The 42,759-nt window shown below is 37.3% G+C and carries 35 protein-coding genes, 5 tRNA genes, 2 rRNA genes and 1 pseudogene (2 of these 43 only partly in view); 18 read left to right on the top strand and 25 right to left on the bottom strand.

Features of this window, described 5'->3' with window-relative positions:
• The 20 genes and pseudogenes from DB729_RS03615 to htrA all read right to left on the bottom strand — a co-directional run.
• Nucleotides 1-1,602, bottom strand: a 23S ribosomal RNA gene (locus DB729_RS03615) (it extends 1,300 nt beyond the left edge of the window).
• A 122-nt stretch (nucleotides 1,603-1,724) separates the two neighbouring features.
• Nucleotides 1,725-1,797, bottom strand: a tRNA-Ala gene (locus DB729_RS03610).
• A gap of 51 nt (nucleotides 1,798-1,848) precedes the next feature.
• Nucleotides 1,849-3,397 (bottom strand): 16S ribosomal RNA (locus DB729_RS03605).
• The 16S and 23S rRNA genes sit together here with 2 tRNA genes alongside, the layout of an rRNA operon.
• A gap of 230 nt (nucleotides 3,398-3,627) precedes the next feature.
• Nucleotides 3,628-3,699 (bottom strand) — tRNA-Glu (locus DB729_RS03600).
• A 58-nt stretch (nucleotides 3,700-3,757) separates the two neighbouring features.
• Nucleotides 3,758-4,018 (bottom strand): annotated as a pseudogene (locus tag DB729_RS03595) (23S rRNA (uracil(1939)-C(5))-methyltransferase RlmD); the annotation flags it as partial.
• A 39-nt stretch (nucleotides 4,019-4,057) separates the two neighbouring features.
• Nucleotides 4,058-6,016: an ATP-dependent zinc metalloprotease FtsH gene (gene ftsH / locus DB729_RS03590; protein ID WP_033583696.1), complete on the bottom strand. Its 1,959-nt coding sequence runs from the start codon at nucleotides 6,014-6,016 to the stop codon at nucleotides 4,058-4,060.
• 15 nt (nucleotides 6,017-6,031) lie between these two features.
• Nucleotides 6,032-6,574 (bottom strand): hypoxanthine phosphoribosyltransferase, encoded by a 543-nt coding sequence (gene hpt, locus DB729_RS03585; protein ID WP_000889395.1) that lies wholly within the window; start codon nucleotides 6,572-6,574, stop codon nucleotides 6,032-6,034.
• Between the two features lie 4 nt (nucleotides 6,575-6,578).
• Nucleotides 6,579-7,856: a tRNA lysidine(34) synthetase TilS gene (tilS, locus tag DB729_RS03580; RefSeq protein ID WP_033583699.1), complete on the bottom strand. Its 1,278-nt coding sequence runs from the start codon at nucleotides 7,854-7,856 to the stop codon at nucleotides 6,579-6,581.
• Entirely contained in the window at nucleotides 7,853-9,121 is a 1,269-nt protein-coding gene (locus DB729_RS03575; protein ID WP_033583701.1) for a serine hydrolase, read from the bottom strand. The genes tilS and DB729_RS03575 overlap by 4 nt, the downstream gene beginning before the upstream one ends.
• On the bottom strand, nucleotides 9,114-9,236 hold the full coding sequence (locus tag DB729_RS09525) for an SP_0009 family protein (protein WP_000429343.1): 123 nt from the start codon (nucleotides 9,234-9,236) through the stop codon (nucleotides 9,114-9,116). Before DB729_RS09525 ends, DB729_RS03575 begins: the two co-directional genes overlap by 8 nt.
• A gap of 4 nt (nucleotides 9,237-9,240) precedes the next feature.
• Nucleotides 9,241-9,609 (bottom strand): septum formation initiator family protein, encoded by a 369-nt coding sequence (locus DB729_RS03570; protein ID WP_000041924.1) that lies wholly within the window; start codon nucleotides 9,607-9,609, stop codon nucleotides 9,241-9,243.
• Entirely contained in the window at nucleotides 9,602-9,868 is a 267-nt protein-coding gene (locus DB729_RS03565; RefSeq protein WP_001234975.1) for an RNA-binding S4 domain-containing protein, read from the bottom strand. Before DB729_RS03565 ends, DB729_RS03570 begins: the two co-directional genes overlap by 8 nt.
• 57 nt (nucleotides 9,869-9,925) lie before the next feature.
• On the bottom strand, nucleotides 9,926-13,429 hold the full coding sequence (gene mfd, locus DB729_RS03560) for a transcription-repair coupling factor (protein ID WP_109289532.1): 3,504 nt from the start codon (nucleotides 13,427-13,429) through the stop codon (nucleotides 9,926-9,928).
• Entirely contained in the window at nucleotides 13,430-13,999 is a 570-nt protein-coding gene (gene pth / locus DB729_RS03555) for an aminoacyl-tRNA hydrolase (RefSeq protein ID WP_000163921.1), read from the bottom strand.
• Between the two features lie 72 nt (nucleotides 14,000-14,071).
• Nucleotides 14,072-15,187 carry a redox-regulated ATPase YchF gene (ychF, locus tag DB729_RS03550; RefSeq protein ID WP_033583708.1) on the bottom strand — a complete coding sequence of 372 codons (1,116 nt, stop codon included), beginning with the start codon at nucleotides 15,185-15,187 and terminating at the stop codon, nucleotides 14,072-14,074.
• 84 nt (nucleotides 15,188-15,271) lie between these two features.
• Entirely contained in the window at nucleotides 15,272-15,466 is a 195-nt protein-coding gene (locus DB729_RS03545; RefSeq protein WP_033583710.1) for a DUF951 domain-containing protein, read from the bottom strand.
• A gap of 64 nt (nucleotides 15,467-15,530) precedes the next feature.
• A complete protein-coding gene (gene dnaN / locus DB729_RS03540) occupies nucleotides 15,531-16,667 on the bottom strand; it encodes a DNA polymerase III subunit beta (protein WP_033583712.1) in 1,137 nt (378 codons plus the stop codon).
• A 159-nt stretch (nucleotides 16,668-16,826) separates the two neighbouring features.
• The gene (gene dnaA / locus DB729_RS03535) at nucleotides 16,827-18,125 is read right to left on the bottom strand and encodes a chromosomal replication initiator protein DnaA (RefSeq protein ID WP_386704942.1); all 1,299 of its coding nucleotides are present in this window, start codon (nucleotides 18,123-18,125) and stop codon (nucleotides 16,827-16,829) included.
• Nucleotides 18,126-18,404: 279 nt separating this feature from the next.
• Entirely contained in the window at nucleotides 18,405-19,163 is a 759-nt protein-coding gene (locus DB729_RS03530) for a ParB/RepB/Spo0J family partition protein (RefSeq protein WP_109289533.1), read from the bottom strand.
• Between the two features lie 57 nt (nucleotides 19,164-19,220).
• The gene (htrA, locus tag DB729_RS03525; protein WP_084851116.1) at nucleotides 19,221-20,411 is read right to left on the bottom strand and encodes a serine protease HtrA; all 1,191 of its coding nucleotides are present in this window, start codon (nucleotides 20,409-20,411) and stop codon (nucleotides 19,221-19,223) included.
• A gap of 177 nt (nucleotides 20,412-20,588) precedes the next feature.
• Here htrA and rlmH point away from each other — a divergent pair, with 177 nt between their 5' ends.
• The 7 genes from rlmH to DB729_RS03490 all read left to right on the top strand — a co-directional run bounded on the left by rlmH (nucleotide 20,589) and on the right by DB729_RS03490 (nucleotide 23,768).
• Entirely contained in the window at nucleotides 20,589-21,068 is a 480-nt protein-coding gene (gene rlmH / locus DB729_RS03520) for a 23S rRNA (pseudouridine(1915)-N(3))-methyltransferase RlmH (protein ID WP_033583717.1), read from the top strand.
• Nucleotides 21,069-21,111: 43 nt separating this feature from the next.
• Nucleotides 21,112-21,185: transfer RNA gene (locus DB729_RS03515), tRNA-Arg, on the top strand.
• A gap of 166 nt (nucleotides 21,186-21,351) precedes the next feature.
• A complete protein-coding gene (gene comC / locus DB729_RS03510) occupies nucleotides 21,352-21,477 on the top strand; it encodes a competence-stimulating peptide ComC (protein ID WP_033583718.1) in 126 nt (41 codons plus the stop codon).
• Between the two features lie 20 nt (nucleotides 21,478-21,497).
• A complete protein-coding gene (comD, locus tag DB729_RS03505) occupies nucleotides 21,498-22,817 on the top strand; it encodes a competence system sensor histidine kinase ComD (RefSeq protein WP_109289534.1) in 1,320 nt (439 codons plus the stop codon).
• Nucleotides 22,814-23,566 carry a competence system response regulator transcription factor ComE gene (gene comE, locus DB729_RS03500; protein WP_000866079.1) on the top strand — a complete coding sequence of 251 codons (753 nt, stop codon included), beginning with the start codon at nucleotides 22,814-22,816 and terminating at the stop codon, nucleotides 23,564-23,566. The genes comD and comE overlap by 4 nt, the downstream gene beginning before the upstream one ends.
• A gap of 51 nt (nucleotides 23,567-23,617) precedes the next feature.
• A tRNA-Glu gene (locus DB729_RS03495) sits at nucleotides 23,618-23,689 on the top strand.
• A 5-nt stretch (nucleotides 23,690-23,694) separates the two neighbouring features.
• Nucleotides 23,695-23,768: transfer RNA gene (locus DB729_RS03490), tRNA-Asn, on the top strand.
• A 39-nt stretch (nucleotides 23,769-23,807) separates the two neighbouring features.
• Here the strand turns inward: DB729_RS03490 and DB729_RS03485 are convergent.
• Complete coding sequence (locus tag DB729_RS03485; protein ID WP_000665084.1) at nucleotides 23,808-24,350, bottom strand: TetR/AcrR family transcriptional regulator; 543 nt, start codon at nucleotides 24,348-24,350, stop codon at nucleotides 23,808-23,810.
• A gap of 128 nt (nucleotides 24,351-24,478) precedes the next feature.
• Between DB729_RS03485 and DB729_RS03480 the strand changes: the two genes are divergently transcribed.
• Nucleotides 24,479-27,133: a YhgE/Pip domain-containing protein gene (locus DB729_RS03480; protein ID WP_109289535.1), complete on the top strand. Its 2,655-nt coding sequence runs from the start codon at nucleotides 24,479-24,481 to the stop codon at nucleotides 27,131-27,133.
• Between the two features lie 21 nt (nucleotides 27,134-27,154).
• On the opposite strand, the gene DB729_RS03475 is transcribed toward DB729_RS03480, so the two are convergent.
• Together DB729_RS03475 and DB729_RS03470 are read right to left on the bottom strand one after the other, a co-directional pair.
• Nucleotides 27,155-29,707: a YfhO family protein gene (locus DB729_RS03475; protein WP_033584611.1), complete on the bottom strand. Its 2,553-nt coding sequence runs from the start codon at nucleotides 29,705-29,707 to the stop codon at nucleotides 27,155-27,157.
• Nucleotides 29,708-29,768: 61 nt separating this feature from the next.
• The gene (locus tag DB729_RS03470) at nucleotides 29,769-31,391 is read right to left on the bottom strand and encodes an ATP-binding cassette domain-containing protein (protein ID WP_000958793.1); all 1,623 of its coding nucleotides are present in this window, start codon (nucleotides 31,389-31,391) and stop codon (nucleotides 29,769-29,771) included.
• 195 nt (nucleotides 31,392-31,586) lie between these two features.
• Between DB729_RS03470 and trpS the strand changes: the two genes are divergently transcribed.
• Together trpS and guaB are read left to right on the top strand one after the other, a co-directional pair.
• Entirely contained in the window at nucleotides 31,587-32,615 is a 1,029-nt protein-coding gene (gene trpS, locus DB729_RS03465; RefSeq protein WP_033584613.1) for a tryptophan--tRNA ligase, read from the top strand.
• Between the two features lie 159 nt (nucleotides 32,616-32,774).
• On the top strand, nucleotides 32,775-34,253 hold the full coding sequence (guaB, locus tag DB729_RS03460; protein ID WP_033584615.1) for an IMP dehydrogenase: 1,479 nt from the start codon (nucleotides 32,775-32,777) through the stop codon (nucleotides 34,251-34,253).
• A 55-nt stretch (nucleotides 34,254-34,308) separates the two neighbouring features.
• On the opposite strand, the gene recF is transcribed toward guaB, so the two are convergent.
• Complete coding sequence (gene recF / locus DB729_RS03455) at nucleotides 34,309-35,400, bottom strand: DNA replication/repair protein RecF (RefSeq protein ID WP_033584616.1); 1,092 nt, start codon at nucleotides 35,398-35,400, stop codon at nucleotides 34,309-34,311.
• A 2-nt stretch (nucleotides 35,401-35,402) separates the two neighbouring features.
• Entirely contained in the window at nucleotides 35,403-35,771 is a 369-nt protein-coding gene (gene yaaA, locus DB729_RS03450) for a S4 domain-containing protein YaaA (RefSeq protein ID WP_033584618.1), read from the bottom strand.
• Nucleotides 35,772-35,931: 160 nt separating this feature from the next.
• Here yaaA and yfmF point away from each other — a divergent pair, with 160 nt between their 5' ends.
• The 8 genes in view from yfmF to mreC are tightly spaced (at most 60 nt apart) and all read left to right on the top strand, a layout consistent with a single transcriptional unit that may run on beyond the window.
• Nucleotides 35,932-37,182 (top strand): EF-P 5-aminopentanol modification-associated protein YfmF, encoded by a 1,251-nt coding sequence (yfmF, locus tag DB729_RS03445; RefSeq protein ID WP_109289536.1) that lies wholly within the window; start codon nucleotides 35,932-35,934, stop codon nucleotides 37,180-37,182.
• Complete coding sequence (yfmH, locus tag DB729_RS03440; protein ID WP_000170122.1) at nucleotides 37,179-38,462, top strand: EF-P 5-aminopentanol modification-associated protein YfmH; 1,284 nt, start codon at nucleotides 37,179-37,181, stop codon at nucleotides 38,460-38,462. Before yfmF ends, yfmH begins: the two co-directional genes overlap by 4 nt.
• 35 nt (nucleotides 38,463-38,497) lie before the next feature.
• Complete coding sequence (rodZ, locus tag DB729_RS03435; RefSeq protein ID WP_165442219.1) at nucleotides 38,498-39,319, top strand: cytoskeleton protein RodZ; 822 nt, start codon at nucleotides 38,498-38,500, stop codon at nucleotides 39,317-39,319.
• Between the two features lie 10 nt (nucleotides 39,320-39,329).
• A complete protein-coding gene (pgsA, locus tag DB729_RS03430; RefSeq protein ID WP_000712151.1) occupies nucleotides 39,330-39,875 on the top strand; it encodes a CDP-diacylglycerol--glycerol-3-phosphate 3-phosphatidyltransferase in 546 nt (181 codons plus the stop codon).
• On the top strand, nucleotides 39,872-40,699 hold the full coding sequence (locus DB729_RS03425) for an energy-coupling factor ABC transporter ATP-binding protein (protein ID WP_033584626.1): 828 nt from the start codon (nucleotides 39,872-39,874) through the stop codon (nucleotides 40,697-40,699). Before pgsA ends, DB729_RS03425 begins: the two co-directional genes overlap by 4 nt.
• Entirely contained in the window at nucleotides 40,684-41,523 is an 840-nt protein-coding gene (locus DB729_RS03420; protein WP_033584628.1) for an energy-coupling factor transporter ATPase, read from the top strand. The genes DB729_RS03425 and DB729_RS03420 overlap by 16 nt, the downstream gene beginning before the upstream one ends.
• The gene (locus DB729_RS03415; RefSeq protein ID WP_033584631.1) at nucleotides 41,516-42,310 is read left to right on the top strand and encodes an energy-coupling factor transporter transmembrane component T family protein; all 795 of its coding nucleotides are present in this window, start codon (nucleotides 41,516-41,518) and stop codon (nucleotides 42,308-42,310) included. The genes DB729_RS03420 and DB729_RS03415 overlap by 8 nt, the downstream gene beginning before the upstream one ends.
• 60 nt (nucleotides 42,311-42,370) lie before the next feature.
• Nucleotides 42,371-42,759, top strand: the start of a protein-coding gene (gene mreC, locus DB729_RS03410; protein WP_001078968.1) for a rod shape-determining protein MreC. The gene runs 427 nt beyond the window's last position; only the first 389 of its 816 coding nucleotides appear in the window; its start codon is at nucleotides 42,371-42,373; the stop codon falls past the right edge of the window.

Raw genomic sequence — 42,759 nt, 5'->3', positions numbered from 1 at the left:
CTTTTCTTGGCAGTGTGACGTCACTAACTTCGCTACTAAACTTCGCTCCCCATCACAGCTCAATGTTATAGAATTAAGCATTTGACTCAATTCACACCTCACTGCTTAGACAGACACTTCCATTCGTCTGCTTTAGTTAGCCTACTGCGTCCCTCCATCACTACATACTCTAGTACAGGAATATCAACCTGTTGTCCATCGGATACACCTTTCGGTCTCTCCTTAGGTCCCGACTAACCCAGGGCGGACGAGCCTTCCCCTGGAAACCTTAGTCTTACGGTGGACAGGATTCTCACCTGTCTTTCGCTACTCATACCGGCATTCTCACTTCTATGCGTTCCAGCGCTCCTCACGGTACACCTTCTCCACACATAGAACGCTCTCCTACCATACCTATAAAGGTATCCACAGCTTCGGTAAATTGTTTTAGCCCCGGTACATTTTCGGCGCAGGGTCACTCGACTAGTGAGCTATTACGCACTCTTTGAATGAATAGCTGCTTCTAAGCTAACATCCTAGTTGTCTGTGCAACCCCACATCCTTTTCCACTTAACAATTATTTTGGGACCTTAGCTGGTGGTCTGGGCTGTTTCCCTTTCGACTACGGATCTTAGCACTCGCAGTCTGACTGCCGACCATAATTCTTTGGCATTCGGAGTTTATCTGAGATTGGTAATCCGGGATGGACCCCTCACCCAAACAGTGCTCTACCTCCAAGAATCTTTATGTCGACGCTAGCCCTAAAGCTATTTCGGAGAGAACCAGCTATCTCCAAGTTCGTTTGGAATTTCTCCGCTACCCACAAGTCATCCAAGCACTTTTCAACGTGCCCTGGTTCGGTCCTCCAGTGCGTCTTACCGCACCTTCAACCTGCTCATGGGTAGGTCACATGGTTTCGGGTCTACGACATGATACTAATGCGCCCTATTCAGACTCGGTTTCCCTACGGCTCCGTCTCTTCAACTTAACCTCGCATCATATCGTAACTCGCCGGTTCATTCTACAAAAGGCACGCTCTCACCCATTAACGGGCTCGAACTTGTTGTAGGCACACGGTTTCAGGTTCTATTTCACTCCCCTCCCGGGGTGCTTTTCACCTTTCCCTCACGGTACTGGTTCACTATCGGTCACTAGGGAGTATTTAGGGTTGGGAGATGGTCCTCCCAGATTCCGACGGGATTTCTCGTGTCCCGCCGTACTCAGGATACTGTTAGGTACAAAGACTATTTTAAATACGAGGCTCTTACTCTCTTTGGCTGATCTTCCCAAATCATTCTTCTATAATCTTTGAGTCCACATTGCAGTCCTACAACCCCGAAGAGTAAACTCTTCGGTTTGCCCTTCTGCCGTTTCGCTCGCCGCTACTAAGGCAATCGCTTTTGCTTTCTCTTCCTGCAGCTACTTAGATGTTTCAGTTCACTGCGTCTTCCTCCTCATATCCTTAACAGATATGGGTAACAGGTAGCACCTGTTGGGTTCCCCCATTCGGAAATCCCTGGATCATCGCTTACTTACAGCTACCCAAGGCATATCGTCGTTTGTCACGTCCTTCTTCGGCTCCTAGTGCCAAGGCATCCACCGTGCGCCCTTATTAACTTAACCTTATTTTCTGACCTTTCAGTCATAAACTCTTTTAATACTACAGCGTTTCGGTTTATTTTCTTGTTACTATTTGATATAGATATTCAATTTTCAATGTGCATTACTTGGTGATCTCTCACCAATGGAGCCTAGCGGGATCGAACCGCTGACCTCCTGCGTGCAAAGCAGGCGCTCTCCCAGCTGAGCTAAGGCCCCACAAGACCTCTCAAGACTAAACAAGACCAATGCGCAGTTCCTTATCCTTAGAAAGGAGGTGATCCAGCCGCACCTTCCGATACGGCTACCTTGTTACGACTTCACCCCAATCATCTATCCCACCTTAGGCGGCTGGCTCCTAAAAGGTTACCTCACCGACTTCGGGTGTTACAAACTCTCGTGGTGTGACGGGCGGTGTGTACAAGGCCCGGGAACGTATTCACCGCGGCGTGCTGATCCGCGATTACTAGCGATTCCGACTTCATGTAGGCGAGTTGCAGCCTACAATCCGAACTGAGACTGGCTTTAAGAGATTAGCTTGCCGTCACCGGCTTGCGACTCGTTGTACCAGCCATTGTAGCACGTGTGTAGCCCAGGTCATAAGGGGCATGATGATTTGACGTCATCCCCACCTTCCTCCGGTTTATTACCGGCAGTCTCGCTAGAGTGCCCAACTGAATGATGGCAACTAACAATAGGGGTTGCGCTCGTTGCGGGACTTAACCCAACATCTCACGACACGAGCTGACGACAACCATGCACCACCTGTCACCTCTGTCCCGAAGGAAAACTCTATCTCTAGAGCGATCAGAGGGATGTCAAGACCTGGTAAGGTTCTTCGCGTTGCTTCGAATTAAACCACATGCTCCACCGCTTGTGCGGGCCCCCGTCAATTCCTTTGAGTTTCAACCTTGCGGTCGTACTCCCCAGGCGGAGTGCTTAATGCGTTAGCTGCGGCACTAAACCCCGGAAAGGGTCTAACACCTAGCACTCATCGTTTACGGCGTGGACTACCAGGGTATCTAATCCTGTTTGCTCCCCACGCTTTCGAGCCTCAGCGTCAGTTACAAGCCAGAGAGCCGCTTTCGCCACCGGTGTTCCTCCATATATCTACGCATTTCACCGCTACACATGGAATTCCACTCTCCCCTCTTGCACTCAAGTTAAACAGTTTCCAAAGCGTACTATGGTTAAGCCACAGCCTTTAACTTCAGACTTATCTAACCGCCTGCGCTCGCTTTACGCCCAATAAATCCGGACAACGCTCGGGACCTACGTATTACCGCGGCTGCTGGCACGTAGTTAGCCGTCCCTTTCTGGTAAGATACCGTCACAGTGTGAACTTTCCACTCTCACACTCGTTCTTCTCTTACAACAGAGCTTTACGATCCGAAAACCTTCTTCACTCACGCGGCGTTGCTCGGTCAGACTTCCGTCCATTGCCGAAGATTCCCTACTGCTGCCTCCCGTAGGAGTCTGGGCCGTGTCTCAGTCCCAGTGTGGCCGATCACCCTCTCAGGTCGGCTATGTATCGTCGCCTTGGTGAGCCGTTACCCCACCAACTAGCTAATACAACGCAGGTCCATCTGGTAGTGATGCATTTGCACCTTTCAATGCATTATCATGCGATAATCCATTTTATGCGGTATTAGCTATCGTTTCCAATAGTTATCCCCCGCTACCAGGCAGGTTACCTACGCGTTACTCACCCGTTCGCAACTCATCCAAGAAGAGCAAGCTCCTCTCTTCAGCGTTCTACTTGCATGTATTAGGCACGCCGCCAGCGTTCGTCCTGAGCCAGGATCAAACTCTCATTAAAAGTTTGAGTTCTCACTCATTTCTGTCACTGACAGATTTATTGTTTTTTCATTGTTCAGTACTATAACCTTAGTTATAGTGCCCTGCACATTGGTTCGTCTTGTTCAGTTTTCAAAGGTCTTTGTCACTCAATCTCTCTCAAGCGACAACTATATTAGTATATCACAGCTGCTAACCTATGTCAACACTTTTTTAAAACTTTTTTCAAGTTTTTTTACCGCGATACACACATAGTCCGTACGGGATTCGAACCCGTGTTACCGCCGTGAAAAGGCGGTGTCTTAACCCCTTGACCAACGGACCTTGAGCTTTTCAACTCTTTCTATTATACCTACTTTTCCTACTTTGTCAAGATCTTTTTTCAGTGAAGTTGATTTTTTCTTTTCTTCACTAACTTAACAACTGCTTCTGTTCGTGCAGTGTGGGGAAACATATCAACTGACTGGATATACTGGAGATCATAGACTTTTACCAGTTTAACTAAATCTCGTGCCAAGGTCGAAACATTGCAGGATACATAGACCATTTTTTCTGGAACATAGGTCAGAATGGCATCCAACAGCTTATCATCTAAGCCTGTACGAGGAGGGTCGACTATCAGGGCATCCGCTCGGTAGCCATCACATTAGAACATAAAAAGAGAGGTCGAACCTCTCTAAATTTATTTTTCTTCACTCATTTTTGATTTTACTTCATCATAAGATAGTGCATGGGATTCCTCTTCTACTGTCTCAGGCATTTTTCCTGTTTCGTAAAGAGATTTAATCTGTGTACTATCTAATGTTTCGTATTTCAACAATGCTTCTGCAATCAACTTATGAGTTTCACGATTTGATTGGATAATTTCAGCAGCTTTGTTTCGTGCCTCATTTAATAATGAACGAACTTCCTCATCAATCTCATAGGCTGTTTGCTCTGAAATTGATTTTTGAGGACTTTGTGCACCAAACATAGCATGATTACCTTCGTATTGAACTGGGCCAAGTTTTTCACTCATACCGTATTCAGTGACCATTGCACGAGCCATCTGTGTAGCTTGTTCAAAGTCATTTGAAGCTCCTGTCGTTTGGACATTAAAGATAATCTCTTCAGCTACACGACCACCCATCAAACCTGCCAATTGCTCTTTCATGTCTTCTTTAGATAGAAGCATTTGATCCTCTTTCGGAAGCGCAATCATGTAACCACCTGCACGTCCACGTGGTACAATTGTAACTTTATGAACAACACGGGCATTTGACAAGACTAAACCAACAATGGTATGTCCAGCCTCATGATAAGCAACCAATTCACGTTCTCTTTGTGATACTGTTTTATCTTTCTTAGATGGTCCAGCAATCACTCTGTCCTCTGCCTCATCAATATCTGAAGCATCAATGATTGATTTGTTGCGACGAGCAGCAACTAATGCCGCTTCATTTAGAACATTTTCTAAGTCAGCTCCCACAAAGCCTGGGGTTTGTTGGGCAACCAGTTTCAAATCAACATCGTCTGCCAGAGGTTTATTTTTAGCGTGAACTTTCAAGATTGCTTCACGACCTTTAACATCAGGACGGCCAACTAAGACTTTTCTATCGAAACGTCCTGGGCGGAGAAGAGCTGGATCAAGAACATCTGAACGGTTAGTTGCAGCGATAACGATGATTCCTTCATTTCCCTCAAAACCATCCATCTCAATCAAGAGTTGGTTCAAGGTTTGTTCACGTTCATCATTTCCTCCACCAAGACCAACACCACGTTGGCGACCAACAGCATCAATTTCATCGATAAAGATGATGGCTGGCGCTGCTTTTTTTGCATCCTCAAAAAGAGAACGAACGCGGCTTGCACCAACTCCGACAAACATTTCTACAAAGTCAGATCCTGAGATACTAAAGAACGGAACCCCTGCTTCTCCGGCAACTGCCTTAGCTAGTAAGGTCTTACCTGTTCCCGGAGGTCCCTCCAAAAGAACACCCGCGGGAATGCGCGCACCAAGTTTTGTAAATCGTTTTGGATCTTTTAGGAATTCAACAACTTCTACTAATTCTTGTTTTTCTTCCTCAGCACCTGCAACATCTGAGAATCGTACCTTGATATCTTCTTTGTTAGCAGCTTTAGCCTTGCTACGTCCAAAACTCATTGGATTTCTACTATTATTTCCTCCCATATTTCCCATCATAGAGAATAGGAAGAAGAAGAGAATAGCAAATGGCACAACAGACACAAGGATATTGATCCACATACCACTTGAACTCTCATGTTTGACTGTAACCTCAGCCTGATGTTCAGAAGCAAGTTTTTGCAATTCTGAAACTGTTGAATCAGACGGAAGAATAGTACTTGAGAATCTTTCTACTGTTGTAGCTGTAGGAGTAAAAAATTGAATTCCTGTTTCCTCTTTACTAGTCTTAGGATTTTTATAAACACCAGACACTTCAATGATGCTACCATTTGGCTGATAGGTTAATTCTTTTACATTGTCTGCTGTAATTTCTTTTACCAATTCTGTATAGTTAATTTTTTCGCTTCGTCCAGCAGTATTTCCAGAGTAAAAATACTGGAATCCTGTCACTAGGAAGAAGATAATTAACAAGTAGAGAAATGGATTTCTAACTAAACCATTATTTTGTTTTTTCATTAAAGATAGATCTTTCTAATTTGAATAAACTTCTTCTTTCAATACTCCGACATAAGGAAGGTTACGATAATTTTCCTTATAATCCAGACCATAACCTACTACAAACTCATTTGGAATAGTAAAGCAGGTATAATCCGCTTCAATTTCAACAACACGTCCCTCTGGTTTGTCCAACAAAGTCGCGATTTTAACAGAAGCTGCTTCTCTTGCAATAAACATATCTCGCAAATTTTTCAAAGTTTGACCTGTATCGATGATATCCTCTACAAATAAAACATGTCTTCCTTTGATATCTTGAGTCACATCTTGCTTGATATTGATGACACCACTACTTGCTGTTCCACCATGGTAACTAGATACCATCATGAAGTCCATCTCAATATGCGTATCAATATGTTTAACCAATTCAGCCATAAAAGGAATCGATCCTTTTAGAATTCCAATAAGAATTGGATTTTTCCCCTCATATTCTTTTGTTAGTTGTGCACCTAGCTTTTTAGCTGCTTCTGTAATTTCATCATGTGAAACGAGGATTTTTTCAATATCGTGTTCTAACATCTTTTTACCTATCTATTTTTTCTATATAAATTACAGTGTTCATTATATCATTTTTCGTGTTTTTACTCAAATCACTGGTCGCAATTCCTAAAATTGAGACAATTTCTCCAAATTGCTCAATAATAGGGGTTGTTTTTCGTTTTTCAATAGGGAGTTTCAAATCTATAAATAAACGTCTCAGTTTCTTTCGATGACCATTTAGGATAATAACATCGCCAGGTTTTCGACATCTAATATGTACAGATGTTTCCCGTGAAACCGTTACTTTTTGAACAAAATCCCCTTCAATAGGGATACCAAAGGAAAATAAATAACCCATATATTGAACTTGATTTTGATAGTGTAACACAAGTTCATCTTCCTTTTCATCGGCCTGAGGACTGATTTTACAAACTCGAAAATTCTGATACTCTTTTATCAGTTCGTAACCATTTTTAAGAGAGTGACGATACTGGCTTTTCGTTGCTAAAATCTGTCGAACTTCGGCAAACTGAGCCTTTGTCAGATTTAAGTCTGGAAATTGATTAAGATAATTCTGGAGCAAGATTCCTTGAGTTTGTTGAGAGTATGAAAATAGCTCATTCAAATCTTCCACATCAATTTGTTTAGAAAGCTCCGTTATTGTTGCTTGGTAATCTGAAATCTCCCTTCCTAAATCTAAAAGGGCGGATTTAAGACGAGGATTTTCTTTTTCAAGTTCTGGTAAATACCTATTTCGAATCCGATTTCGAAAATAGCTGTTCTCACGATTTGTTTGATCTTCGAAATGAAAAATTGGTGGAAAATCCTTTTTATGAAAATGCAATAAGGGGCGGATGATTTCAATGCCATCAACTACTTGACTTTCTTTTATTCCTGTTAAATGACGTAGCCGACTTCCTCGAATCAAGCGCATCAAAATCGTTTCAACTTGATCATCTGCATGGTGGGCAGTAACCAAGGCAGTCGCTCCAACCTCTTTCATGATTTTCCTAAAAAAATCATAACGAAACTCTCGAGCACGCGCTTCTGAAAAGTCTCCTGAAAAACTTGTGATATAAATAGGAAGTTCAGCTGCATCAGCTAACTTCCTTAGTTCATTTTCCTCCCAGTCAGACTCACTTCTCTGCTTATGATTTACATGTGCTAAAATCAACTCAATTTCCAACTCTTTTTGGTAAGTAGACAATAGCTGGAATAAAAACATTGAATCCAGTCCGCCAGACAGAGCCAATAAGACTTTAGAATGTTTTTTGAAATACTCTTTTTGGAGAAAATGATTTAAAAAATCCTGATCCCTCATTTTAGAACCTCATAGACATCCTTGGCTATCTTAGCAATGGTGTCATAATCAGAATTTTTAGTGAAAATGGAAAGAACGAAAGGAGAATCCGTATAGACAATGGCAGTGTCGTGTTTAAACTCGTCGGCATCTCCAATTTTATGAGCTACCTTAACCGAAACACCTTTTGCGATTCGTTGGTTGTCAAAATCGGTCTTACCTAGAGACTCTAGGACAAAACCATTCTGATTATAAATAGCTTCCATAAGTTTTCCAGCCATTTTTGAAGAAGTCAATTTGTCATTCACATCCCAATCTTCACCCATAATGGTGGACATTTTTTCTTTGAAAGCCCCGTCAGATTGATTGGTCACATAATAACCTAAAATATTATGAGCAACATTGTCAGACTCTTTTGTTACCTTGGTAATCAACTGTTGAAGACTGTATTCTTTGTTATCTTCTTTTTTAGGTAAGCTACCACTACCTTCTGGTTTATAGGACCCAGGGAAACTATTTACTTCTGGGATATACTTGAAGCTACTGTCTAGCGTATATTCCCCTTGATTTATCTTATCTTGAGCATAATAAAGGTAGGCTAGTTTCAAGATGCTAGCTGCATAGAGTTTACTGTCTTCATTCACCCCAGCCTCTTTACCCGTAGTCAGTTGTTTAACATAAATAGAATAATTTTCGTTCTGATAGTTACTTGATAAAACTTCTTGAACCTTCTGGATGCGATTGTCTTCTTCTGAGGTGAACTCTTTTGATACCCACCCAACTTGATCAATATGAAGAAATTCTTGTCCCTCAGCAAAAAGGGTTCTATCCACTGTTACGCGTTGATAGGGAGAGAAAGAGGAAGAAATTTCTTTCGTATCATAGGGGCTGTTGTAGATAACAAACCCTGGCTCCAACCATACTTGCCTATTTTGAGTTTGAACTTGACTTTGATCATAGACCAAGCGCTTATCTGCAAGGATAAACTGGTGATTATCTAATTTAAAAACAGGAACACCTTGTCTATTCAAACGCCATTCTACTATTTTAAAGGTGGTTTCAGGAGTCAATTTACCAGACTCCTTGACAAGATCCTCATTAGCATAGACAGCTGTTTCTCCATATACCATTGGGGATTCCAGAGTTTCTTTATAGTAGAATCCATAATCAGACTCGGTTAGATAATAAATTTCTTGCGAAGAGTAAGGAAGCTGTTTTTCTGTGCTAACTACTCTTGAGGTTATGATAAAAGCAGGTAGCAATAAAACTACTAAGAACTTACGCATTCTTCTCTTCCCTTTCTTCTTGTAATCGTAATAAATGGTTTTTAGCTGCCAATTCCTCTAATTTTTCATCTGATAAACTTAAAAATTGTTCAACAACTTCCAATAAATTTTCCATGACATTACCTCGGAAGCAAATCAGGAATTGTGTAAATTGCTTCTCGTTTCTTTGAGTAATAGTACTTGGCGCGTGCATATTTTGCTACATAGTCTTCATCTTTCAACTTTGCAGCAAAAGCAGATTCCTTGTCCTTTTCATCACTGAGAGTTTGATACTGCTCTTTCAACTCTGTCAATTGCTGACGACGTTGCAGTAACTGATTATAGCTTTGGGCCAGATTATAGGTCGGTAAAATAAACAATAAAATCATCAAAATCAGAACCCAACCCATAAAGCGATTCCTCTTTTGTCTCTCCTTCATCAAGTAACGACGACGTTGGTGTTCATTTTGAATAAAAGAATTATTCATCTGTACAATATTTTTAGACATTTTCTTCTACCCGTGTTTCACTGAGAATTTCATACATGCCTGCTGCATCTTCTTTTTTTGTACTATCTTTCATCTCTAGTACTTTAACAAGCAACAACTTATTTCCAAAGCGAATTTCAACTTGGTCATCAACTTTCAAATCCGTTGAACTTTTGGCCAAGATTCCATTCACCTTGATTCTACCTTTATCTGCTACTTCTTTTGCGACTGTGCGACGCTTAATAATTCGTGATACTTTTAAATACTTGTCTAATCTCATTTTTATTACCTCAAATTATTATTATACCATTTTTATCTTTTTTATAGAAGAAAAATGTCAAATGAGATTTGTTTCCTTTGATTCTTTTATCTCTAATAAACTTTCTCCAAAAATCAGCAAACCTTCTAAAATTTCATAATCCTTCTTGTTTCGGACATCAAATACAACTTCCATTAATCCCTTATTCTCAGCTATGGTTGCTTTTAAGTTCGTTCCAGATAAGGCTTTAAAATAATCTTGAGCCAAGAATAGTCGTTGAGTGACTTTTTCAAATTGAACTGTAATCTTATTTTCTTTTCTTTCCACACGTTCTACAAATACCTTGTCAAAATATGACTTAACCAAACCAATCTCTAAAAGATATGCTACTACATCTGGGTATTCTCCAAAACGATCCATCAATTCTTCTTGTAGTTCTTCATAGTTGACACGGTTGTCAATTTGACGAATTTTCTTGTAAATTTCAATCTTATGTCGTTGATCAGAAATATAAGTGTCAGGAAGATAGGCGTCGATTTGTAAAATCAACTCAGCATTTCCTTTGGTTCTTGTGTTCCCATTGCCGTTACGTTTCGCAATAGCTTCCTCTAGTAACTGTGAATACAATTCAAAACCAACAGAATCAATGAAACCAGACTGCGATTTTCCTAGGAGATTTCCTGCTCCACGAATCGAAAGATCTCGCATCGCAATCTTAAATCCAGAGCCTAATTCCGTAAATCCCTTAATCGCTTCTAATCTCTTTTCAGAGACTTCACTGATTGATTTTTCTGGACGATACATAAGATAGGCATAGGCAATGCGATTGCTACGACCGACTCTTCCTCTTAATTGATACAAGGTTGACAAGCCCATATGGTCTGCATTTTCAATAAATAAGGTATTGGCGTTTGGAATATCCACTCCTGTTTCAATAATAGTAGTTGTCACCAAAATATCATATTGTCCTTCAATAAAGTCCAATAAAGTATTTTCCAACTGAATTTCACTCATTTGTCCATGAACATACCCAATCGAAGTCTCTGGAATCAACTCCTGTAATTCTGAAACCTTCTGGTCAATCGTGTCAACTTTATTGTAAAGATAGTAAACTTGGCCTCCACGCTCCATTTCACGCAAGACAGCATCACGAATCACACTATCATTCTTTTCTAAAACATAAGTTTGCACTGGATAGCGATTGGTTGGAGGAGTTTCAATAACAGACAAATCTCGGATTCCCAACATAGACATGTGGAGAGTACGAGGGATTGGTGTTGCTGTTAAGGTTAGGACATCTACTTGTTTTTTTAGTTCTTTCAAAGTTTCCTTATGCTTAACACCGAATCGTTGTTCCTCATCAATAATCATCAAGCCTAGATCTGAAAACACAACATCTTTTGACAAAACACGATGCGTTCCAATCAAAATATCGACTTGACCATTCTTTAGTTTTTCAAGTGTTTCTGCCTGCTCTTTTTTACTTCTAAAGCGACTCAACACATCAATATTAACAGCAAAATTTTGGAATCGTTCCTTAAAATTCGTATAGTGCTGTTGCGCTAAAACCGTCGTTGGAACTAGAACGACCACCTGTTTGTGATCATTGACTGCCTTAAAAGCAGCACGCATTGCTACTTCAGTCTTCCCAAAACCAACATCTCCAACCAAAAGTCGATCCATGGGGTGAGAATCCTGCATATCTCTCTTGATTTCCTCAATACTGCGAAGTTGATCATCCGTTTCAACATAAGGGAAAGCATCATCAAAAGCATGTTGCTCATCATCATCAGCTGAGAAAGCAAACCCCTTCAACTGACTACGCTCAGAATAAAGCTTGATTAAATCGTCAGCTATATCCTCTACTTGGTTCTTAACTTTTTGCTTGGCCTTTTTGAAATGACCATCATTTAATTTATTAAGTTTTGGCGCTTTCCCATCACTTGAAACATATTTAGACAGTAACTGAATCTGCTCTACTGGGATGGAGATTTGGTCACCATTTTGATACTGTACACTGACATAATCACGGTGAATACCTTGGATTTCAATTGTTTCGATTCCTAAATATTGACCAATTCCATGGATATGGTGAACAACGTAGTCCCCTTTTTCAAGTTCATTATAATCTTTTAATCGCTCTGCATTTGAAGCATGTTGTCTTCTAAACCGACGTTTTAATTTCTTTTGAAAAATCTCATGTTCAGTAATCAAGAGAATTTTTTCATCTACAAAATGAAAACCATGTCTTAGATTACCCTCAATCAAGTTTACAGATTCTTTACAGATACTTGACTTATCTCTGGAATCCAATTTGATCTGATATTCCTCTAAAACATCCTCCAACGTCTTACTTCCCATTGAATTGCTAGACTGCAAAACAATGGTGTAATCCATTTTTTTGTATCGCTCAATTTCTTCTTTAAGAAAAGAAAACTGATTGAAAAACTCCTGCATAGAGTATTGATTAAATTGATAAATGTGATCAAACTTGAGATTTCCTAATCCCTTTTGCAGATTAGAGAAAAAGGTAACTGGACTTTGTTTTTTATAGGTTTGCTCTGTATCTGCAAAATACTGCATCTCAGAAAATGATTTACCATTCTGTAAATCTTCTGTAAAGTATTGCGCTAATTCTCTTTCAAAGGCTTCATACTGATTCATCAATTTTTGATAGTCATCAAAGAATACTGGTGTATCTTTTTCAATATAATCAAATATAGTCCATGTTTTATCGTAACATAAAGATAAAAACTTTCGACTATCTGAATGTACTTGTTTTTGATGAAAACTTGACAAAATTTCTTCTAGATAGGATTTCAAAATTGGTGATAGAGTCTTCGAAATTTGCTTTTCTAAAGCTGACTGACCTCGTTGATAATCCTTTTCTCTCAAAAGTATATCACTAGCTGGAAAGATAGTGAGTTCTGTCTGATTTTCTTTTGATAATTGTGTTTCGACTTCAAAAGTACGAATACCATCTACTTCATCACCAAAAAACTCAATTCGGAAAGGTTCTAACTGAGACATCTCAAAAATATCTAAAATATCTCCTCGAATACTAAACTCACCTTGGGTCTGTACTTGAGTAACTTTTCGATATCCAATTTCCTTTAACTGGTGAAGTAGCTCGTGTTGGTCATATTCTTCGCCAACTGCAATTTTTATAGTACTTTCTTTAAATCTAGTCGGAGAGGGTAAAATTAACCGACTCGCTGCGATATTACAAACTAAAATCCCTTTCTTAGACGGATCACTCAAAAAACGCAAGGCCTCAACCCGCGAAATGATTTTTTCTTGTGAAGACATCAAAAACTCTACCATAGGAGAGTCATCAACCAAAAATGGATAGACAAGTTCCTCTCCTAAGAGAGAAAGAAGATCACTGATAATTCGTTCTGCTTCACCATAAGTCGAGGTCAGTAACACAACCTTATTTTCTTTTTCTAGACTGCTTGCAATTGCAATAGCCTTGGTAGACGTTGATAAACCAAGTATTAGTTGTCTTTTCTTATCTATCAGATTTTGATGCCATTTTTTTATCTGGTCATTTTCTGAGAATAAATCTAATAAAGTTACCATTTAACCATTATACCTCTGCATTGTTTTCTCAAAGTTTTTCTCTTGTAAATAGTAGTTTACAGCATCGTCAACCTTGTCAATAGACTGTAAAATACCCACATAGTCATCCTGATCAAACTTACTTAAAACATGATGAACAACGGACATGCCTTTTTTAGGTCTTCCAATACCTATTTTAACACGGTTAAAGACCTGAGTCCCTATATGTTGAATAATAGACTTGATACCATTATGACCACCTGCTGAACCCTTTGCTCTTAAACGAATTTTCCCAACTTCCATGTCAAGATCATCGTAAATGACGAGTAAATCTTCAATATCCAAACCATAGTAAGTCAATAAAGCATGAACCGCTTTTCCACTTTCATTCATAAATGTTGTTGGTTTGACGAGATAAATTTTTTCTCCATTGAAGAAAAAAGAAGCTAGGTCAGCTTGAAATATCTTGTCATGTGTAAAGGTGACATTTTGTTTTTTGGCCAATTGGTCAATCAACATAAATCCAACGTTGTGCTTGGTTTCAAAATATTTATCCCCTGGATTTCCTAATCCAACAAGTAATTTAGTCATTTATTTTCCTTTCAAAAGCCAAAAGGGTTGGAATTTTTTTCCAACCTAATTGACACTATTTATTAAATGTTATTAAACGTTAAAGCGGAATTCCATGATATCGCCATCTTGAACGATATATTCTTTTCCTTCTTCACGCAAGCGCCCAGCTTCTTTTACAGCCTTTTCAGATCCGTATTTCACTAGATCCTCATATGACATGGTTACTGCACGAATAAAGCCTTTTTCAAAGTCTGAGTGGATAATACCAGCTGCTTGAGGAGCTTTCATCCCTCGCTTAAAGGTCCAAGCACGGACTTCTTTTTCACCAACTGTGAAGTAAGTTCCAAGCCCAAGCAAGTGATAAGCTGCACGAGTCAACTTATCAACGCCTGATTCTGTCAAGCCAAGTGCTTCAAGAAACTCTTGTTTATCTTCATCATCTAACTCAGAAATTTCTTCTTCAGCACGTGCGGAAATAACTACCACCTCAGCATTTTCTGTCGCTGCGAATTCACGAATTTGCTTCACATATTCGATAGAATCTGGATCTGAAACTACATCCTCATCCACATTAGCAACATAAAGAACAGGTTTAGTGGTCAAAAGGAAGAGACCTTTAACAACCTTTTGTTCCTCATCTGTGAATTCAATGGTACGAGCTGATTTTCCATCTTCAAGGACTGGTTTGATTTTTTGAAGAACGTTAAACTCTGCTACTGATTCTTTATCTTTTTGCGTACGTGCCATCTTTTCTACACGCGCATAGCGCTTATTGACTGATTCTAAGTCAGCAAGAATCAACTCTAGGTTAATGGTATCAATATCTGCAAGTGGATCCACAAAGGCGTCTTCACGTCCTTGCTCGCGCATAACATTTTCATCATCAAAAGCACGAACTACATGAACAATCGCATCTACTTCACGAATATTGGCCAAGAATTTATTTCCTAGACCTTCTCCTTTTGATGCTCCTTTTACAATCCCTGCAATATCTGTAAATTCAAAGGTTGTTGGAACTGTCTTTTTAGGTGTAATCATTTCCGTTAGTTTTTGTAGGCGTTCATCTGGAACTTCCACCATCCCAACATTTGGATCGATAGTCGCAAATGGGTAGTTTGCCGCCTCTGCTCCTGCTTTTGTAATTGCATTAAAAAGGGTTGATTTACCAACGTTTGGCAAACCAACGATACCTGCTGTTAAAGCCATAGTTTCTCATTCTCCGTTCTCATTTCAATCCCTAACATTATAACACAAAAAGGGAAAACTTGCTAACCCTCTAACTAAGGGTTCTTAGTCAACAATCTTATTCATTTTTCGTTCAAAATCATAGCGACTCATCATAACAACATGATCACAATTGCTACATTTGATTTTGATATCTGCCCCTATGCGTGTAATTTCCCAACGATTGGCCTTTTTTCCTGTTGACTTAATTATACAAGCATGAGGTTTTTTCATCTCAACAAAATTTCCAACTTGATACATACTACTCTCCTTTTCTTTTTTGATTATATCATAAAAGAGGCGAGCCAGGCTCAACCTCTTTCACTTAATTTGTACGAACTGGTGTAATAAGCTGCATGAAGTCTTCGTCAGTATCTGCTGGCACAAGAGTAAATGGACGAACTGCTGAGATAAAGCTAATAGTAACCTTTTCACTATTTAAAGCCTTGAGGGAATCAATCAAGTAAGTTGGGTTGAAACTAATAGTCAAATCATCCCCGGTCACCTGCTCCGTATCGATTTCTTCGTTTACTTTACCAACTTCTGGAGAGTGAACATGGGCGCTAACAACTCCACCTTTAATTTCAAGCTTCACAGTACCATTTTGAGTCGCACTTGATAAGAGACGTGCACGCTCCATAGATTGACGCAAATTAACCACATCAAAAGTAATTGTAGTGTTAAAGTCTGTTGGAATCAAGCGATCTGTATCAGGATAATTACCTTCTAGGAGACGAGTGTAGAAGCTAATATTTTCGCTTCTAAAGAGGATTTGATTATTTGCAAAGAAAATCTCTACAGTTTCAATATCATCTGTAAATACCGCTGAAAATTCGCGGAGAGAGCGGCTAGGAATCACCACATCGAAATCATCTCCATTTTTTTCAAGAGTCAATTTTTTCTGGCTAAGGCGATGAGAGTCTGTTGCAACTGTTTTTAGTTCCTTGTGTTGGCTCAATACAAAATGAACACCTGTTAAGATGGGACGACTTTCTTGCGTACTTGCAGCAAAAGCTGTTTCATTGATAATTTTCTTGAGCAGTTTTGTTTCAAGAACTAAAGGTGTGCTTGCTGAAATTTCTTGGATTCGTGGGTACTGTTCGCTATCTTTTCCTTTTAGGGTAATTTCTGATTTGCCGCTGGTTAAAACAATTTGATTTTGTTCAATTTCTTTAAAATCAAGAGTCACATCAGGTAGACTAGATACAACATTGATAAAGAAAGAAGCTTCAAGAAGAATCGAACCCAAAGAAGTAACCAAGAGACCAGCATCTTCATTCTTTTGAGAAATGAAATTCTCAATAGAAATTTGACCGTTTGATCCAATTAAAGTAATTCCTTCATTGGTAACGTCAATTTTTATTGTTGATAAAATTGGAATAGCATTTTTTGAGCTGATTGCTCGTTTTGTGGTATTTAAGGCTTGTAGAAATAAATTTTTATTAATTGAAAAATGAATCATGGATTCTCCTTTATTTATTTTTAGTATTAGAAAGTTAATAGTAATAATAGAGTGTGTGAATTCTGTGGAAAACTGGGTGCTATTTAGTGAACTTAAGCTTCTAAGCTTGTTAAAAAAAATGTGGATAAAAAAGATAAGAAAGGAAAAGTTATCCACAAGCTACTTGATTTTCTTTTTGATTGTTTCTACTTCTAAACGTAAATTATCATCTTCGTCAATCAGTGATTTAATTTTAGCATGGGCATGAATAACGGTGGTGTGATCCTTTCCGCCAAATTCTTTTCCGATTTTTGGAAGACTGTTATCTGTCAGTTCTCTAGCTAGGTACATGGCAACTTGACGCGCTAAAACGATGTTTTGAACTCGTCTCGTCCCCTTCATTTCTTTAACACTCACTCCATAAAAATTACCAACTTCAGTTTGGATTTTCTCAATTGGAATAACAAGTATCTGGCGGGCGTCTTGTTTACGTGCTCTAATAGCTTCCGCAGCAATATCAATAGTGATATCCTTAATTTTCTTTACTCTGGCAATTAAAGTGATATCGTTGATTGCTCCTTCTAATTCTCGAACATTTGAATCAAATTGGCCAGCCAAGTATTCCAGAGTATCACTTTGGAAATGGTAATCCAAGTGCTCTGTTTTACTTTGAAGAATGGCGATACGTGTCTCAAAGTCAGGGGGAGTGATATTTTGCGTCAATCCCCAGCTAAAGCGCGTGACAAGTCTTTCCTCAAGGCCTTCTAGGTGTTTAGGACTTCGATCACTGGTTAGGACAATCTGTTTCTGCTTATCATGAAGAGCATTGAAGGTATTGAAAAATTCTTCCTGGGTTGCGACTTTTTTACCGCTGAGAGATTGGATATCATCAATCAACAAGAGATCAAGACTACGGTAAGTTTTTTTGAACTTTTCCATTTCCCCAAGTCTTAAGTGCTCAAGAAAGTCATTGATAAAGCTTTCGGCAGGAATGTACTTGACACGCGCATCAGGAATATTTTTCAAAATCTCATTTCCAATCGCATTGAGCAAGTGAGTCTTTCCAAGACCAGGTCCTCCATAGATAAAAAGAGGATTGTAGGTTAGAGCTAAATCTTCTGATACAGCTAACGCAGCAGACACCGCCCAAACATTCCCATCACCTTGAATAAAGTTATCAAAGGTATATTTTTCTTTTAATCCTGTTTCAGAATAAGGAATCGTTGGTAGTGCAGGTGTGTAATTGTAAGTAGAGACACTATTCGTATCATTTACTTGAGGAGATTCTGTACTCTGAGGTTTAGTGAAAATATAGTGAGGTTTGATTTCAGAATCATAAATTTCAAAACCAGCAGCAACAATAATATCTTTTAATTGCTTTTCCCACACCATTTCCATCTCTGATCTCGGTAGAAATATAGTAGCTGTATTTTCTTCTACTTTGATGAGTTCAGCAGGTGTAGCATAGAAATCATACATAGATCGAGTCAATCTTTCTTGAGCAAATTCTAAAATACGATTCCAAAATTGCTTTTCTTTCAACTATTTTTCCTCCTTTACTATGATTTTAGTAGTTTAGTGCTAGACTTATTTTACCATAGATAGTAGGATTTTTCCACAGATTGTGGAAAAGAATCCACAATGTTAGTAGTATTTATCCACAGGTTGGGGATAAATAGCTTTTTCCTTGATTTAGTAGGGTTTTTGATAAAAAAATTAGTGGATAAATTTGTGGGTTAAGAAAATAAAAGAACAGCCTTATTTCAGGCTGTTAATAATTCTATCGTATTCTTCTTGACTTGAAAAAGAGATGACAATCTTTCCAGTATCTTTTTTAGAAAGTTTAATTTCTACACTTAAACCTAGTAGTTTTTTTAATTTATCTTCTTCATCTTTGATGAAAGAATCACTTTTTTTTTGCTTTTTTTGTTTTTTTTCTGTCAGTAGTGCTTCCAACTTTCTCACAGAGATGTCTTCATTTTTAATTAGTTGAAAGAAATGGTCTTGCTGCTCTTTGTCCAAACCAACTAGGGAACGTGCATGCGCTTGAGAAATTTTTCCATTTTCTACTTCAGTTAAGATATATTCTGGTAGGGAAAGTAAACGAATAAAATTAGTGATATAAGGACGAGATTTCCCCATTTTATCCGCTATTTCAGTGTGAGTAAATCCTTTCTCTACTAAAGATTCATAGGCGCGTGCTTCTTCAACAGGATTTAAATTTTCTCTCTGCAAATTCTCAATGATTGATTGAACCATCATTTCCTGATCTGAGAGGTGCTTTACAACGGCTGGGATAGAGGTCAGACCAGCCAAGAGAGAAGCTCGATATCGTCTCTCTCCTGCAAGGATTTCATAACCAATTACAGGAGATTGACGAACGATGATTGGTTGGATGAGCCCATTTTCTTTGATTGACTGAGCCAATTCCTTTAATTTTTCTACATCAAATTCTTTCCGAGGTTGGTAAGGATTTTTTTGTATTTCAGAGATAGAAATCATTTCAAATTTTTCCATGATTCTACACTAACATATCTTTTACTTTCTGTAAAGTTTTCTTTACACTGATGTCAATTAACGTTCCAAATCACCAGAATTCTTATCTAGTTTTATAGAGGTTGTTTCCTCCTTACCATTACGGTAGTAGGTTATTTTTATAGTGTCTCCAATAGAATGGTTGTAAAGAGCATGTTGTAAGTCTGTTGATGAAGTAATCTCTTTGTCATCAACTTTAGTAATGACATCGTATTTTTGAAGATGTCCATTTGCAGGCATGTTACTTTGAACAGATCGAACAACTACACCTGAGGTGAGGCCACTTGGAATGTTTAGTTTTCTAAGATCATTAGCTCCAACGTTGGACAGATTGACCATTTGGATTCCAAGAGCAGGACGAGTCACTTTACCATCACTTTCAAGCTGTTTAATGATATTTTGTACATCGTTTGAAGGAATTGCAAAACCAAGACCTTCTACAGATGTTCCACCATTACTTGCAATCTTACTTGATGTAATACCAATTACTTGTCCTTGAATATTTACAAGAGGACCACCAGAGTTACCAGGGTTAATGGCCGTATCTGTTTGAATGGCTTTTGTTGAAATAGCTTGACCATCTTCAGATTTTAGAGAAACATTTCGATTAAGACTTGAGATGATTCCCTGTGTAACTGTATTAGCATATTCTGAACCTAAAGGACTACCGATAGCAATCGCTGTTTCTCCAACGTTAAGTTGGCTTGAATCACCAAATTCTGCCACTGTTGTAACTTTTTCTGAAGAAATTTTTACGACAGCAATATCAGAGAAGGTATCCGATCCAATAATTTCACCAGGGACTTTTGTACCATCAGCTAAACGGATATCGACTTTTGAAGCTCCGTTAATAACGTGAGTATTTGTTACAATATAAGCATCATTTTCGTTCTTTTTATAGATGACACCTGATCCTTCACTTGCAATCTGTTGATTATCCGTATCAGAATTTGATTCTTCGGTTCCAAATACACTACTTTGTTTATTAGCAGAGTAAGTAATGACTGATACAACAGCATCCTTAATTTTATTCACTGCTTGAGTAGTTGAGTTTTCATTCTTGTATGATGTTTGAGTTACAGTGCCAGAATTATTATTTGTAGCTTGATTTCCTTGTTTTTGATAAAGTTGCAATGTTACAAAACTTCCTAGTGCCCCACTCAAAAATCCTATTAGAATAATTACAAGAAAAGTAACTCCTTTTTTGTAAAATTTTTGTAAGTGTTTCATAAACGCCTCCGTTTGCTATTGTTTGTCAAGATTATAAACCTATTAACTTAATCTAAGCTTAAAAGTTTTACACAAGTTGTGGATAACTCACATTATTCTGTGAATTTAATAGTATTTTTGGATGATTTTCATGTGTATAAGATGTGAAATAAAGTGTGGATATGATAGAATAGAAGAATGAAAATAAAAGTTGTAACAGTAGGAAAACTGAAAGAGAAATACTTAAAAGATGGCATTGCTGAATATACCAAACGAATTTCACGTTTCGCTAAATTAGAAATGATTGAGCTCGCTGATGAGAAGACACCTGACAAAGCCAGTGAATTAGAAAATCAAAAAATTTTGGAAACAGAAGGCGCAAGAATTCTTTCTAAAGTTGGAGAAAGAGACTTTGTCGTTGTACTAGCCATTGAAGGAAAAACACTCTCCTCAGAGGAATTTAGTAAGCAACTAGAGCAGGCTTCTATCAAAGGCTATTCAACTCTTACTTTTATCATTGGAGGAAGTTTAGGTCTAGCTCCTGTTGTAAAAAATAGGGCCAATCTTTCTGTCAGTTTTGGACGTCTGACATTACCACATCAGTTAATGAGATTGGTTTTAGTTGAACAAATTTACCGTGCTTTTACGATTCAGCAGGGTTCTCCTTACCACAAATAGAAGATTGACTTACCTCTTGTTTTTTGATAGAATGGTCATGTTAGGTCTCATAGCTCAGCTGGATAGAGCATTCGCCTTCTAAGCGAACGGTCGCAGGTTCGAATCCTGCTGGGATCAATGTTAGATGCGAAGCTGGGATTCATCCCAGCTTTTTTCTTAAAAAAGTGCGTTTCAGGTGCAAAAATGTACAGTTGGGAAAAATTTTTTCTTATATGGTCTTCATTTTGTATAATAGGTTTGTAAGTTAACTTACAAGAAAAAAAATAATACAGGAGATTTCATTATGAAAAATACAGTAAAATTGGAACAATTTAAAGAGGTAACAGAGGCAGAATTGCAAGAAATTCGAGGAGGAGACTGGAGAATTTCAGAATCGATTCGTAATCTTATTTTTCCAAGAAAAAAGTAATGAAATAAAGGTAGTGAGTAATGGATTTATTTGGATTAGGGATAGCTATTTTTTATTTTCTCATCATTAGCAAAAGTTATGAGTGGATTTGTAAAGTAAATAGAAAAGAACAAATTATTTTTTTGTGTTACACATGCATATCAGTTTTGATACTCGAAGAAATTATTACTCTAGTATATTCTAATAGTTTTGCTTTGTCTAAATTTTTATTTCCTTTGGTTGTGTACCTTTATTTAAGAAAGTTAAAGAAGTATGAAAAATATAAAGGAATTTTTATTAGTTTACTACTATCCTTATTATATCATAGTACCCATACTTTTATATCCGTAACATTATCTTCTATAATGGGTGATGTTCTTGTATTACAATATAAAAGTATATTCTTTTTAGTAGTATTATTGTTGACTTATTTTATTATTATAAAAATAAGTCGTTATTTCCACTTGGAAATAACATATTTTGACAAAGATTACCTCTACCCTTTTTTAAAAAAAGTGATAGTTGCTTTTTTTGGATTGCATATCTTATTGTTTGTTTCAGATATAGTAAGTACGATTCATCACTTAAATAGTTTTGGAAGTATTTTATCAACCATTGTTTTTATCTGTCTGCTATTAGTTTTCTTTGCAATGAATTCTTATAAGGTTCAAATTGAAAAAGAGATTGCCCTAAAGCAGAAGAAATTTGAACAAAAGTATTTGCAAACTTATACAGATGAGATTGTAGGTTTGTATAATGAGATTCGAGGTTTTCGTCATGACTATGCAGGTATGCTTGTCAGCATGCAAATAGCGATTGACAGCGGAGATTTACACGAAATTGACAGGATTTACAACGAGGTCTTAGTAAAAGCAAATCAGAAATTGAGGTCAGACAAATATACTTACTTTGATTTAAACAACATAGAAGATTCGGCTTTACGAAGTTTAATTGCTCAATCGATTGTATATGCACGAAATAATGATGTAGAGTTTACATTGGAAGTAAAAGATGTCATTACTAGATTGTCAATGGATTTACTTGATCTTGTTCGCATCATGAGCATTCTATTAAATAATGCTGTTGAAGGTGCCGCAGATAGTTACTTGAAACAAATGGAAGTTGCAGTCATTAAAATGGATTTTGAAACAGTTATAGTTATCCAGAATTCATGTAAAATCACTATGACGCCTTCAGAAGACTTATTTACCCTAGGTTTCTCTACCAAGGGAAGAAATAGAGGTCTAGGACTAAATAATGTCAAAGAGATCTTAGATAAGTATGACAACATTATTTTAGAAACAGAAATGGAAGACAACACATTTAGACAAATTATTAGATTTAAGAGAGAATTTGAATGAAAGTATTAATTTTAGAAGATGTTATTGAGCATCAAGTGAGACTAGAGAGAATATTGAATGAAATCTCTGAGGAATCGAATATTCCTATCTCATATAAGACAACAGGAAAAGTTCGTGAGTTTAAGGAATATATCGAAAATGATGAAGTAAACCAGCTTTATTTCCTAGATATCGATATTCATGGAATCGAGAAAAAAGGCTTTGAAGTGGCTCAATTTATCCGTCATCACAATCCTTATGCTATTATTGTCTTTATTACTAGTCGATCTGAATTTGCTACTTTAACTTATAAGTATCAGGTATCAGCTTTAGATTTTGTAGATAAGGACATCAATGATGAATTGTTCAAAAAACGTATCGAGCAGAGTATCTTCTATACCAAAAGCATGCTGCTTGAAAACGAAGATGTTGTAGACTATTTTGATTACAACTATAAGGGAAATGATTTGAAAATTCCTTACCATGATATTCTGTATATCGAAACAACAGGTGTTTCTCATAAATTGCGTATTATTGGTAAGAATTTTGCTAAAGAGTTTTATGGAACTATGACAGATATTCAGGAAAAGGACAAACATACTCAACGATTTTATTGCTCCCATAAATCTTTCCTTGTCAATGTGGGAAATGTGAGAGAAATTGATCGAAAGAATTTAGAAGTTGTTTTTTATGAAGATCATCGTTGTCCCATTACCCGTTTGAAAGTTCGTAAACTAAAAGATATTCTAGAGAAAAAATCTAAAAAGTGATTGACAATCAGTAAGAAATTGATATAATGGTTATATCTGCTACAGATAGATGGTCCGTTGGTCAAGGGGTTAAGACACCGCCTTTTCACGGCGGTAACACGGGTTCGAATCCCGTACGGACTATTTTATCCGCCATAGCTCAGTTGGTAGTAGCGCATGACTGTTAATCATGATGTCGTAGGTTCGAGTCCTACTGGCGGAGTTAGATAAAAAGAACACCAGATGGTGTTCTTTTTTGTTCTTAGTTGGCATCACCTAGCATTTTCATAAGGAAGTCTGTCATTTCTTGCGGACTTTCTTTTTTTCCACGAGCAATCCAAGTTTGACAAACTCCAAATAGGGCATTTGTCAGATAAATGCTGCTATATTCTAATTCAATTGAATTTAGTTGTAGTTGCATAAAGCGCTTCTGAAGATCTGTGCTCAGCATGATATGAAGCTTATTTCTTAAGAAATTTTGGATTTCTTTGGTACCATTTTCAGATAAAAGAGCAGCTAATAATGGTTCAGATTCTAAATAGTCAAATACTTCTAAAATGGCATCTTTTTTATGATGAGCATGTTTTTGGAAGATATACTCAAATGTATGAAATAACTTACTTTGATAGTGTTCAATCATATCATACTTATCCTTGTAATGGGTATAGAAGCTAGAACGACTAATTCCAGCTTTTTCTGCTAATTTAATTGTAGTAATTTGATCGAAGGGGTGATCCATCAATAATTGAACCATGGCATTTTCAATATTTCTCTTTGTTTTTAATCGTTTGTTACTTTCTTTCATAGTTTCTCCTTTTGAACAATTTAGACTATATGTCTAAAAAAATATTTTTTATCTTGTAATTTAGATTTTTTAATGTATAATCTATTATATCAAAAATTTAGACAATATGTTTAAAAAAAGGAGGAAATATGTTTAAAGAATGGAAAGCAATTTTTAAAAAACCGACATTCATTATTGTAATGATAGGGATTTCTCTTATTCCAGCTTTATACAATATCATATTTTTATCGTCAATGTGGGATCCATATGGTCAAGTATCGGAGTTACCTGTAGCAGTTGTTAATAATGATAAGGAAGCTTCTTATAATGGAAATACAATGGCTATAGGAAAAGACATGGTGTCTAATTTAAAAGAAAATAAGACTTTGGATTTTCATTTTGTCAATGAAGAAGAGGGGAAAAAGGGGTTAGATGATGGCGAATACTATATGGTAGTGACTTTACCAAGTGATTTATCTGAAAAAGCTACTTCGATCCTAACAAATCACCCTGAACAGATGCAAATTGATTATCAAACTTCAAGCGGTCGTAGCTTTATTGCAAGTAAGATGAGTGATTCTGCAATGACACAATTAAAACAAACCGTCTCTACGAATGTAACTGAAACATATACCAAGGCACTATTTCAAAAAATGAGTGACTTGAAGTCTGGGATAAATAAAGCAGCTGATGGAAGTGAACAACTGGCTGATGGGACTAATCAGTTAGCAAAAGGAAGTCAAACATTGACGACAAATCTCAATACTCTAGCTAACTCAAGTGTAACTTTTTCAAATGGTGCTAATCAATTTACAAAAGGATTGTCTGCCTATGTATCTGCCATAGAGCAATTACATCTTGGTTTAGGAACTTTTAATAGTGGTTTACAAAGTTATACAAATGCAGTTTCACAGGTTGACACTGGACTTGGTCAATTGGCCTCAAGAACTCCTGAGTTGGTGACAGGTGTAAATCAGCTGAATACAGGTATAAAGACCTATACAGGTGGAGTTTCACAACTCAATTCAGGTCTCAGTAAATTTTCGGTTGGTGCCAATGCCTATACAAGCGGAGTTGACAAATTATCTGTTGGTACAAACCAACTATCAAGTCAATCAGATACATTGAGAGACGGTATTACTCAATTAAATAAAGGAATCAAAAAAATATCCACACAATTAAATACTTCATCTCAACAGAAAGAGGATATAACACAGTTAGCAAGCAGTTTAGATGAGTTGAATAAGGCTCTCCAATCAGTTACAGTTTCAGATAATACTGATCTTAAAAATACAATATCTAATGACTTAACAAATATAACGACTCTTGCTCAAACTATTGTGACTAATAGTCAAGCAGAGCAAGAGAAAGCTCTTACAAATCTTCAAGCAACAGCAACTTATCAATCTCTCACTGAAACTCAGAAAAAAGAATTGACTGAAGCTGTTTCAAATAATTCTAATTCTACGATAGAGTCAGCAAAAGCAATTTTAACGACGGCAGGAGATTTAAAAGAAAATTTAGGAAGTATAAACCAACCAGTCTCTAATCTTTCTACTTTACAGACTAAAGCAAATCAACTTTTACCTATAGCGTCTAGTTCCTTGACATCTATGTCAAGTGGATTTACACAGTTGCAAAATGCTGTAGATAATCAGTTAGTTCCCGGAAGTCAATCAATTGAAAATGGAGTTAATGCGTATACTAAAGGATTGGATACTATTTCTTTAGGTGTAAATCAACTAAGTGAAAAGAATACAAGTTTAACAACAAGTTTGGATCAATTGGTTTCTGGCTCAACCAAGTTGACAGAAAACTCTTCAAAATTGACAACTGGTTTGGATACTCTAGCTGGGAAAACTCCAGAATTAGTAACAGGTATAGAAAGCTTGTCAACTGGTTCTGCCCAATTGAACAATAAGAGTCCAGAGCTGATAGCAGGTCTTACTACATTACAATTTGGCTCTGGTCAATTAACAGATAAATCAACACAGTTACTTTCTGCAGCATCTCAACTAGGAAGTGGCGCTATGAAGATTGCAGATGGTGCTGGAAAACTAGCAGATGGTGGAACAACCTTAACCTCTAGTCTTGAAAATTTACAGACAGGAGTTGATTCATTAGGACAAGGATTAGGTAATGCAAATACTCAACTTAAATCAGCTTCGACAGAATCTAAAAATGCAGAAACATTATCTGATCCTCTAGTTCTCTCAAAAACAGACAATGACCAAGTTCCTGTAAATGGGATTGCCATGGCTCCTTATATGATATCAGTTGCTCTTTTTGTTGCTGCTATATCTACCAATATGATTTTTGCTAAGTTGCCTTCTGGACGTCATCCAGAGAGTCGTTGGGCTTGGTTGAAGTCTCGCTCTGAAATAAATGGGATTATAGCTGTCTTAGCAGGTGTTTTAGTTTATGGAGGTGTCCATCTTATTGGATTGACTTCGAACCATGAGATGAGGACCTTGATTCTAATTATAATCACAAGTTTAGCTTTCATGTCTATGGTGACAGCTTTAACAACTTGGAATAGCCGTATAGGAGCTTTCTTCTCTCTTATTTTACTTTTATTACAGTTAGCATCAAGTGCAGGAACTTATCCCCTTGCTTTGACAAATGATTTCTTTAAAGGTGTCAATCCATGGTTACCAATGAGTTACTCAGTATCAGGCTTACGACAAACAATCTCTATGACAGGAAATATTCATCATCAAGTGATTTTCCTTATTATAACTCTAGCTTTATTTACTGCTTTAGGTATGCTAGCTTATCAACCTAAGAAAATGGAAGAAGATTAAAAAGATTGGCCAAGGAATTGGTCAATCTTTTTCTGTCTTAGATAAATTTCGTCTGTGATTATAGATTCCAAAAAGAAGAAGGGCAGTTACTGAGCAGACTGCTCCAATAACAAAACCATTGGGGATAAAGGAAAGTGTAATAGTGCCTTTTCCCTCTGGAACATCAACTTTCATAAAACCAGTCTGAGCCTGCTTGATTTCAAGTTTTTTCCCATCTTGGTATGCAGACCAACCTTTGTCATAAGGAATAGTGAAGAAAATAGAGGTATCTTGTTTTACTTCATATGTAGCAAAGACTTTATTTTTAGAGGTGGATACTTCTACAGGTTGTTCTTTAATCTTTTGAATTGCCTCAGTAAGAGCCTGAGTATCTAAACGATAGAAGGTTGGAGATTCAAAGGACACCTGAGAATTTCCAGGGAAACTAACACTGATATTGAAAGTTTTTTGTTCTTCAGTATAACCCAAATTAAAGAAATTAAATGCATTGTCAGTTGTAAAAGTCTTTTTTTCTCCATTGACAATGATGTCAACTTTCTTTTGCTTATCGTTTGTAAAATGAAGATTTGAAAAAGAGAGATAGACTTGGCTATTTTGAGGAACCTCAATTTGATAATCAATCTTTGCATCTTCATTCGCAGAACCTGTGATACTTGTTAAACCTTCAGAATTATCTGTTTTATCATATGCTATTTGGGAGAAGTAATCTAAGTTGAGATTAGCAAGCTGGTTTATAAATAAAGCCTGATTATCCAGAGTGTGATTATTAAAGTTTACATCTGTGTAAATAGATTGAGTGGCAAAGGCAATGGGTAAAGAGAGTTGATTTTTATATAAGGTTAAATGATCCTTTTGATAAATCTCTTGAAAGCCATACTTATCAAGTGAAGTTTCAGAAATATTGTACTGGATTCCAAATAAACTATCTGCTAAAAGACTGTTATTAGCATAACGGAGATTGAGGTTAGTTCCAGAGGATTTGAATCCAAGTTTATCCAAACTAGTGCTAGCTGAACGATTTCGTACAGACGAAAATTGAGAGATTCCATTGTAGTTAAATTTCATACTGTCATTTCCAGTCTGAATTTGCAGTTTTTCAGTACGTGTAAATGGATTGTCAATTTGATTTAGAATGGATTCCATAGCGGTGATATCTCTATTATAGGCGCTACGAGAAGCAAAGGCCCATTCTTTAGCTATTCCTTCCATTTGAGATGATGCATTTAAGCTTATCTCAGCTGTTATAAATAAAGACAAAAGAATTGCAAATAGATTTACAGAGATAAATTTTCTAATGACTGCAAGAAGTAAAAGAGCATAAACTAGAAGAAATTCAAGAGTGAGTAGGATATTCAAATCAGTTAAAAAAGAATAGTGTGATTTAAAATAGACAGTAGCCAAAAATCCTGTTAGTACAAGAAAAAGTGAGACAAATAGATTCCAGAGCTTCAGTTCTTTCAGACGGTTTAAGACTTCTGCTGCAGTATAAATTAACAGAGTAGAAAAAATCCAAGCATAGCGATGCAAAAACATATTCGGGGTATGCATCCCTTGCCAAAATAAATCAAGTGCTTCTATATAAAAACTTATTATTAAAAAAGTAAAGAAAATTGCATAGGTAAGTTTCACGTGAAACCTTATGGATTTTATTGTGAAAAATAGAATAGTCAAAATAAAAGGAAGCAATCCAACAAAAATCATTGGTATAGATCCATATTTAGTTGTATCAAAAGATCCAATGAATTGTTTTGCAAAAATATCCAAATACCAGCTACTATCTGTCTTTAATTTTGTGATGGCAGTCAACTTCTCTCCATGAGTTTGTAAATCAAACAGTGTAGGAAGAGTCATAATCAAACTAGCCATTCCAGCTAAAAAGGAGGTAACAACAAAATCAAGAAAAGATGATTTTCGAGTTTTAAAGTCCCAAGAAATTTGGCAGAGATACCAGAAAATAAGAAACAATGCTGTCATATACCCAAAATAATAATTTTGAATAAATAAGATTGACAAACTTGTAAAGTATAGTAGGCGCTTCTTTTGTGTTATAAGTAGGTGTAAACCAGTTATAATTAAAGGAATCAAGATAAAAACATCTAGCCAGGTTTTAATCTCTAACTGACTGACAGTGAAGCTCATTAAAGCATAGGAAGTAGATAATGCAAGTTTTAAAAATTTTGGGATATCTTTAAATAATCTAGTCAAACTAAAGAAGGTTGACAGACCAATCAATCCAAATTTTAAGAGAGTGGTTAGATAGACAGCATCTGGCATATTCGACAGATTAAAAAAGTAAACTATGGGTGAAAGAAAGCTACCCAAGTAATAACTAGATAGAGCATAGAAATTCAGTCCGAGGCCACTTGTAAAGGTGTAAAACAAACTGCCATTTCCATGCAGAATATTTCGTAAAGCTACATCAAAAATAACGTATTGATGGAAACCGTCTCCTAATAGTGGAGATGCATCGCTATTCCAGTAGATACCTTGAGTTAAGTATACTCCAGTCATAATTACTAAAGGAATGATGAAAGAAACAAAATAGGTCCAATATGTTTTAAAAAATGATTTCATGTTACCTCGTAGAATGATAGAAAACTCAGTTGGTTACCCCAACTGAGTTTTGAAGTCTTATTTAATCTTTCCAAAGTTCTTTAACTTTTGCTTGTACTTCTGCATTTTCTAGGAATTCATCGTAGGTTTCATCAATACGATCAATGACGCCATTCTTAGACAAAACAATGATATGGTTTGCCAAAGTTTGGATAAACTCGTGGTCATGACTAGCAAAGATGATTGATTCTTTAAAGTTTTTCAATCCATCGTTCAAGCTTGAGATAGATTCCAAGTCCAAGTGATTTGTTGGATCATCAAGTACAAGGACATTTGATTTCAAGAGCATGAGTTTTGAAAGCATGACACGTACTTTTTCTCCCCCTGACAAGACGTTTACAGGTTTGTTAACCTCATCACCAGAGAAGAGCATACGACCAAGGAAACCACGTAGGAAGGTATTGTCATCTTCTTCTTTACTTGCAAATTGACGCAACCAGTCAAGGATTGACTCTCCTCCTGCAAAATCAGCCGAGTTGTCTTTTGGCAAGTAAGAACGGCTAGTAGTAACTCCCCACTTGACAGTTCCTTCATAGTCGATGTCACCCATAATTGCACGAATTAATGCAGTCGTTTGGATGTCATTTTGTCCAATAAGAGCAGTCTTGTCACCTGGACGCAAGATGAAACTAATATTGTCTAGGATAGTTTCGCCATCAATCTTTACAGTTAAATTTTCTACTGTCAAGAGATCATTACCAATCTCACGTTCTGCTTTAAAGTTGATAAATGGATATTTACGACTAGATGGCACAATCTCTTCTAATTCAATCTTGTCAAGCATTTTTTTACGAGACGTTGCTTGTCTTGATTTAGAAGCATTAGCAGAGAATCGAGCAACGAATTCTTGCAATTGCTTAATTTTTTCTTCTGCCTTGGCATTACGGTCTGCTAGCAATTTAGCAGCAAGCTCAGAAGATTCCTTCCAGAAGTCGTAGTTTCCGACATAGAGTTTGATTTTTCCAAAGTCAAGGTCGGCCATATGAGTACACACTTTGTTTAAGAAGTGACGGTCGTGGGATACTACGATAACGGTGTTATCAAAGTCAATCAAGAAGTCTTCTAGCCAAGTAATAGATTGGATGTCCAACCCGTTGGTCGGCTCGTCCAAGAGAAGAACATCTGGTTTGCCAAAAAGTGCTTTGGCAAGGAGAACCTTCACTTTTTCACCATTGGCCAATTCGCTCATGTTTTGATAGTGCAATTCTTCTGGAATGTTTAGGTTTTGAAGTAGTTGAGACGCTTCACTTTCTGCTTCCCAACCTCCAAGTTCAGCAAATTCACCTTCGAGTTCGGCTGCACGAACACCATCTTCATCTGAAAAATCTTCCTTCATGTAAATGGCATCTTTTTCTTTCATGATGTTGTAAAGTTTTTCATTTCCCATAATGACGACATCAATAACTCGTTCATCTTCATAGTCAAAATGATTTTGACGGAGAACAGAGAGACGTTCATCTGGACCAAGAGAGATGTGACCAGTTGTTGGCTCGATATCACCAGCTAAGATTTTTAAGAATGTAGACTTCCCAGCACCATTAGCACCAATCAATCCGTATGTATTTCCTTCTGTAAATTTGATATTGACATCATCAAAAAGTTTGCGATCACTAAAACGTAGTGAAACATCAGATACTGTAAGCAATGTTTTTCTCCTATAATATGTAATATATTTATTCTACTAGAAAAGAGAGAAATATTCAAATTTTTGTTTGTCAATTTTATGTCAATTAAGTTTACAGGTCTATTTACAATGAGTTAGTTGTTTGATTTTAATAATTTTCTGTTATTTTAACAAAAAAATGCTATAATTGAAGAGACCATTTTGAAGGAGAAAAAAATGACGAAACCCATTATTTTAACAGGAGATCGCCCAACAGGAAAACTGCATATTGGACATTATGTTGGGAGTCTTAAAAATAGAGTATTACTGCAGGAAGAAGACAAGTATGAGATGTTTGTTTTTTTGGCGGACCAACAAGCATTGACAGATCACGCCAAAGATCCTCAAACGATTGTAGAATCAATTGGGAATGTTGCCTTGGATTATCTAGCAGTTGGATTGGATCCAAGTAAATCAACTATCTTTATTCAAAGTCAGATTCCAGAGTTAGCTGAACTGTCTATGTACTATATGAATTTGGTGTCACTAGCACGTTTAGAGCGCAATCCTACAGTGAAAACAGAGATCGCTCAGAAAGGGTTTGGAGAAAGTATTCCGACAGGATTTTTAGTTTATCCGATTGCGCAAGCAGCAGATATTACTGCCTTCAAGGCTAATTATGTTCCTGTTGGGACAGATCAGAAACCAATGATTGAGCAAACTCGCGAGATTGTTCGTTCCTTTAATCATGCTTATAATTGTGAGGTCTTGGTGGAGCCGGAAGGTATTTATCCAGAAAATGAGAGAGCAGGGCGTTTGCCTGGTTTAGATGGAAATGCTAAAATGTCTAAATCCCTTAATAATGGTATTTATCTAGCTGATGATGCAGATACTTTGCGTAAAAAAGTCATGAGTATGTATACTGATCCGGACCATATTCGAGTAGAGGATCCAGGTAAGATTGAAGGAAATATGGTTTTCCATTATCTAGATGTGTTTGGTCGTCCAGAAGATGCTCAAGAAATTGCGGATATGAAAGAACATTATCAACGTGGTGGTCTTGGTGATGTAAAGACGAAACGTTATCTACTTGAAATATTAGAACGCGAACTTGGTCCTATTCGTGAGCGCCGTATCGAATTTGCTAAGGATATGGGAGAAGTGTACAATATGCTTCAAAAAGGTAGTGAGAAAGCGCGTGAGGTTGCGGGGCAAACTCTATCTGAAGTTAAGGGAGCAATGGGACTAAATTATTTTAAATTATAGATAAAATATGAATCGTAAAACTATCTCTTCCATAGGATCACAGGGATAGTTTTTTTATGATTTCTACCATAAATATAATTGACAAATTTTCATAGAATGGTATGATAGATACAATACAAAAAGAGTCAAGCTCAAAAAGAAAGAAAAGAGGAAACTTCAATGTCTAATTGGGATACTAAATTTTTGAAAAAAGGTTTTACCTTTGATGATGTATTGCTCATTCCAGCAGAAAGTCATGTGTTGCCTAATGATGCAGATTTAACAACAAAATTGGCAGATAATCTGACTTTAAATATCCCAATTATAACAGCCGCCATGGATACAGTCACAGAAAGTCAAATGGCTATTGCCATTTCTCGTGCAGGTGGTCTTGGAGTAATCCATAAAAATATGTCTATTGCGCAACAGGCAGATGAAGTTCGCAAGGTAAAACGTTCTGAAAATGGTGTTATTATTGATCCATTCTTCTTGACTCCAGAACACACTATTGCTGAAGCAGATGAACTGATGGGACGTTACCGTATCAGTGGTGTTCCAGTTGTAGAGACACTTGAAAATCGTAAATTGGTTGGTATTCTAACAAACCGAGATCTTCGCTTTATTTCAGATTACAATCAGCCAATCTCAAACCACATGACCAGTGAAAATCTTGTTACTGCTCCTGTTGGTACAGATCTTGCAACAGCTGAGAGCATTCTTCAAGAACACCGTATTGAAAAACTTCCTTTAGTTGATGAAGAAGGTCGTCTTTCTGGCTTGATTACTATTAAAGACATTGAAAAAGTGATTGAATTTCCAAATGCTGCCAAAGATGAGTTTGGTCGTCTCTTAGTTGCAGGTGCAGTAGGTGTTACTTCAGATACATTTGAACGTGCCGAAGCCCTTTTTGAAGCAGGTGCTGACGCAATTGTTATTGATACTGCCCATGGTCACTCTGCTGGTGTTCTACGTAAAATTGCTGAAATTCGTGCTCACTTCCCAGACCGCACTTTGATTGCGGGTAATATTGCCACTGCAGAAGGTGCGCGTGCTCTTTACGAAGCAGGTGTAGATGTTGTCAAAGTTGGAATTGGACCAGGTTCTATCTGTACCACTCGTGTGATTGCAGGGGTTGGTGTACCACAAGTTACAGCAATCTATGATGCAGCAGCTGTTGCGCGTGAATATGGAAAAACGATCATTGCTGACGGTGGAATCAAGTATTCTGGAGATATTGTAAAAGCCCTTGCTGCAGGTGGAAATGCTGTTATGCTTGGATCAATGTTTGCTGGAACAGACGAAGCACCAGGTGAAACTGAAATCTTCCAAGGACGTAAATTCAAGACTTACCGTGGTATGGGATCAATCGCAGCAATGAAGAAAGGTTCAAGCGATCGTTACTTCCAAGGTTCTGTCAATGAAGCAAACAAACTTGTTCCAGAAGGAATTGAAGGTCGTGTTGCTTATAAAGGAGCGGTAGCTGATATTGTCTTCCAAATGATTGGTGGTATCCGCTCTGGTATGGGTTACTGTGGTGCAGCTAACCTTAAAGAACTACACGATAATGCTCAATTTATTGAAATGTCTGGTGCTGGTTTGAAAGAAAGCCACCCTCATGATGTACAAATTACTAATGAGGCACCAAATTATTCTATGTAAAAGAGATAAAAAGAACTCCCGTGAAAACAGGAGTTCTTTTACAATATTGTCAATTTTAGTTTACAGCAACTTTACCATCCTGAATAGTGAAGATACTTAGATTTTCTGGTAGGTTTTGAAGATGGTCTAAGCTTGTTGTTGTGATAAAGGTTTGGATTGACTGAGAAATCGTTTCTAATAATTTTAGTTGTCTAGTGTTGTCAAGCTCGCTCATAACATCGTCAAGCAATAATATCGGGGATTCTGTAGTAATACTTTCCATTAGTTCGATTTCTGCTAATTTTATAGACAGGACGAGACTACGATGTTGGCCTTGGCTTCCAAAACTAGCATCCATCCCATTTATATAAAAAGAAATATCATCTCGATGAGGACCAACACCAGTATTCTTTTTAAATAAATCTCTGGATCTACTTTTTTCTAAAGCGATTTCAAAAGAATTCGTTAGCTGTTCTTCATCAGTGAAGTTGACAGATGATTGATAAAATATTGACAACTCTTCTAATTGATTTGAAATTTCTAAGTGTTTTTTTTGACCAAATTTCTCTAACTCTTTAATGAATTTTATCCGATGCTTTATGACGCGACAACCGTATTCTACTAACTGATCATCTAAGACTGACAGAAATGTTTCGTCAATCTTTTGGCTGGATTTTAGGTAGGTATTTCTTTGTTTGAGTATATGGTTATAGTTTGATAGGTCTGACAAGTAGATTGGTTTAATTTGTCCCAGTTCAATGTCTATAAATTTTCGACGAACAGAGGGGGCCCCTTTAATTAACTGGAGATCTTCAGGTGCAAAGAGGACCACATTCATATGTCCGATGTAGTCTGAGAGGCGAGCTTGCTTTAAGTGATTGACTTTAGTCACACGCCCTTTTGGCGTTAAATCAATTTCTAGAGGAATAGAACCTGTTTTTTTCTGTAGCAAGCCAGAAAGATGGAGTTGCTCGTCATCAAAATGAATGAGATTTTTATCTGTCCGAGTCCGATGACTACGTGTCAAGGCCAAGAAATAGATTGCTTCTAGAATATTGGTTTTTCCTTGTGCATTTTGACCTAGAAAGATATTTAATTTTGGATTGAAATCAATTTTTGCCTCTTTATAGTTTCGAAAGGTTTTAATTGTTAAATGTTGGAGCCACATAGTTATCTTCCTGGAAAACGTGGAGCTTGTTTGGTCTTAGGTGATGAAGAAGTTTTTTGTTTTTCTTTCTTGACACCTTTATTCATCTCTTTGACAAGTTTAGCAATTCGCTCTTTCTCAATCTTGTCTGCTTGATATTCTTCTTGCTCTTTTAAACTTGGTTGTGTCAAGGTGATGTCAACCTTTAAATCAGGAATGTCAATTGTATCTCCAATACGGATTTTTTTCCCACGTCTACTTTCTAACTCACCATTAAAGTAAACTTGATGCTCTATTAAAAAGGCTTTGATAGCACCGCCGCTTTGTATAATTCCAAGCTCTTTTAGGAGGGCTTGGAGCGTGATAAATTCTTCAAATAATTTGTATTCCATAATTCACCTCAATCTTTGGTATTATACCATATTTTCATCGAAATAGCTGAAGGAAAGTCAGTTGAAATGAAAACGGTTTTACTCTTTAAAGCTATAAAGAGAACAAGAAAAATTTTGATTTTCGTGGTATAATAGAACTCTATATGTAAGGAGGTAAGGTATGGAATTGGTGCCTGGAATTTCAGCACATTTTGTTCAATCCAAAAAGTTTAAAACAAATAAAATTACTATTCGTTTTACTGCTCCCTTATCTCTTGAGACAATAGCAGGACGCATGTTAAGTGCAAGTATGTTGGAGACGGCAAATCAAGCTTACCCAACATCACAAGCATTTCGCAGATACTTGGCAAGTTTATATGGAACAGATATTTCTACAGGTGCTTATCGTAGGGGACAGGCACATATTCTTGATCTAACATTTACCTATGTGAGAGATGATTTTTTAAGTAAAAAGAATGTCTTGACTTCTCAAATTTTGGAATTGGTGAAACAGACTTTATTTTCCCCCTTAGTTCAAGATGGTGCTTTTGAGCCAGCCTTATTTAAAATTGAAAAAAAACAATTATTGGCTAGTTTAGCTACTGATATGGATGATTCATTTTATTTTGCTCATAAGGAGTTGGATAGCTTGTTCTTCCATGATGAGCGTCTTCAATTGAGATACAGTGATTTACGAAATAGCATTTCAAATGAGTCTCCGGAAAGTAGCTACACGTGCTTTCAAAATGCTCTGAAGAATGATTGTATTGATTTCTTTTTCTTAGGTGATTTCAACGAAGTAGAAATTACAGAATCACTGAAGTCATTACCCTTTACAGTTAGAGAGAACGGCGTCACTATCCAGTACCATCAATCTTATTCGAATGTTCTACGAGAAGGAATGTTTCAGAGGAATGTTGGGCAATCTATTTTGGAATTAGGCTATCATTCTCCTGTAGAATATGGTGATGATGAGCATTTGCCCATGCTTGTTATGAATGGTCTGTTGGGTGAATTCGCACATTCGAAACTCTTTACAAATGTTCGTGAAAATGCTGGAATAGCCTATTCAGTCTCTAGTCAATTGGATTTGTTTAGTGGTCTGTTAAGGATGTATGCGGGTATTGATAGAGAAAATCGAAATCAGGCTAGAAAAATGATGAATCATCAATTGCTAGATCTGAAAAAGGGTAACTTTACAGATTTTGAACTTGAACAAACAAAGGAGATGATTCGACGATCTTTGTTGATGGCTCAAGATAATCAACAGACCCTGGTTGAAAGAGCCTATTTGAATGCTCTATTGGGGAAATCAAGCTTTGATATTGATCGATTGGTGGCAAAATTAGAGAGTGTTGATAAAGAAGCTGTATGTAAAGTTGCCAACAGTTTGAAGTTACAAGCGATTTACTTTATGGAAGGAGTAGAATGACAAAGGTTACTTTTGAAGAAAAATACTATCCTGCTGTAAAGGAAACAGTCTACAAAACACAATTGTCAAATGGATTGACAGTTTCTTTACTCCATAAGCAAGATTTCAATGAGGTTTATGGGATTGTAACGGTTCAATTTGGTTCTGTAGATGCAACTTATACAAGCTTGGAAAAAGGTTTACGTCATCATCCAGCAGGAATTGCACATTTTCTTGAACATAAATTGTTTGAAAGAGAAAATTCTGAGGATATGATGGCAGCTTTTACTCGATTAGGTGCGGACAGTAATGCCTTTACAAGCTTTACTAAGACCAGCTATCTTTTTTCAACAATTGACCATCTATTAGAGAATTTAGATATGCTAAATGAGTTAGTCGGAGATGTTCATTTTACAGAAGAGTCTGTTTTGAGGGAACAGGCTATTATCCAGCAAGAACGAGAGATGTACCAAGACGATCCAGACTCACGTTTATTTTTTGCAACATTAGCCAACCTTTATCCTGATACTCCTTTAGCAACAGATATTGTTGGAAGTGAAAAATCAATTTCTGAGATTCAGGTTTCAAATTTAAAAGAGAACTTTACAGAGTTTTACAAACCTGTCAACATGTCATTGTTTTTAGCTGGAAATATTGATGTAAAAGTTGTAGAGGAATACTTTTCGAAAAAGGAAAAGAAGACTTTAGAACAGTTTACAGTTACAAAAGAGAAACTACCCTTGCAGCCTGTGAAGCAAACAGATAGTCTTCGGATGGAAGTTTCTTCACCCAAACTTGCTGTTGCGATTAGAGGTAATGGGCAAATAACAGAAGCTGAGTCTTATCGTTACAATATTTTATTGAAAATACTATTTACGATGATGTTTGGCTGGACCTCAGATCGTTTTCAAAGGTTATATGAGTCTGGGAAGTTAGATGCGTCATTGTCACTTGAGGTTGAAGTCAACAGTCGCTTTCATTTTGTGATATTGACAATGGATACCAAAGAGCCTGTTTCTCTGTCGCATCAATTTCGGAAAGCGATTCGTCAGTTTAGTAGTGATACGGATATTACAGAGGAACATTTAGATCTTGTTAAGAGTGAGATGTTTGGGGAGTTTTTCAGTAGCATGAACTCCTTGGAATTTATTGCAACTCAATACGATCCGATGGATCGCGGAGAAACAATTTTTGATTTTCCAAAAATTTTACAGGAAATTACTTTGGAAGATGTTCTAGAAGCTGGACATCGTTTGATTGATGATGGTGATTTAGTTGATTTTACCATCTTTCCAGCTTAAAAGATGACTAATACTAGAAAGAAGGAATGATACGTATGAGAAAAAAAACAATTGGCGAGGTTCTACGTTTAGCTAGAATTAACCAGGGATTGAGTTTGGAAGAATTACAGGAAAAAACTGAAATTCAGTTGCATTTTCTAGAGGCCATGGAGGCTGATGATTTCGATTTACTTCCTAGTACCTTCTACGCTCGTTCTTTTTTAAGAAAATATGCCTGGGCAGTAGAGTTGGATGAGAGAATTGTTTTGGACGCCTATGATTCAGGTAGTATGATCACTTATGAAGAGGTTGATGTTGATGAAGAAGACTTGTCTGGTCGCAGACGATCAAATAAGAAAAAAACGTCTTATCTTCCTTTGTTTTATTTCGTTCTATTTGCTTTGTCGATTTTAATTTTTGTGACTTACTATGTTTGGAACTACATCCAAACTCAGCCAAGTCCTTCTTCAGCTAATTATAGCGTTGTGAACTCAACTAGTTCAACAACCTCATCTAGTTCATCTTCTAGTAGTCAGACGTCTAGCTCGTCTTCTACTACGGAATCAACTATTACAGTGTCAGGCGAAGGAAACCGCATTGAAGCTCTCTATAAAACGAGTAAGGAAACAGCTACTGTTCAGCTGGCAGTTTCAGATACGACTAGCTGGGTTAGTGTTTCGGGAAGTGAGTTGGAAGGTGGTGTGACACTATCCGCAGACAATAAGAATGCAAAAACAACAGTTTCAACGAAAGATTCTGTAACTATTACTTTGGGTGTGGTAAAGGGAGTTACTGTGACTGTGGAAAATCAAACGATTGATACTTCGAAGCTGACAACTCAGACTGGAACTGTGACACTTACATTTACTACAGATTAAGGAAAAATCAATGAAAAAAGAACAAATTCCTAATGTATTAACTATTGGTAGAATTCTCTTTATACCTCTCTTTATTCTTATTTTGACTTTGGGCCATTCACAAGGCAGTCATTTGCTAGCAGCGATCATCTTTGCAGTTGCTAGTATAACGGATTATCTCGATGGCTACCTTGCTCGTAAATGGAATGTAGTCAGCAATTTTGGAAAATTTGCTGATCCGATGGCCGATAAGCTGTTGGTTATGTCAGCTTTCATCATGTTGATTGAGTTAGGTATGGCTCCAGCTTGGGTTGTTGCTATTATCGTCTGTCGTGAACTTGCGGTGACAGGCTTACGCTTGTTGCTTGTTGAGACTGGAGGGACAGTTCTAGCAGCAGCGATGCCAGGGAAAATCAAGACCTTTAGTCAGATGTTTGCCATTATCTTTTTGCTCTTACATTGGAATTTAATTGGTCAACTGTTGCTTTATATCGCTTTGTTTTTCACTATCTACTCTGGCTATGATTATTTTAAGGGTAGCGCTCATGTATTCAAAGGGACATTTGGTTCGAAATGAAATCGATTATTGAAGTAAAAAATCTGTCTTTTCGTTACAAGGAAGACCAGGAACATTATGACGTTAATAATGTCTCGTTTCACGTGAAACGGGGAGAATGGCTTTCGATTGTAGGTCATAATGGGAGTGGGAAATCGACAACTATCCGTTTGCTTGATGGCTTGCTTGAAGCAGAGTCTGGGGAAATCTGGATAGATGGGCAGTTGTTGTCCTCTGAGAATGTTTGGGACTTACGCCGTCAAATTGGTATGGTTTTTCAAAATCCAGATAACCAATTTGTGGGGGCAACTGTTGAAGATGATGTCGCCTTTGGCTTAGAAAATCAGGGACTTCCTCGTGAAGAAATGAAGAGGAGAGTGTCTGAATCTTTGGAGTTGGTAGGGATGCTGGACTTTAAGAAGAGAGAACCAGCTCGTTTATCTGGTGGACAAAAACAACGGGTGGCTATTGCAGGAGTTGTTGCCCTGAGGCCAGCTATTTTAATTCTGGATGAGGCTACAAGTATGTTGGATCCCGAGGGCCGCAGAGAACTGATTCAGACAGTTCAAGAGATCCGAAAAGACCACCAGATGACAGTCGTCTCCATTACACATGACTTGGAAGAAGTTGCGATGAGTGACCGTGTCTTGGTCATGAAAAAAGGCCAAGTGGAGTCAACCAGCAGCCCAAGAGAACTTTTTTCTCGGGATGACCTTGACCAGATAGGGTTAGATGAGCCTTTTACTAATCAATTGAGAGGATCTTTGAGAGAGGCTGGCTATCAGTTGCCGGATAGCTATTTGACAGAAGGAGAGCTAGAGGACAAGCTATGGGAATTACTCTAGAAAATGTGAGCTTTACTTATCAAGAGGGGACTCCCCTATCTTCATCAGCCTTGACTGATGTTTCTTTGACGATTGAGGATGGTTCCTATACAGCTTTAGTAGGGCACACAGGTAGTGGGAAATCAACGATTTTACAGCTTTTAAATGGCCTATTGGTACCAAGTAAGGGTTCTGTTCGAGTTTTCGATACCGTCATTACCCCTACATCAACAAATAAAGAAATTCGTCAGATTCGAAAGCAAGTTGGTCTAGTGTTTCAATTTGCTGAAAATCAGATTTTCGAAGAGACTGTTTTGAAAGATGTTGCATTTGGACCGCAAAATTTTGGAGTTTCTGAGGAAGAGGCCAAGAAAATTGCGCGTGAAAAGTTAGCCTTGGTAGGCATTGATGAGTCACTTTTTGAGCGCAGTCCTTTTGAACTTTCGGGTGGCCAGATGAGACGTGTGGCTATAGCAGGTATGCTAGCCATGGAGCCAACTGTCCTGGTTTTGGATGAGCCAACAGCAGGGCTAGATCCTCTGGGCAGAAAAGAATTGATGACCTTGTTTAAAAAACTCCACCTTTCTGGAATGACAATCGTTCTGGTAACGCATTTGATGGATGACGTAGCTACGTATGCTGATCAGGTCTATGTTATGGAAAAGGGGCGTTTAGTCAAAAGTGGTAAACCGAGCGAAGTTTTCCAAGATGTAGCCTCTATGGAAAAAGTACAGTTAGGTGTGCCTAAAATAACAGCCTTTTGTAAACGTTTGGCAGATAGGGGTGTAGCTTTTAAAAAACTGCCAATCAAGATAGAGGAGTTTAAGGAGTCGCTAAATGGATAGTATGATTTTAGGGCGTTATATACCGGGGGATTCCATCATTCATCGTTTGGATCCACGTAGTAAATTGCTTGCCATGATTCTGCTGATTTTGATTGTATTTTGGGCCAATAATCCTCTCACCAATCTCATTTTGTTTATAGCGACAGGTATATTTATCGCTTTGTCAGGCGTTTCCCTCTCATTTTTCATTCAGGGATTAAAATCCATGTTCTTCTTGATTGCTTTTACGACTCTTTTTCAGCTCTTTTTCATTTCAAGTGGAAATGTCCTATTTGAGTTTTCTTTTATAAGAATAACGGATTATGCTTTGCAACAAGCGGGAATCATTTTCTGTCGTTTTGTGTTAATTATTTTCTTTTCAACCTTGCTAACCTTAACGACCATGCCTTTGAGTCTGGCAGCCGCAGTTGAAGCTCTTTTAGCACCGCTGAAACGCGTGAAAGTTCCCGTTCATGAAATTGGTCTGATGTTATCAATGAGTTTGCGTTTTGTTCCAACTTTGATGGATGACACGACGAGAATTATGAATGCTCAAAAAGCTCGTGGAGTTGATTTTGGCGAGGGAAGCATCGTTCAAAAAGTAAAGGCTATGATTCCAATTTTAATTCCTCTTTTTGCGACGAGCTTAAAGCGTGCAGATTCATTGGCAATAGCCATGGAAGCGCGTGGTTATCAGGGAGGAAAGGGTAGAAGTCAGTATAGACAATTGAGATGGAGTCAAAAGGATACACTGGCAATTCTTGTGATTTTGGTACTGGGATGTTTCTTATTTTTCTTAAAATCTTAGCAGGTTTGTAGGATTGATAAGAAGCTCACTGTAGCAGATTTTTAGTATAAAGGTAGGAATATGAACCGTTTTAAAAAATCAAAATATCTAATCATCGTTTTTGTCACAGTTCTGGCAGTTTCTGTACTATTAGTGACAACCTATTCAAGCGCTATCGTGACAAAACTAGGAGATGGGATTTCCTTAGTAGATAGAATTGTCCAAAAACCCTTTCAGTGGTTTGATACTTTCAAATCAGATTTGGGACATTTGACGCAGACTTACAATGAAAACGAAAGCTTAAAAAAGCAACTCTACAAACTAGAAGTGGAGTCTAATCAATCAGAAAGTTTAAAAAATGAAAATGAACAACTACGTCAGTTGCTGGATATGAAGTCAAAATTGCAGGCTACAAAAAACTTAGCAGCAGATGTGATTACGCGCTCACCGGTATTTTGGAAGCAAGAGTT

Origin of the sequence: Streptococcus halitosis (assembly GCF_003143695.2) — a bacterium.
GTDB classification, from domain to species: domain Bacteria; phylum Bacillota; class Bacilli; order Lactobacillales; family Streptococcaceae; genus Streptococcus; species Streptococcus halitosis.
The sequence above is the reverse complement of the archived record's forward strand: the minus strand, read 5'-3'. Positions and strand labels throughout refer to the sequence as shown.

Excerpts from the sequence above, each read along its gene's own strand:
- ftsH (WP_033583696.1), bottom strand. The coding sequence starts at position 6,016 with ATGAAAAAACAAAATAATGGTTTAGTTAGAAATCCATTTCTCTACTTG.
- hpt (WP_000889395.1), bottom strand. The coding sequence starts at position 6,574 with ATGTTAGAACACGATATTGAAAAAATCCTCGTTTCACATGATGAAATT.
- tilS (WP_033583699.1), bottom strand. The coding sequence starts at position 7,856 with ATGAGGGATCAGGATTTTTTAAATCATTTTCTCCAAAAAGAGTATTTC.
- DB729_RS03575 (WP_033583701.1), bottom strand. The coding sequence starts at position 9,121 with ATGCGTAAGTTCTTAGTAGTTTTATTGCTACCTGCTTTTATCATAACC.
- DB729_RS09525 (WP_000429343.1), bottom strand. The coding sequence starts at position 9,236 with ATGGAAAATTTATTGGAAGTTGTTGAACAATTTTTAAGTTTATCAGAT.
- DB729_RS03570 (WP_000041924.1), bottom strand. The coding sequence starts at position 9,609 with ATGTCTAAAAATATTGTACAGATGAATAATTCTTTTATTCAAAATGAA.
- DB729_RS03565 (WP_001234975.1), bottom strand. The coding sequence starts at position 9,868 with ATGAGATTAGACAAGTATTTAAAAGTATCACGAATTATTAAGCGTCGC.
- mfd (WP_109289532.1), bottom strand. The coding sequence starts at position 13,429 with ATGGTAACTTTATTAGATTTATTCTCAGAAAATGACCAGATAAAAAAA.
- pth (WP_000163921.1), bottom strand. The coding sequence starts at position 13,999 with ATGACTAAATTACTTGTTGGATTAGGAAATCCAGGGGATAAATATTTT.
- ychF (WP_033583708.1), bottom strand. The coding sequence starts at position 15,187 with ATGGCTTTAACAGCAGGTATCGTTGGTTTGCCAAACGTTGGTAAATCA.
- DB729_RS03545 (WP_033583710.1), bottom strand. The coding sequence starts at position 15,466 with ATGTATCAAGTTGGAAATTTTGTTGAGATGAAAAAACCTCATGCTTGT.
- dnaN (WP_033583712.1), bottom strand. The coding sequence starts at position 16,667 with ATGATTCATTTTTCAATTAATAAAAATTTATTTCTACAAGCCTTAAAT.
- dnaA (WP_386704942.1), bottom strand. The coding sequence starts at position 18,125 with ATGTATGATTTCTATGCTACACCTGCTGAACTCATCAAAGTAGAAGAA.
- DB729_RS03530 (WP_109289533.1), bottom strand. The coding sequence starts at position 19,163 with ATGGAAAAATTTGAAATGATTTCTATCTCTGAAATACAAAAAAATCCT.
- htrA (WP_084851116.1), bottom strand. The coding sequence starts at position 20,411 with ATGAAACACTTACAAAAATTTTACAAAAAAGGAGTTACTTTTCTTGTA.
- rlmH (WP_033583717.1), top strand. The coding sequence starts at position 20,589 with ATGAAAATAAAAGTTGTAACAGTAGGAAAACTGAAAGAGAAATACTTA.
- comC (WP_033583718.1), top strand. The coding sequence starts at position 21,352 with ATGAAAAATACAGTAAAATTGGAACAATTTAAAGAGGTAACAGAGGCA.
- comD (WP_109289534.1), top strand. The coding sequence starts at position 21,498 with ATGGATTTATTTGGATTAGGGATAGCTATTTTTTATTTTCTCATCATT.
- comE (WP_000866079.1), top strand. The coding sequence starts at position 22,814 with ATGAAAGTATTAATTTTAGAAGATGTTATTGAGCATCAAGTGAGACTA.
- DB729_RS03485 (WP_000665084.1), bottom strand. The coding sequence starts at position 24,350 with ATGAAAGAAAGTAACAAACGATTAAAAACAAAGAGAAATATTGAAAAT.
- DB729_RS03480 (WP_109289535.1), top strand. The coding sequence starts at position 24,479 with ATGTTTAAAGAATGGAAAGCAATTTTTAAAAAACCGACATTCATTATT.
- DB729_RS03475 (WP_033584611.1), bottom strand. The coding sequence starts at position 29,707 with ATGAAATCATTTTTTAAAACATATTGGACCTATTTTGTTTCTTTCATC.
- trpS (WP_033584613.1), top strand. The coding sequence starts at position 31,587 with ATGACGAAACCCATTATTTTAACAGGAGATCGCCCAACAGGAAAACTG.
- guaB (WP_033584615.1), top strand. The coding sequence starts at position 32,775 with ATGTCTAATTGGGATACTAAATTTTTGAAAAAAGGTTTTACCTTTGAT.
- recF (WP_033584616.1), bottom strand. The coding sequence starts at position 35,400 with ATGTGGCTCCAACATTTAACAATTAAAACCTTTCGAAACTATAAAGAG.
- yaaA (WP_033584618.1), bottom strand. The coding sequence starts at position 35,771 with ATGGAATACAAATTATTTGAAGAATTTATCACGCTCCAAGCCCTCCTA.
- yfmF (WP_109289536.1), top strand. The coding sequence starts at position 35,932 with ATGGAATTGGTGCCTGGAATTTCAGCACATTTTGTTCAATCCAAAAAG.
- yfmH (WP_000170122.1), top strand. The coding sequence starts at position 37,179 with ATGACAAAGGTTACTTTTGAAGAAAAATACTATCCTGCTGTAAAGGAA.
- rodZ (WP_165442219.1), top strand. The coding sequence starts at position 38,498 with ATGAGAAAAAAAACAATTGGCGAGGTTCTACGTTTAGCTAGAATTAAC.
- pgsA (WP_000712151.1), top strand. The coding sequence starts at position 39,330 with ATGAAAAAAGAACAAATTCCTAATGTATTAACTATTGGTAGAATTCTC.
- DB729_RS03425 (WP_033584626.1), top strand. The coding sequence starts at position 39,872 with ATGAAATCGATTATTGAAGTAAAAAATCTGTCTTTTCGTTACAAGGAA.
- DB729_RS03420 (WP_033584628.1), top strand. The coding sequence starts at position 40,684 with ATGGGAATTACTCTAGAAAATGTGAGCTTTACTTATCAAGAGGGGACT.
- DB729_RS03415 (WP_033584631.1), top strand. The coding sequence starts at position 41,516 with ATGGATAGTATGATTTTAGGGCGTTATATACCGGGGGATTCCATCATT.